Origin of the sequence: Roseateles sp., assembly GCF_019237615.1 — a bacterium.
In the GTDB taxonomy this organism is placed as follows: domain Bacteria; phylum Pseudomonadota; class Gammaproteobacteria; order Burkholderiales; family Burkholderiaceae_C; genus Pelomonas.
This window is the reverse complement of sequence record NZ_JAFAGT010000023.1, coordinates 1-57106: the sequence shown is the minus strand read 5'-3', so window position 1 is coordinate 57106 and position 57106 is coordinate 1. Positions and strand designations below refer to the sequence as shown.

Below are 57106 nucleotides of genomic sequence, written 5' to 3'. Positions count from 1 at the left end.
TTTCGTCGGTGAGTGGATGGTCATCCTCGGCACCGTGAAGTACAACTTCTGGCTGGGCGGCATTGCCGCGACAGCGCTGGTGTTCGGCGCGGCCTACACGCTGTGGATGATCAAGCGCGTCTACTTCGGCGACATCGCCAACGACGACGTGCGTGCGCTCAAGGACATCAACCAGCGCGAGTTCGTCATGCTCGCCCTCCTGGCCGTGGCCACCCTCTACATGGGCGTCTACCCCAAGCCCTTCACCGACGTGATGCACGTCTCGGTCGTCGAGCTGCTGCAGCACGTCGCGCAGAGCAAGCTCATCCCGGGTTGATGACGAGCTGAGGCAAAACAATGAACGACATGAACTGGCTCGCGATCTATCCCGAAATCCTGCTGTTGGCGATGGGCTGCGTCGTCGCGCTGGTGGACCTCTGGGTCACCGACGAGCAGCGCCGCCCGACCTACTGGCTGACCCAGCTGACGCTGGTCGTCGTCGCGGCCATGCATTTCCGCGACTTCGACATCGGCTTGACCATCTATGCCATGCAGGGCATGGTCGTCGCCGATCCGATGGGCCACCTGCTCGCCGGCTTCGCCTGTGTCGCCACGCTGATCGCCCTTGTCTATGCGCGCCCCTATGCCGGCGTGCGCGAGATGCTCAAGGGCGAGCTCTTCATCCTCAGCCTGTTCTCGCTGCTGGGCGTGAACGTGATGCTGTCGGCGAACAACTTCCTGGTCGTCTACCTTGGCCTCGAGCTGATGAGCCTGTCGCTGTACGCGCTGGTCGCGCTGCGCCGTGACCATGCGGTGTCGACCGAGGCCGCGATGAAGTACTTCGTCCTCGGCGCGCTGGCCAGCGGCTTCCTGCTGTACGGCCTGTCGATGATGTACGGCGCCACCGGATCGCTGAGCATCCCCGAGGTCTTCGACGTCATCTCCAAGGGCACGCCCAACCGTGCAGTGCTGGTGTTCGGCGTGGTCTTCGTCGTCGCCGGCCTGGCCTTCAAGCTCGGCGCCGCGCCGTTCCACATGTGGGTGCCGGACGTCTACCAGGGCGCACCGACGGCTATCACGCTGCTGATCGGTGGGGCCCCCAAGCTGGCCGCGTTCGCCATCACCGTGCGCCTGCTCGTCGAGGGCATGATCGGCCTGGCTGTGGACTGGCAGCAGATGCTGGTTGTGCTGTCCATCATGTCGCTGCTGGTCGGTAACCTGGCAGCCATTGCGCAGAGCAACCTCAAGCGCATGCTGGCCTACTCGACCATCGCCAACATGGGCTTCATGCTGCTGGGCATGGCATCTGGCGTCGTCAACAACAACACGCTGTCCGCCGCCAACGCCTACAGCTCGGCCATGTTCTACGCAGTCACCTATGTGCTGACGACGCTGGGCACCTTCGGCATGGTCATCCTGCTGTCGCGCCAGGGGCATGAGGCCGAGGAGATCAAGGACCTGGCCGGTCTGGCCAAGCGCAGCCCCTGGTTCGCGCTGGTCATGACCCTCTTCATGTTCTCGCTGGCCGGCGTGCCGCCCACGGTGGGCTTCTACGCCAAGCTGGCCGTGCTGCAGGCGCTGGTTGCCACGCATGACACGGCCTATATCTGGCTGGCCGTCTTCGCTGTCGTCGTGTCGCTGGTGGGTGCCTTCTACTATCTGCGCGTCGTCAAGGTCATGTTCTTCGACGAACCGACCGACACGGCGCCTCTCGCGGCACCCGGTGACGTGCGCTTCGTCATGTCGCTGAACGGCGCTGCGGTGCTGGTCTTCGGCCTGCTGCCGGGCGGCCTGATGGCCATGTGCGCCGAGGCTATCGTCAAGGCCTTGTCGACCTGACATGCGGTTCTCGCGCGGCCTTTGTTCGTCGTTCCCCGTGAGGGGGGCGGGCCGCTCCGAGCGGTCCGGCGCGGCCTGATGGACCAGACAGTTGCGGTCTGGCTGGTTCTGGCCGCGGCCGTCGTCGCGGCCAATCTGCCCTATTTCAGCGAGCGCCTGCTGCTCGTCGGCCCGCGCCGCAGCCACAAGGCCGCCTGGTGGCGGGTGCTGGAGCTGGTGTTGATGGCCGTGCTGACCTTTGCCGTCGGCTCGCTGCTGGAGGCGCGCATCGGCCAGCGCCACGAGCAGGGCTGGGAGTTCTACGCGGCGGCGGCCTGCCTCTTCGTCACGCTGGGCTTCCCCGGCTTCGTCTGGAGGTATCTGCGCCGTGGCCGACATTGACGAACACCTCGTCGAGCGGCCGCTCGATAGCCACCAGGTCTATCGCGGCCATTTCCTCGATGTCCGCCGCGACCGCGTCGCGCTGCCCGACGGCGGCACGGCCCATCGCGAGTACATCCGACATCCCGGCGCCGTCATGGTCGTGCCGCTGCTGGACGACGGTCGGCTGCTGATGGAGCGCCAGTACCGCTACCCCATGGGCCGCGTGATGCTGGAGTTCCCGGCTGGCAAGCTCGACGCCGGCGAGGATCCGCTGGCCTGCGGCCGGCGCGAGCTCGCCGAGGAGACCGGCTACGGCGCCGCCGAATGGGCCCATGCCGGCGTGTTGCACAACGCCATCGCCTATTCGGACGAAGGCATACACATCTACTTTGCTCGCGGCCTCACGAAGGGCGAGCAGAAGTTGGACAAGGGCGAGTTCCTCGAACTCGTCACGCACACCGTCGCCGAGCTGGACCGGCTTGCCGCCTGTGGCGAATTGACCGATGCCAAGACGCTGATCGGCCTGCTGTGGCTGCAGCGTTGGCAGCAGGGCGCCTGGCCGTTGCGCTGGCAGCGCGGCTGACGCCCACCCCACGCGGCCCGTCGCGCCGCATCCCTCGGTGCATGACCTCTGGCGAAGTGTTGCCGGATCGTTAAGCTCAACCGTTTGTGTCGTCCGATCCCTGTCCTCTGAAGAAAGCTTCTCCATGACGCGTGCAACGCCGATCCTCACTGCCCTGACGCTGGCCCTGACTCTCACCGCCTGCAGCAAGGGTGGCAAGCCCGACGAAGCCAAGGCCGCGGCGGCCAAGACGGCGGCGCCGCTGCTGCTGGCGCCGGAAGACCTTCGCCGGGTCGGCCAAAGCGGCCTGATCGGCGCGCCCGTCATCACCGGGGCCATCCAGCCGGCCCGCCGCGCCGACCTGCGCGCCGAGGTTGCGGCCGTCGTGCTGCAGGTCGCCAAGGACAACGGCGAGCGCGTGCGCGCCGGCGACCTCATCATCCGCCTCGACCCCACGGCCATCCGCGACAGCCTCACGTCTGCCGAGGAGGCGCTGCGCGCCGCCCAGCAGAGCTTCGAGCAGACCGAGCGCGTGCTGGCACGCCAGCGCACGCTGAATCAGCAGGGCATGATCTCCATGCAAGGTCTGGAGGATGCCGAGGTGCGCCGCAATGCCGCACAGAGCGAGCTGGCCGCGGCCAGGGCGCGCGCCGTCACGGCCCGCCAGCAGGTCTCGCGCACCGAGGTGCGTGCACCCTTCGACGGCGTCGTCAGCGAGCGCAAGACCTCGGTGGGCGACACCGTCCAGATCGGGCGCGAGCTCGTCAAGGTCATCGACCCGGCGTCCATGCGCTTCGAGGGCCAGGTCTCCGCCGACCGGCTGGGCGAGCTCAGGCTCGGCCAGCCGGTGGCCTTCCGCATCAACGGCTTTGGTGGCGCCGAGTTCCGCGGCAAGCTGGCGCGCATCGACGCGGCAGCTAACGCCACGACGCGCCAGGTCGAACTGATCGCCGAGTTCAACGAGCGTGACAAGGCGCCGCAGGTGGCCGGCCTCTACGCAGAAGGCCGGGTCGAGAGTGCGGACCGCCGCGTGCTGGTGCTGGCCGAGGGCTCGGTGCAGCGCCAGGGCGACAACGCCTTCGTCTGGAAGGTCGCCAGCAACCAGCTGAAGAAGGTGGCCGTGACCGTGGGCGGGCGCGACGAGCGCCGCGGCGAGGTCGTCATCGCCTCGGGCCTGGCCCTGGGCGACGAGGTGCTGCGCGCACCAGCCGGCAACCTGGTGGACGGCGCGCCCGTGCAGCGCGTGGCCGCAGGCTCGGGCGCGGCCTCGGCCGTCGCCGCGGCCGCCGCGCCGACGCCCACCGCCAGCAAGTAAGCAGGAGGCTCAACCATGTTCCTCTCCAACTTCAGCATCAACAAGCCCGTCGCGACCGTCGTCATGGTCGTCGGGCTGATGCTGGTCGGCCTGCTGGCGCTGTCCAAGCTCAAGGTCAACCAGTTCCCAGAGGTCGAGCCGCCAGTGCTCGTCATCAACATCCCCTACCCGGGCGCGTCCCCCGAGACGGTGGAGCGTGAAGTCGTCAACCGCATCGAGAAGGCGCTGCAGAGCATCTCCGGCGTGGACCGCTCCAACTCCACGTCGCGCGAGGGCAGCGCCACCATCGTGCTGGTCTTCGACTTCTCGAAGAACATGATCGAGGCCGCCGACGAAGTGCGCAACGCCATAGCGTCGGTACGCTACAAGCTGCCCACCGAGATCCGCGAGCCCATCATCACGCGGGCCGACCCGGGCGCCCAGCCCATCCTGCAGCTGTCGCTGTCCAGCACGACGCTGACCCACGCCCAGCTCAGCCGCCTCGCGGAAGACAAGCTCGCCGAGCGCTTCCGCGGCATCGCGGGCGTGTCGACCGTCGGCGTCAACGGCGCCCTCAAGCGCGAGCTGTCCATCCTGCTGCGCGCCGACAAGTTGCGCGAGTTCGGCGTCTCCGTCACCGAGGTGCTGAACGCCGTGCGCGCGCAGAACACGACGGCGCCGGTCGGCAAGGTGCGCGGCACGCTGGAAGACCAGAGCATCCGCTTGCTGGGCCGCCTCGAATCGCCGAGCGAATTCGAGCAGATGATCATCAAGCGCAACAGCGGCATGGTCGTGCGCCTGGGCCAGGTTGCCCAGGTGCAGGACGGCTTCGCCGAAATGACCGGCTACTCGCTGCGCAACGGCCGGCCCAACGTGGGTATATCCATCACGCGCTCGCGCGACGCATCCACCGTCAGCGTCGCCAACGACTCGCGCAAGCTGGTCGACGAGATCAGGAAGGAGCTGCCCAAGGGCACCACGCTGGAGGTCACGCAGGACGGCGGCAAGGACGCCGAGAACAGCCTGCACAACGTGACGCATGCGCTGGTCTTTGGCGCCGGTCTGACCATCTTCGTCGTCTACGCCTTCCTGAACAGCTGGCGCTCGACGCTGATCACGGCGCTGTCGCTACCCACCTCCGTGCTGGCGGCCTTCATCGCCGTCTGGCTGATGGGCTTCTCGCTGAACTTCATGAGCCTGCTGGGCCTGTCCCTGGCCATCGGCGTGCTCATCGATGACGCCATCGTCGTGCGGGAGAACATCGTCCGCCACATGGAGCGTGGCAGCGACCGCGTGACGGCGGCGCGCGAGGGCACGGCCGAGATCGGCCTGGCCGTCGCGGCGACCACCTTCGCCATCGTGGCCGTGTTCGTGCCGGTCGCATTCATGGGCAACGGCCCCGGCCAGTGGTTCAAGCCCTTCGCGCTGACTGTCGTCGCCTCCGTCATCGTGTCGCTGCTGATCAGCTTCACGCTGGACCCCATGCTGTCGGCCTACTGGGGTGACCCCCCGGGCTACCACGACCAGCCCAAGAAGGGCTTCGGCAAGCTGCTGGAACGCTTCAACCACTGGTTCGACGGCGTCGCCAACGGCTACGGCCATGTCATCGCCTGGGCGCTGCATCACCGCCGCTGGATGGCCGCGTTCGCCGTCGTCAGCTTCGTTGGCGCCATCGCGCTGCAGGCCACAGTGGGCGGCTCCAGCTTCCTGCCGCAGGCCGACGCCGGCTTCCTCGCCATCGAGGTGCGCAGCCCCGCGTCCAGCAGCCTGGACTATTCCAAGCTCAAGCTCGATGCCGCCGCAGCCCTGGCTTCGACGATCAAGGAGACCAAGGCGACGACGGCCTACCCTAACGCCAGCGGCGGCCGGATCTACGTCGACATCGGTAAGAGCACCGAGCGCCAGCGCTCGGCGGCAGAGGTCGCCAAGGAATTGCGCGAGAAGGTCGGCCGCCTTGTCGGCGCCGAGTACGTCGTGCTGGATGACCTGAACAACGGGGCGCAGAAGCCGGTGCAGATCCGCTTCTACGGCGCCGACTCGCGCAAGTTGCAGGAGATCACGCAGGAATTCCAGAAGACCATGCAGGGCATCAAGGGGGCCGTCGACATCGGCTACTCCGAGCAGGATCCGCAGAACGAGCTGCAGATCGCGCTGGACCGCGGCCTGGCCAACCAGATGGGCATCTCCGTCAACGACGCGGCCCAGGCGCTGCGCGTGGCCTTCGCCGGCGTCGAGGCCGGTGACTGGGTGGACCCGACCGGCGAGACCCGCGACGTGTCCATCCGCCTGCACCCGGCCGACCGCGTCGACGCGGCCAACATCGAGCGCCTGCCCATCGCCGTCTCCGGCACCAACCGCATGGTGCCGCTGGACCAGATCGCCACCGTCACGATGGGCAAGGGTCCGGGCCAGATCCAGCATGGCGACGGCAAGCGCACCATCACGGTCAGCGCCAACGCCCAGGGCCGCTCATCCGGGGAGATCACGGCCGAGGCCAAGAAGCTGGCCGAGAAGATCGACTTCCCGCCCGGCTTCGGCATCGAGTTGGCCGGTGCGGCGCGCGACCAGCAGGTCGTTTTCACTGCCATGATCACGGCGCTGCTGAGCGGCATCGCGCTGATGTACTTCGTGCTGGTCATCCAGTTCAACAGCTTCACGGCGCCGCTGGGCGTCATGCTGTCGCTGCCGCTGAGCCTGATCGGCGTGGTCGTCGCGCTGATCCTGACGCGCGGAACACTGAACTTGATGAGCCTGATCGGCGTCATCATGCTGATGGGCCTGGTGGCCAAGAACGCCATCCTCCTGCTGGACGCGACGCGCCAGGAAGAGGCGGCCGGCGTGGACCGGGAGGAGGCGCTGATGCACGCGGGCCGCAAGCGCTTTCGCCCCATCCTGATGACGACGCTGGCGCTGATCGCCGGCATGCTGCCGGTGGCCATTGGCGTGGGCGAGGGTGGCGAGTTCTACCGCCCCATGGCCGTGGCCATCATCGGCGGCACCATCACGTCGACGCTGTTGACGCTGCTGATCGTGCCGACCTTCTACGACAGCATCGAGATCGCCCGCGACCACGCGCTGGCCAAGTTCCAGCGCCGTGCGCCGCGCTTCACGGTGGTGGGCGCGTTCGTGCTGACGCTGATCGAGGCGGTGCTGGCCCTGGTGCTGGTGCGGTTCGTGTTCCGCCTCCTCGTCAAGGCGGGCCGGGTCGTTACCGGCCGCCGGGCTACAGAACCCGTCCCGGGTTGAGCAGGTCGAGCGGGTCGAGCGCCCGCTTGATCGCGCGCATCAGCGTGAGGCCCGTCGCGTCCTTGCGCCGGGCCAACTCCTCGCGCTTGAGCCGGCCTATGCCATGCTCGGCGGAGATCGAGCCGCCGTGCTGCTGCACGGCGTCGTAGACCTGCCCATTGATCGCCGCCTCGTGCGCGGCCAGGAAGGCCGCCGGCGCTACGCCGGCGGGCGCCTGCACGTTGTAGTGCAGGTTGCCGTCGCCCAAGTGGCCGAAGTCGATCACCTCGATGCCCGGCAGGTAGGCGGCCAGCGCCGCGTCCATCTGGGCGACGAAGCTGGGAATGGCGGACACCGGCAGTGAGATGTCGTGCTTGATGTTCAGACCCGCCTGCGCCTGGGCCAGCGGGATGGATTCGCGCAGATGCCAAAAGGCCTTGGCCTGCGCGAGGTTCTGCGCAATGGCCGCGTCCTGCACACAGCCGCGCTCGGCGGCGGCTTCAAGCAAACCCTCGAAGACGGAGCGCGCATGCTCGGCGGTTTCTGCATCAGACAGCTCCAGCAGTACCGTCCACGCGGCGGCACCGAGCGGCTGAACCAGTTGAGGCAACTCTCGCGCCACCAGCGCCAGCGAGGCGCGGTTCATGACCTCGAAGCCGGTCAGTGCATCGCCCGCGCGCTCGCGCGCCAGGCCCAGCAGCGCAACGGCGTCGTCCAACGACGCGCAGGCCGCCAGCGCGGTCAGGCGCTCCCTGGGCTGCGGGTAGAGCTTCATCGTCGCAGCCGTGATGACGCCCAGCGTGCCCTCGCTTCCGATGAAGAGATCGCGCAGGTCGTAGCCGGTGTTGTCCTTGCGCAGGCCGCTCAGACCATGCCAGACCTCGCCGGCTGCCGTCACCACTTCCAGCCCCAGGCACAGCTCGCGTGCATTGCCATAGCGCAGCACCTGCGTGCCGCCAGCGTTCGTCGCCAGGTTGCCGCCCAAGGTGCACGAACCCTCGGCCGCCAGGCTGAGCGGGAACAGCAGGCCTGCCTGCGCCGCCGCTGCCTGCACGTCGGCCAGCACACAGCCGGCCTCGGCCGTCAGGCTGGCGTTGGCGACGTCGATGCCGCGCACGCGCTGCAGGCGCGCCAGGCTCAGCACCAACTGGCGGCCGCTGTCGTCGGGCGTCGAGCCGCCGACCAAGCCGGTGTTGCCCCCCTGGGGCACGACGGCCACGCGGTGCGCGTGGCACAGACGCAGCACGGCCGCCACCTCGTCGGTCGACGCCGGCCGCGCTACGGCCAGGGCCTTGCCGGCGTAGCGCCTGCGCCAGTCGTTCTCGTAGGCCGACAGGTCGCCGCCTGTCAGCAGCCCGGCCTCGCCGAGGCGGGACTGCAGGGCAGCGATGAAATCGTTCATGCCGTCTTGGCGGCCGCGAGCCGCAGCCGGATCTGGGCCGTGCAGGCAGTGAACACGACGACGCTCAGCAGCACTTCACCTGCTGCCAGCCACTGGCCGAGTCCGCCCTCGCTGGTCGCGCGCACCAGGCCTTCCAGCACGTAGAGCCAGATGAAGAGGGCCACCCAGCGGTAGGTGTACATGCGATAGCGCCACAGCCCGACGGGAGCCGGCAGCAGCGGCAGTACCTTGAGCGCCAGCGTGCCCCGGCCGGTAGGCGCCAGCCACAGCTCCCAGGCGAGGCACAGCAGGATCAGCGCGACGACGCCGGCCAGCGCGAGGTTGCGAGACAGGCGCTCGTTGGCGCGGGGACGGGTTCTTTCAAGGGCAGGGGACATAGCTGCGGCATCATAGAAGCCATGTCCTCGACACCTCTCCCGCCCGCCGCACCCGAGTCGCTCGAGTTGCCGCTGGCCCGCAACCCCGTCGCCTTCGTGCGCGAGTTCGTGGCCGACCTGCTGGCCTGGCCCTGGCTGCAGACGCTGCAGACATTCCGTCAACGCTTCCGCGAGGAAAAGCTGGGCCTCACGGCCGGCAGCCTGACCTTCACGACGCTGATCTCGCTGGTCCCGCTGCTGACGGTGATGCTGGCCGTCTTCACGGCCTTCCCGATGTTCTCCAGCTTCCAGGCAGCGCTGGAGCAGTATTTCCTGAAGAGCCTGATTCCGGCCAACATCGCCAAGCCGGTGCTGGCCTCGTTGACGCAGTTCGCGGCCAAGGCCAACAAGCTGGGCGTGGTCGGCCTGGTGGCTCTTGGCGTCACGGCGTTGGCGCTGATGCTGACCATAGACCGCACCCTGAACGCCATCTGGCGCGTGCAGCGCCCGCGGCCAATGGCCCAGCGCGTCCTCGTCTATTGGGCTGCGCTGACGCTGGGGCCGCTGCTGCTGGGCGGCAGCCTGACGCTGACGAGCTACGCGGTCAGCGTCGGCCAGGGCCTGTTCACCAAGCTGCCCGGCGACCTGGCGGCGCTGTTGGGGGGCGCCGACATCATGCTGCTGGGGCTGGCTGTCGCCGGCCTGTTCCACTACGTGCCCAACACCCATGTGCGCTGGCGTCATGCGCTGCTGGGCGGGGCCTTCGTGTCCATCGGTTTCTCGCTCGCCAAGTCGCTGCTGGCCTGGTACGTGAAGCAGGTACCGACCTATTCGACACTGTACGGTGCCTTCGCGACCGTGCCTGTCTTCCTGATCTGGGTCTATCTTGGCTGGGTCATCGTGCTGCTGGGCGCCATCCTGGCGGCCAACACGCCCAGCCTGACGGATCGGCTGCACCTGCGCCCCGACACGCCGGGCCAGCCGCTGGCCATCGCGCTGGAGGTGCTGGAGACGCTGCTGAAGGCTCGCGGTGGGGCACGGCATGGCCTGTCGCAGCATGGGCTCGCGCGGGCGCTGCGCATCGACCCGCTGCAACTGGCGCCGGTCGTCGAGAAGCTCTGTGCGCTCGATGTCGTGGGCCGGCTGGATGAGGAGGGCGTGCAGCGCTTCGTGTTGCTGGGCGAACCCGAGCAGACATCGGCCGAGCCGCTGCTGAGTGCCTTCCTGGCGCAGCGCCAGGGCCTGCTGACCAATTTGTGGACGCAGGGCGAATGGAGCCGGCTGACGCTGGGGCGCCTGCTGGCCGCTGCCGAGAACTCCCTGCCCTGAACAGGCCTAGTCGCGCACCCAGCCCCGCGCGATCAGCCGGCTGAACAGCGCGCGGTGGATGTGGCTGGCCAGCCGGTAGACCGGTGGCAGATAGCCCTGAGCCGCACGCAAGCTCAGCCAGGCGCTGGACAGGCCCATCAGCGCGGCACCCAGCATGTCCAGCGGATAGTGCACGCCCAGGTAGATGCGTGCCCACGCGATGGGCAGCCCCAGCGGTACCAGCCAGGCCCCGAGGCCGCGCGGCGTGCGCTGGAGCAGCAGGCTGAAGGCCACGGCCCACCACAGCGTCAGGTGGTCGCTGGGAAACGAGGAGTCGGCAACATGCGGGATCAGCGTGTGGCCCAGCCCGATGACGAAGGGGCGCGGGTGATCCCAGGCCAGGCCGATGAGCTGGTTGACGAGCAGGCCCAGCAGTGCCGCCGCGGTGGCGACGAGCATGGCCTTGCGGGTGCGTTCGTCGCCGCGCAGCCAGCCGAGGCCGATCAGCGCCGGCACCGCCCAGATGAGGTACTCGGCCAGGAAGATGGCCAGTACCTCGGCCAGCGCGTTCGGCTGCTCGGGGGCATTGAGCCAGAGAAAGACGGTGTGGTTCAGGGCTTCCATGCGGTGGTGGTCTTGCAGGGGTCAGATCAGGGGTGCAGCACCACCATCAGCGCCGTCGCCGCCGACTTGCCGGCGTTTCGGATCGCATGCGGGCCGTCCACAGCGTAGCGGGCAGTCTCGCCGGCCTTGAGCCGGCTCGTCACGCCCTGCGCAGTGACCTCCAGGCTGCCGGTCAACACGCTCAGGTGCTCGCGCGATCCGGGCTCGTGGGCCTGGCTGTCCAGCAGGCCGCCGGGCTGCACATGCAGTTCATACCACTCGAACTGGCCGGCCAGCTCGATGGGGCCCAGGATGCGCAGCTTGCACAGTCCGTCCGGGCTGGTCAGGCCTGGCGTCGCGTGGGCGGGCACGGTCTCGATGGCCGGCGTGGCCGCGCGCTCGCCGCCCAGCAGCTCGCCCATCTCCACGCCAAGCGCGTTCGCGAGTCGCCACACCACGGCCACCGTGGGATTGGCCTGGTTGCGCTCGATCTGCGACAACATCGACTTGCTGACACCGGCGCGTTTGGACAGGTCATCCAGCGACAGGCCACGGCTGCCGCGCAGCGCCTGAAGGGCGGCACCGACGCGCGGCGGCTCGAGATCGGTGGCGGGCTTGTTCATGCTTGACCGGGATGGACGTTTTTTGGATACTGCACGAAAGTTCGATATATCGAACGAATTCAATTTACCGAATTGTGCATCAGGAGCGGCGCATGAGCCAGGCCTTCTACCAACACCTCCAGACCGAGCTGGACGGCATTCGCGCCGCCGGCCTCTACAAGTCCGAGCGCATCATCACGACGCCCCAGGGTGCCGTCGTGCAGACGACCGACGGCCGCGCTGTCATCAACCTGTGCGCCAACAACTACCTGGGCCTGTCGTCGCACCCCCAGGTCATCGCGGCGGCTCATGAAGCGCTGCGCACGCATGGCTTCGGCCTGTCGTCGGTGCGCTTCATCTGCGGCACGCAGGATCTGCACAAGGAACTGGAAGCCCGCATCGCCCGCTTCGTCGGCTGCGAGGACGCCATCCTCTACGCTGCGGCCTTCGACGCCAACGGTGGCCTGTTCGAGCCGCTGCTGGGCGAGCAGGATGCCATCATCAGCGACGCGCTGAACCACGCCTCCATCATCGACGGCATCCGCCTGTGCAAGGCCCAGCGCTACCGCTACGAGCACAACAACCTCGAGGACCTGGAGCGTTGCCTGAAGGAAGCCAAGGACAAGGGCGCACGCTTCACGCTGGTGTTTACCGACGGTGTGTTCTCCATGGACGGCACCATCGCCCAGCTCGACAAGATCCGCGAACTCTGTGACCGCTACGACGCGCTGCTGGGCATAGACGAATGCCACGCGTCCGGCTTCATGGGCAAGACCGGTCGCGGCACGGCTGAGTACCGCGGCGTGTTCGGCAAGATCGACATCATCACCGGCACCTTCGGCAAGGCGCTGGGCGGCGCCTCTGGCGGCTTCACCGCGGCGCGCAAGGAAGTCGTCGAGCTGCTGCGCCAGCGCTCGCGGCCCTATCTGTTCAGCAACACGCTGGCTCCCAGCATCGCCGGTGCTTCGCTGGCCGTGCTGGACCTGCTGGAAGGCTCGACCCAGCTGCGCGACAAGCTGGAAGCCAACACCGCCTACTTCCGCGAGGCCATCCAGGCCGCCGGCTTCGAGATCAAGCCCGGCACCCACCCGATCGTGCCCATCATGGTCTATGACGCGGTGAAGGCGCAGGAGCTGTCCAAGCGCATCCTGGAGCTGGGCATCTACGCCGTCGGCTTCTTCTTCCCGGTGGTCCCCAAGGGCCAGGCGCGCATCCGCGTGCAGATCTCGGCCGTGCACGAGCGCGAGCACCTGGAGAAGGCCGTCGCCGCCTTCGCCCAGGCCGGCCGCGAACTGGGCCTCGTCAAATGAGCACGACGCCTCGTATCCTCATCATCGGCGCCAATGGCCAGATCGGCACCGAGCTGGCCGCCGAGTTGGCCCGCCTGCACGGCAACGACGCTGTCATCACCAGCGACCTCAGCCCCCAGGGCCGGGTGCCTGCGCTCAAGCACGAGATGCTGGACGTCACCGACGCCGGGGCGCTGGCCACCATCGTCAAGCGCCACCAGGTCACGCAGATCTACCACCTGGCCGCGGCCCTGTCGGCCAATGGCGAAAAACACCCGATGTGGGCCTGGGACCTGAACATGAAGGGCCTGCTCAATGTGCTGGAGCTGGCCCGGCACGAGAAGCTGGACCGCATCTTCTGGCCCAGCTCCATCGCCGCCTTCGGCCCCAGCACGCCGGCTGTGGACACGCCACAGACAACCGTGATGGATCCGACGACCGTCTACGGCATCTCCAAGCTGGCGGGCGAGCGCTGGTGCGCCTGGTACCACGCCAAGCATGGCGTGGACGTCCGCAGTCTGCGCTACCCCGGCCTCATCAGCTGGAAGACGCCGCCCGGCGGTGGCACGACGGACTACGCCGTCGAGATCTTCCACGCCGCCATCAAGGAGGGCCGCTACACCTGCTTCCTGGAGGCGGGCCAGGCCCTGCCCATGATGTACATGCCGGACGCGCTGCGCGCCACCATCGAGCTGATGAACGCGCCGGCTGATCGGGTCAGGCAGCGCGGCAGCTACAACCTCGCCGGCGTCAGCTTCACGCCGGAGCAGATCGCCGCCAGCATCCGCCGCCGCCTGCCACAGTTCACAATGGACTGCGTGCCTGACTTCCGCCAGGCCATCGCCGCCAGTTGGCCCCAGCGCATCGCCGACAGCGACGCCCAGGCCGACTGGGGCTGGCAGCTGCGCTACGACCTGGACGCCATGGTTGACGACATGCTCGACGAGCTGTCGCGGGAACTCGGACGGGGCTGACGGTCGGCGGCCGCTGGCCGGTTGGCCTGTTAGGCTGGCGGCCATGAAGCATGCGCTGATCCTCCTTGTCGCCGGGACCGCGGTCCTGCGCGCGGGCGCCCAGCAGGCCGAGCAGGAGCCGGAAGACCAGCCAGCCCGCTACCTGCTGGGAGTCTCCGTCGCGAGCCGTCCGGAGTACGACGGCGCCAGCACGCGTCAGACCAAGCTCAAACCGCTGTGGGCCTTCCAATGGGGGCGCTGGCGCATCAGCACCTCGGGCGGCAGCGCGCTGCTGGGCTTCGGTCGCGACGGCGCCGGCGCGGGGGCCAGCACGCTGCTGGTCGACAGCAGCAGGCTGCGCCTGGGCGTGGCCTTGCGGGTGGACGGCGGACGCAACAGCGGCGACGCCACCACCACCGAGGGCCTGCCGGACGTGAAGCGCACGCTGCGCGCACGGCTCTACGCCAACTACAGCCCCGTGCCCGACTGGAGCCTGGGCGCCAACCTGTCCCAGGACCTGCTGGGCCGCAAGGGCGGGCTGACGGCCGGGGTGGACCTGGGCTGGCGCTTCTACCGCAGCACCACGCTGGAATGGACCAGCGGCATCGGCCTCGCTGCGGGTGACGCGCAGAACCTGCGCAGCTACTTCGGCGTGCCGGAATCCGCTGTGGCGAGCAGCGGCAAGCCGGCCTACAACCCGGGTGCAGGGCTGCGCGACGTGCATGCCGGCGTGAGCTTCACGCGCTCGCTGACCCAGCACTGGACCGCCTTCGGCGGCGTCGGCGCCAGCCGCCTGGTCGGGCCGGCCGCGAGCAGCCCGCTGACGCAGCAGCGCAACGGCAGCTATGCGAACCTCGGCATGGCCTGGCGGAACTAGAACTTGATGCGGCCCAGCCAGATGTCGCGGTACATCACCCAGTCGCCCATCAGGCTGTAGAGCGGGTACTTGAAGGTGGCCGGCCGGTTCTTCTCGAAGAAGAAGTGGCCTATCCAGGCAAAGCCGTAGCCGCACAGCAGGCCATACAGCAGCCAGACCAGCGCCCCGGTGGTGAACAGCTGCCACATGCAGATGAGGACCAGCGTCAGGCCGACGAAGTGCAGGCGCCGGCAGACCTGGTTCCGGTGCTCGCCCAGGTAGAAGGGATAGAAGTCGGCGAAGCGGGTGAAACGTTCCGTGCTCATGAGCCCATTCAAGCGCGCCGGGCCGCCCGCGGCAAGCGGGGATGCCCTGCCGCCTAGGCCTGCAGCGCCACCCGCAGCGCGGCCAGTACCGCGTCCGGTGCCTCCGCCATCAGCGCGTGGCCGGCCGGCACCATGTGGATGCGCGGCTTGAGCAGGCCTCCCAGGACGGCGTTCTGCCTGGGCGACGTCATCTGGTCCAGCGTGCCGAGGATGAAGTGCACCGGACAGGCCACCCGCGCCGCCGCGGCCTCGCCGCCGGCATAACGGTCGCAGACCTGGAAATCGTTCTCGAACAGATTCACCGCCGTCTGGCGCGACTGCAGCCGGCGCATCAGCGCCAGAGAGCCGCCGCGAAGCCAACTGCCCGGGCCGGGGTAGCCGGGCTTGGCGCTGGGGATCGAATGCGAGAACGCAGTGACCATGGCCATCGCCGCCTCGGGCTCGTCGCGCGCCGTCGTCAGCAAGGCCTCCGAGACCTTCATCGGATAAGCAGTGCCGACCATGACGAGGTTGGACGCCCGTCCGGCCGCTTCGAGCGCGATCAGCGAGCCCATGCTGTGGCCCACCAGGGTGGCCTGACGCACGCCGACTGCGTCCAGCAGCCGGTGCAGCCAGCCGGCGATGGCCTCGATGCTGGTCAGCGGCGTGCCACCGCTGCGGCCATGGCCCGGGAGGTCCACGGCCAGCACGCCAAAACCGTGGTGGGCGCACCAGCGCGCCAGCAGCGTCCAGACGCTGTGGTCGTTCAGCGCGCCGTGGATGAAGACGACGCAGGGCAGAGCGGGGTCGAAGGTCTTGCCACCGGTGTAGGCATAGGCTTCGCGGGAGTCGACGGTCAGCTTCATGCCTTGCTCGCTGCTTTGAGCGCCCGCTTCAGGTCGTCGATGAGGTCGGCCGGGTCTTCCAGGCCAATGGACAGGCGGATCGTGCCGGGGCCGATGCCGGCCTGCGCCAGCGCCGCGTCGTCCATGCGGAAATGGGTGGTGCTGGCCGGGTGGATGACCAGGGACTTGGCGTCGCCGACATTGGCGAGGTGCGAAAAAAGCTTGAGCGACTCAATGAAGGCGCGGCCCTGCTCGCGCGTGCCCTTGAGGTCGAACGAGAACACCGCGCCGGCGCCGCGCGGCAGCAACTGCTGCGCCAGCGCGTGATCGGGGTGGGAAGCCAGGCCGGGATAGCCGACCTTGGCCACCGGCGACTGGGTGGCCAGGAACTCGGCGACGGCCTGGGCGTTGGCGACATGCTTTTGCATGCGCAGCGGCAGCGTCTCCAGCCCCTGCAGCATCAGCCAGGCGGTGTGCGGGCTCATGCAGGCGCCGAAGTCGCGCAGGCCCTCGCGGCGGGCGCGCAGCAGGAAGGCGCCGACGGTGCTTTCCTCGGCGAAGACCATGCCGTGGAAGCCGTCATACGGCTCGCACAGCGTGGCGAACTTGCCGTGCCGGTCGTGGGCCGCCTGCCAGTCGAAGCTGCCGGCATCCACGAGCACACCGCCGACGACGGTGCCATGGCCGCAGAGGAACTTGGTGGCGGAGTGGTAGACCAGGTCCGCGCCCAGCTCGGCCGGGCGCTGCAGCCAGGGTGTCGCGAAGGTCGCGTCCACCAGCAGCGGCACGCCGGCTTCGTGGGCGATGGCGCTGACGGCCGGGATGTCCAGCACGTCGAGGCCGGGATTGCCCAGCGATTCACCGAACAGCAGCCGCGTCTCGGGCCGGATGGCCGCGCGCCAGGCGTCCAGGTCACGCGGGTTCACGAACGTCGTCTCGATACCGAAACGGCGCAAGGTGTAGTGCAACAGGTTGTGGCTGCCGCCGTACAGCGCCGTGCTGGCAACGACATGGCCGCCGGCGCCCATCAACGTGCAGATGGCCAGGTGCAGGGCAGCCTGGCCACTGGCCGTCGCGATCGCGCCTATGCCGCCGTCCAGCGCCGCCATGCGCTCCTCGAAGACGGCCGTCGTCGGGTTGGAGATCCGGCTGTAGACATGGCCGGCTCGCTCCATGTTGAACAGCGACGCAGCATGCTCGCTGGACTCGAAGACGAAGGAGGTGGAAAGGTGCAGTGGCGTCGCCCGCGCGCCGGTGCCCGGGTCGGGCGTGGCGCCGGCATGCAAAGCCAATGTATCGAAGCCTGGCATGGTGTTTGTTTTGGGTGGAGTCGCGGGCATTGTGTGCTATGTTGACCGGGCGTATTCGTCTCGGAGGCCCCCATGAAAGTCGTCGATATCCTGCGTGTCAAAGGCGGCACCCTGTTCACTGTTTCTCCGGATGAGCCCCTGAAGGAATCCCTCGACGTGATGGCCGAGCGTGACATCGGCTCGCTGGTGGTCATGGACCATGGCGAACTGGTCGGCATGCTGACTTTCCGCGAGGTCATCCAGGCCATCGTCAAGAACGGCGGTGGCGTCGGCTCCACCATCGTGCGCACCGTCATGGACGACCACCCGCTGACCTGCACGCCCGAGACCGAGATCGACGAGGTGCGCCGCATGATGCTGGGCCGCCACGCGCGCTACATGCCGGTCATGAACGGCCGGACGCTGATGGGCGTGATCTCGTTCTACGACGTCGCCAAGGCCGTCGTTGACAGCCAGGACTTCGAGAACCGCATGCTCAAGGCCTACATCCGCGACTGGCCCGTGGAGGAGCAGAGCGCGGGCGATTCCACCCAGGCCTGAGCGTCGCGCCGGGCAAAAAAGAAAGCGGCCCCAGGGGCCGCTTGTCGCTGGTGCGTGAGGTCAGGGCCACAGCGCCGCCGGCATGGCCTCGGCCGGGATGACGGCACCACGGTGCTGGATGACGGTTGCGGCCAGCGCGTTGCCGGCGGCCGCGGCCACCGCGGGAGGCTGGCCGTGCAGCCGTGCCGCCAGGTAGCCGGCCGCAAAGGAGTCGCCGGCCGCCGTGGTGTCCACGACGCGCTCGACGCGCCGCGTGGGCACGGCCTGGAACTCGCCCGGCAGCCGGGCCACCAGCGTGTCTGCCTGGCCGCGCTTGACGACCAGCTCCGTGCCATCGCCGCAGCGTGCGCGGCACTGCGCCAGTGCGGTGTCTTCGCCGCCGCTGCCGGGGAACAGCGCCATCTCGTCGTCCAGCGTCACCAGCGCGACGCTGGCAGTCGCGTAGGCGTCGGCATAGGCGCGCTGCGCGACGGCGGCGTCGGGCCACAGTCGCGGGCGGTAGTTGTTGTCGAACACGACGCAGGCGCCGCGCGCGTGCAGTCGCTGCATCAGTGCGAGCAGCCGTGCGCGGTCGGTCTCCGGCAGGATGGCCAGGCTGATGCCGCTGACGTAGAGGAGGTCGATGTCGGCCTCGCGGGCCAGCAGCGGGCTGGCGTCGCTGGACAGGTAGCGGCGCGCGGCGCTGTCGTTGCGCCAGTAGGCGAAGCGGCGCTCGCCATGGGCATCCACCTGGATGGTGTAGAGCCCCGGCAGTTCGCCGGCGCGGCGCTGGACCCAGGTCGTGTCCAGGCCTTCGGTGCGCCACGCTTCGAGCATCGCGGCGCTGTAGAAGTCGGCGTCGCCGAGGGCCGTGGCGTAGCCGACGCGGTAGGCGTCGCCGGCCAGGCGCGCCAGGTAGACGGCCGTGTTCAGCGTGTCGCCACCGAAGGCCTGGCGCAGCAGGCCGGCACCGGCGTCGCTGAGTTCGATCATGCATTCGCCGACGGCGACGGCCATCGGCGCCCGCGTGGCGCTGGGGGCGAGAGAGTTCATGGTGGAGGGGGCCTCGGTCTGCGCCGCGGCCGGCAGGTCAGCGGCCTGTGGCGGACAGCGACTGATTGACGAAGTAGTCGGGACGGAACGCCCGCGTGGCCTCGATGACGGGCAGCACATGGTCCAGGTGCTCGCGCATCGCGTCGCTGGCCGCGGCGGGGTCGCGCCGCGACAGCGCCTCGACGACGGCGGTGTGTTCCTCGACGACACCCGCCATGCGGCCCTCGATGGGCAGCGTCAGGCGGCGGAAGCGGTCGATCTGCGTCTTGGCCTGCAGGATGGTCAGCCACACGCCGGGGAAGCCGGCGATGTCGGCCAGCGTGGCGTGGAAGGCTTCGTCGGTGGCGTGAAACCCCGCCATGTCGGCCGCGGCGACACAGTCGCGCTGGCGTTCCAGGATGGCCTGCAGCGCCGCGAGGCCGGCGGCGTCGACGCGCCTGGCGGCGCGTTCGACAACGGCGATCTCCAAGGCAGTGCGCACCAGCATGGCCTCTTCGAGCTGGTCGATGGGGATGCGCGCAACGAAGGTGCCGGAGCGCTGCATGATCTCGATCAGGCCTTCCTCGGCCAGGCGCTGCACGGCCTCGTGCACGGGTGTGCGGCTGACGCCATGCTCGGCGGCGATATCGCGCTCGATGATGCGCATGCCGGGCGGCATTTCCATCTCCAGGATGCGGTGGCGCAGATCCTGGTAGACGCGGCGGGCTGCGGTGGTGGCGGTGCCGTTCACGGCGTTTGGAAGCATCGTCGACGGGGTTGAGGGGGCGCGACCCGCAGGCCGCGCGTCGGTACGTTATGGATTATGGAATCGCCCGGGCGGGGCCGGCCCTCGGGGTTTCGATAGCCAGCCCCGCATCGCGGCTTACCAGCCGGTGCCGTTGGGGCTGGTCAGCGACGGGAAGTCCACGTAGGCGCGGCTGCAGTCCACGATCTTGGACGGGTCGACCGCCTGCGTCGCCATGCCGTTGACGGTGATGCGGCGGGCGGCATCCGGCAGGATGGGCAGGTTCACGCCGCTGAGCGTCAGGTTGGCGTCGGACGAGATCAGGTCCATGCCGTTGGGCGTGTCCGTGACCACGTTGGTCATCGTCATGACGAGCGGGTACTGCGGGTTGGTGTAGCCGCCGGTGTTGGCCTGGAAGCCCATCAGCTTCACGTTGGTCTTGCCCTGGATGCTGACGTTGCTCAGGTAGATGTCGTGGAAGTTGGGGATCAGCGGACCGCCGGCAGGCAGCGCCTTGGTGCTGTAGTAGGGCGTGAAGAGCAGCGCGTTGATCGTCTTGCGGATGCAGATGTTGTTGTAATAGACGTTGCTGACCTCACCGCCGCGCGCGTAGTCGGACTTGATGCGCAGGCCTTCCTCGGAGCCGTCGAAGCTGTTGTCGTAGACGTAGACGTTCTTCACGCCGGCGTTGGTCTCGCTGCCGATCGAGATGCCGTGACCCCAGTAGATGTGGTTGTGGGCGATCATGATCCCGTACTTGCGGTCCTTGCGCACGTCGCGATTGCCGTCGATGCCGGGCAGGCCCGAGCCCGCGGGGCTGGGGTTGTTGCTGCCCTTGAGCACGATGTCGTCGTCACCGGTCGAGATGAAGTTGTACGCGAACACGACGTTCTTCAGGTAGCCGTCGAAGGAGATGTTGGCTGCCGAGGTGGTCGCGCTGCCGGTGCTCAGCTTGCCGGCGGTGGGCTTGCTGGCCGAACCGGGGTCGAAGGCGTCGGTGTTCTTGACGTTGTCCTCGTCGAAGGTCGCGCCGGTGTACAGCGGGTTGCCGTTGCCGGCCGGGTTGGCGAAGGCTGCCTGCGACGGCGTCTGCACCTTCACACCCCAGACGGTGAAGCCGTCCACGCCCGCGGGCACGACGTGGAAGTTGGCGCTGTTGTTCAGCGTGACGCGGTACAGCGTCAGGTTCTTCGCGTAGTTGAAGACCATCATGCGGAAGTTGGACTGCGATCCGTAGCCCGTCGTGCCGTTCTGCACCATGTTGCCCAGATAGGCCAGGTCCCACCAGGTCATGTTGCGGGCCGAGCTCTTGGAGTCCACGAAGGTGCCGCCGTTGTCGCAGGAGGTGCCGTCGGCGGCCTGCTGGTCCTTGGCGTAGGACACGTAGGTGTTGGAGCAGGTCATGTCCACCTTCATCAGCGGGTAAAGCTTGTTGGTGGTGACGATCTCGGCGTAGGCGCGGCTGTCGATGCTGCCGTCGCCGACCACGGCCGAGTTGACCAGGTTGTTGCCGTTGATCAGCGCCGAGCAGTTGCCCGAGCTGCCGGCCTTGCTGGCGCTGACCGCGGTGTTGCCGCAGTAGGGGCCGGCCTTGACGGGCGAGAAGCGCGTCACGTCGCGGGTGGCGAACAGCGTCACGCCCTTGTCGATCCACAGCGTCACGCCGGAGGGCAGCGTCAGCGGGCCGCTGATGAAGCCGTTGCCGGGGCCGCTCTTGTTGGTCACCAGGCGCACCGCGAACTTGCTGGCGCGGTACTCGGGCTTGGCCAGTTCCTCGCCGGTGGCGCCGGCGATGTTGACGTTGGCCAGGTTGGCGGCCTTCTGCGCGGCGGTGGCCGCGGCGTCGGCCGCGGCGATCTTGGCGCCGACCTCGGCGTCCACTGCGGCGCCGCAGGCGTCCAGCGCGGCCTGGATGCGGGCCTGGTCGGGGTTCACCTTGGCCGGGTCGGCGGCGACGCCAACGCCGGCGACCGACGGGTCGGCCTCGGGCGGCAGCGCGCCATCAGGGCGCTTGACCAGCGTGTTGCTGGCTTCCAGCGTCGCGCAGACCTGCGCGTCGCTGGGCAGCGACGGCTCGGGCGGCAGGTCGGGGTCGAAGCTGGTCGTGCCGACCTGGAAGGGCTTGGCCGATTCATAGCTGACCGCGCCGGGGTTGCTGGCGCCGCCGCCGCCGCCGCAGGCGGCGAGCGCCAGCAGGCTCAGGCCGGCGACGGTGCATAGCAGCGCGGAGGCGCTGCGGGATTGGCCCGATTTGGGCGTGGCAAGGGTCATGGAGGTCTTCATGGACATCCTCAAAATGGGGTGCAGTGGAGGGGGGCGCGGCGTCAGAAGCTCGCGATCAGGCCGATGCCGATGGCGCGCGGGCTGTCGCCGGGCGACAGGTAGGCGTCCGGGCTGCCGAGGTTGGCGCTGAACAGCGGCGCCTGGCCGAGGTTCACGCTCTGCTGGGCATGGTTGCGGATGCGCGTGCCGTAGACGTAGGTCGTCAGCAGGTCGTTGATCTTGTACTTGGCGCCCAGCGAGATCTGGGTGGCCTTGTAGTCGTCGGGGCTGCCGACGGCGGCATTGGACAGGCGACCGATGCGGCCTGCCGACAGCATCACCGTGGCGTGCTCGCCGATGGGCTGGGCGACGGAGCCCATCAGGCCGGTCTGCTTCATGCTGCCGTTGAGCAGCTGCGGGTAGATGCTGCCCGGCGCGGGCGGCACGAACTGCTGGAAGCCGTAGCGGGCCTGCTCGATGCCGGCGCCGATGTAGGTCTTGGTCGGCAGCTGGTAGCTCGCGACCAGCTTGGTGTAGCGCGCGGACGCGCCATCCTGGCCGGCCAGGCGGAAGCCCCAGCCCTGCTCGCCGCGCGCGACGTCCACGCCGGTGCTGCTTTGCTGGTCGAAGCCGACGCCGACCTGCAGCGCGCCGATGCGGTACTTGACGCCCAGCGATGCGCGGCCGCGGTTCAGGCCGCCGCTGCGCGCCTCGTCAAGGCCGTAGGACACGGCCGCCTGCAGGCCCTTCCACTCGGGCGAGAAGTAGTGGACCGAGTTCTTCAGCCGGGCTTCGCCGCGGCTGAACACGCTGTAGTTGTTGCCGGTCAGCTGGGCCGAGGTGTTGTTCCACAGGTCCAGGCCTTGCACGCTCAGGCCCAGGTTGCCGCCCAGCTCGCCGCCGGAGCCGACCAGGCTGCGGTAGGCCGAGTCATAGTTGCCGACCAGGAACTTGCCGAAGCGCACATGCTCCAGGCCGACATAGCTGTTGCGCGAGGTCAGCGTGGAGGTCGAGCCGGTGTCGCTGACGCCACCCTGGTCGAAGCTGTTCAGGCTGGCTTCGATCTGCAACACGGCCTTGAGCTCGGCGTCGACCGCAAAGCTCATCAGCACGCCCAGGCGCGAGTTGCCGTCGGTCACGCGGCCGCGCTGCTGGTAAGGCGTCGTGCCGCCCGAGGCCTGGACGGACTCGAGTTCGGCGTTGATGAAGCCATAGGGCTTGAACGTCACCGGCGGCAGGTCGGCCCGCGCTGCCAGTGGGGCGGCCAGCAGGGTCGCCGCGGCCGCTGCCAGCGTGCAGCGCTGGAAGCTGTTGCGTGTCGTCATCGTTGTCTCCTGGAAGGGATGGGAGGGGGTGAAGCCAGACTCCGGTGCAGCCGGGGCCTGGCGGAGGGAAAGGGGGGCTCAGGACGTTGCCGCTGCGGTGCCGGCAGGCGTGGGCTCGGGGGCGGCGCGCAGGTGCTCGCGCGCCATCAGGCACACGATGGCGGCGGCGACCAGGTCGAAGGCCGCCAGCACGACGAACAGCGGCGCATAGCCGATCTTGGTGACCAGCACGCCGAACACCAGCGTGAAGGCGGCGGCGCCCAGGTAGCCCATCATGCCGCCCATGCCGGTTGCAGTCGCGACCTCATGCTTGCCGAACATGTCCGACGTGACCGAGTACAGCGCGCCCGACAGCGTCTGGTGCGCAAAGCCGCCCACGCACAGCAGCGCGATGGCCGCATAGGGGCTGGCGACGATGCCGACGCAGGCGGGGCCGACCATGCAGATCGCGCCGAACACGACGACGATCTTGCGCGATGTCAGCAGCGACACCTTGAAGTGCTTGTGGCAGAACGGGCTCAGGTAGCCGCCCAGCACGCAGCCGATGTCGGCGGCCAGGAAGGGCAGCCATGCGAACATCGCCACTTCCTTCAGGTTCATGTGCCGCTCCGTCATCATGTAGAGCGGGATCCACGCGTTGAAGGTCTGCCAGGCCGGCTCCGACAGGATGCGTGGCAGGCCGATGGCCCAGAAGTTGCGGCTGGTGATGATCTCGGTCCAGCGGCGCTTGCGCACATTGGGGTCGCTGTACTGGGCCTCCTGGCCGCCGACGATATGCTCGCGCTCGGCCTCCGAGAGGCCGCCGTGGCGTCGCGGGTGCTGGTAGAACAGCATCCACAGGAAGGTCCAGACGATGCCGACGACGCCCACGATGATGAAGGCCGTCTCCCAGCCGCCGTTGAGCAGTGCCCAGACGACGAGCGGCGGCGCCAGCAGCGCACCGATGGACGAGCCGATGTTGAACCAGCCGATGGCGACGGAGCGTTCCTTGGCCGGGAACCATTCGGTCACAGCCTTCACGCCGGCGGGGATGCCGGCGGCCTCGCTGGCGCCCAGGGCGCCGCGGAAGAAGGCGAGGCTGGCCCAGCCGGTGGAGAAGGCCGCGCCAGCGCACACCAGCGACCAGGCCAGCGCGAAGATCGCGAAGCCCAGCTTGGTGCCGATCAGGTCGACGATGTAGCCGGCGATGGGCTGCATGAAGGCGTAGCACAGCTGCCAGGCGACGACGATGTGCGCGTACTGCTCGGTGCTGATGTTCAGCTCCGTCATCAGCGTGGGCGCGGCCACCGACAGCGTGTTGCGGGCCAGGTAGTTGACGATCAGCCCCGTGGTGACGAGGCTGACCATCCACCACCGCAGTCCTTTGATCTTTCGCATCAGGTTGTCTCCAACGACTCGTTTTCATTCATGGCCGCCCGTGGCCGGGCGGCCCTTGGTCACGCCGGCTCTGCGGCCGTTTGCGGGGTATCCAGCCGGTGCAGCGCGCCGCGCATGCCGGCTTCGTCGATCGACGCCAGCGCGGCGCCCAGCGCGGCGGTGAAGCCGGGGATCTCGTTCAGGTCGCGGCCCCACAGCGCCTCGCGGGCCAGCACGCGCCGTGCCAGCTCCTGGCGCGTCAGCCGGTCCGCATCCACGTCGGCCCAGGCGGCGGCGAACCATTCGAGATGGGCGGCGTCGTCGGACAGCGCGATGCGATCGCCGCGGTACAGGCGCACGGTCGCCGCCAGCGCCAGCACCAGGCGGGCCGGCAGCGCGCCCTGGCGGGCCTGGTAGGTCAGCAGCTGCGGCAGCACGCGTGCGGCGAACTTGGCCCAGCTGTTCAGCGCGATGGACTCGAGGCGGTGGTGGATGTAGGGATTGCGGAAGCGCCGCAGCACGGCGGCCGCGAAGGGTGCCAGCTCCTCGCGCGGCAGCGGCAGCGAGGGCATGATTTCCTGCTCCAGCGTGTCGACGAGGAAGGCGCTGATCTGCGCGTCGGTCATCGCGGCACCGACGCTGTCCACGCCGGCCAGCAGCGCCACGGGCACCATGACCGTGTGGCCGCCGTTGAGCACGCCCACCTTGCGTTGCTTGTAGGGACGGATGTCGTCGACCAGCTTGATGTTCAGGCCGGCGCCGGCGAGCTTGAGCTCGTCGGCCAGCCAGCCCGGTCCCTGGATGACGAAGAGGTAGAAATGTTCGGCCGTGACGAGGAACTGGTCGCTGTAGCCCAGTTCGTCCTGCAGCGCGGCGATCTCGTCGGCCGGGTAGCCGGTGACGATGCGGTCCACCAGCGTGGAGCAGAAGGTGCAGGCCTGGTCCAGCCAGACGGAGAAGCCGGGCTCCAGCGCCCACAGCCGACCGAAGTGCTGCACCGCGGCCTTCAGCGCCGGGCCGTTGTCGTCGATGAGCTCGCAGGGCAGCAGCACGACGCCGGACTCCGGCGTGCCGCCGAAATGGCGCCAGCGCTCGTGCAGCCAGCGCGTCAGCTTGGCGGGGAAGCTGGCGGCCGGGCGGTCCTCGTAGCGGTCGGTGTCGTTGACGGCGATGCCCGCCTCGGTGGTGTTGGACACGACGAAGCGCAGGCCTGGGCGGCGCGCCTCGGCGAGGTAGTCGTCGAAGTGCCGGTTCAGGTCCAGCTCGCGCTGCACGCATTCGACCTGGCGGAACTCGCGTACCGGCTGGCCGTCGTCGTCCAGGCCGCGGATCAGCGTCGTGAACAGTCCGCCCTGCGCGTCCAGCAGGGGCAGCGTGGAGCGGTCGGTGGGACGCACGACGACGACGCCAGCGTCCAGGCCGGTGCGCTCGTTGAGCAGGTCGATCTGCCAGTCGATGAAGGCACGCAGGAAGTTGCCTTCGCCGAACTGCAGGAACTTGATGGGCCGCGCAAAGGGCGCGGTGCGGTGCAGAGTGTCCATGGGAGAAGCAGGAGAGGGCGTTACAGCGAGATGTCGCGGCGCCAGAAGATGAAGTCGTACTGCTGCAGGCGGTCGGCCTTGGCGCGGTAGCGGCCCGCCGCGGTGTCGACGACGAGCTTGAACAGGTCGTTGGCCACCTCGGGCAGCGGCTTGCCGTCGATGACGGGGCCGCAGTCGAAGTCGATCAGCTCGGACAGGCGCGCGGCGACGCGGCTGTTGGACGCGATCTTCAGCACCGGAACGATGGGGTTGCCGGTGGGCGTGCCCAGGCCGGTGGAGAACAGCACCACGTTGGCACCCGACGCCACGATGCCGGTGACGGACTCGACGTCGTTGCCGGGCGTGCACAGCAGCGACAGGCCCTGGTCGGGCGTGGACTCTCCGTAGTCGCGCACCGCGACGATGGGTGAGCTGCCGCCCTTCTTGGACGCGCCCGCCGACTTCATCGCGTCGGTGATGAGGCCGTCGCGGATGTTGCCGGGGCTGGGGTTATCGGCGAAATGCGTGCCGACCGCGAGCGCCTTGGCCTCGAAGTCGCGCATCAGGCCGAGGAAGCGGCGCTTGTCGTCATCGTTGACGCAGCGCTCGATCAGGTTGGCCTCGACGCCGCACAGCTCCGGGAACTCGGCGAGGATGGACGAACCGCCCAGCGCCACGACCATGTCGGAGACCTGGCCCATGGTCGGATTGGCCGAGATGCCGGAGAAGCCGTCCGAGCCGCCGCACTTGACGCCGATCTTCAGCGCCGACAGTGGCACCGGGCGGCGCTCGGCCTTGTTGGCCTCGGCCAGCGCGGCCAGCGTGTCGCGCACGACGGCCTGCATCATGGCCTGCTCGCCACCGTCCCACTTCTGCTGCTCGTAGACCAGCAGCGGCTTGTCGAAGTTCGGGTTCTGGCGCGTCAGCGCCTCCTTGAACATCGAGATCTGCGCGTTCTGGCAGCCGAGGCTGAACACGGTCACGCCGGCCACGTTGGGGTGGTCGGCGTAGGCCGACAGGATCTTGCACAGCTCGCGCGCGTCGGCGCGGGTGCCGCCGCAGCCGCCGTTGTGCGTGATCATGCGGATGCCGTCCACGTTGGGGAACGGCCGCGCACGTGGCGCAGGGGCGGCCATGTCCTCGTTCAGCAGCGACAGCGTGAACGCGGCCAGGTCGTCGCCGGCATAGCCCAGCGGCCGCTCCAGCGCGTTGCGAAGGTGTTCGACATTTCGGTTTTCGCAGAACACCAGCGGGAAGATCAGCCAGTAGTTGGCCGTGCCGATGCGGCCGTCGGCGCGCACGACGCCGGGGAAGGTGGCGTCCTTCCACTCGGACACGTCCGGAGCGGTCCAGTGGTAGGGGGCGCTGGCGCCGATCTCGACCTCGGCGGCGTAGTGCTCCAGGTTCTCGGTCGTCACGGCCTCGCCGCGCTTGATGGACTGCGTCGCGCGGCCCACCGGCACGCCATACAGGCGCAGCAGGTCGCCCTTCTGGAAGGCGTGGCGCGCGAACTTGTGCTTGCGGGAGACCGGCGTGCCGATCAGGAAGCTCTCAGCCTCCCAGCGCACCACCTCGCCCTGGGCCAGGTCGTCCAGTGCGACCAGCATGTCGTCATCCGGATGGATGCAGAGGATCTTCTGCAGGGAATCGCCGTTTGTGCTCATGACTTAGAACCCGAAGTAGTTCTTGGCGTTGTCGTAGCAGACGCCGCGCACGATCTGCGAGAGCGCGTCCATGTCGGCCGGGTACTCGCCGGCGGCGACCCATTGGCCCAGCTGGCGGCACAGCAGGCGACGGAAGTAGTCGTGGCGGGGGTAGGAGGCGAAGCTGCGCGAGTCCGTCACCATGCCCACCGAGGTGCCCAGCACGCCGTGGTTGGCCAGCGTCTGCAGCTGGGCGAGGTTGCCGTCCTTGTGGTCGTTGAACCACCAGGCCGGGCCGAACTGAAGCTTGCCGGCGCTGCTGCCGTCCTGGAAGGCGCCGATCAGCGTCGACAGCACCTCGTTCATCGCCGGGTTCAGGTTGAACAGCAGCGTCTTGGGCAACTGGCCGTCGGCGTCCAGTGCGTCCAGCAGGTCGGCCAGGCCAGCGCTGGTCGTGAAGTCGGCGATGGAGTCGTAGCCGGTGTCGGGGCCCAGCGTCGCGAGGCGGCGGCGGTTGTTGTTGCGCTGCGCGCCGATGTGCAGGCACATGGCCCAGCCGTGGCGGGCGTAGCTGCGGCCCAGCGCCTCCAGGAGGCCGCGCTGGTAGGCGGCCTGTTCGGCGTCCGTCAGCTGCTCGCCGCGCACGCGCTTGGCGAACAAGGCCTCGCACTGCGCGGGCGACGTGGCACCCACCGGCAGCGCGCCGTCGATGGCGTGGTCGGAGATGCGCGCACCGCGGCTGTGGAAGAAGCTGACGCGGTTGTCCAGCGCGGCGACCAGGCTCTCGAACGAGGTGATCGCGATGCCGCTGGCCTGCGACAGCCGGCCCAGGTAGTCGACGAAGCCATCCTTGTTGATGCGCATCGCGTTGTCCGGGCGCAAGGCCGGCAGCACGCGGGTCTTCAGCGCCGACGCGGCGATCTCGGCATGCTGGGCCAAGTCGTCGGCCGGGTCGTCGGTCGTGCACGCGACCTCGACTTTGGCCTGCTCCAGGAAGCTCCAGCAGTCCATCTCGGCCAGACGCGCGTTGGCGCGCTTCCAGATCTCGGCGGCGTTGGCGGCGTTGATCGTCAGGTCGATGCCGAACAGGCGGCGCAGCTCCAGATGACTCCAGTGGTGGATGGGGTTGCCTGCGGCCAGCGGCAGCACGCGGCAGAAGGCATGGAACTTGGCTTCATCGGGCTGGTCACCGGTGATGAAGTCCTCCGTGACGCCGGCGCTGCGCATCAGTCGCCACTTGTAGTGGTCGCCGCCCAGCCACAGCTCGGCCAGGTTCCTGAAGCGCTTGCGCTCGGCGATCTCGCCCTGCTGCAGGTGCGAGTGGTAGTCGATCACCGGCAGCTCGGCCGCCACGTCGTGATAGAGCTGGCGGGCGGTGGGGGTGTCGAGCAGGAAATCCTGGTCCAGGAAGTCGGGATGCATGTCTGTGCGGTTGGGGCTGAGGGGGAGGCGGTGCGCCGCTGTCTTCGCGGCCGTTTCGGGCTTTTGAAATATCAATAGAATAATTCTGATATTTCAGATCGGCAAGCGGGACCAACCCTGCTTTACAACAGGCATCGCGACGTCGCGTTGCCGACCGCATCGATGGGGCCGCCGGCCTCGTCCGCTACAGGAACGCGACATGCAAGCGAAAACGGCCGCAAGGCCCTGGAAGATTTCGAGCCAGCTGCTGCTGGCCTTCGGCCTGGCCGCGGTGCTGATTGCCGCGATCGGCGGCTTCAGCCTGCTGCGGCTGCGCGAGCTGAGCGCGATGCAGGCGCGCATGTACGAGGCGGAGGTGGTGCCGCTGGCACTGCTGCGCAACGCGTCCTGGCAGGCGGCCACGCATTTTCGCCGCAGCTATCCCTACATCCTGAAGCACGACTCCGCGGCGCGCGCGGAGACCGTGGCGCTGAACCGGAAGAGCGCCGACGACATCGTCCGTGCCGTGGAGTTCGAGCGGGCGCACGCGGAGGGGCCCGAGCACGGCGAGCTGCTTGACGAGTTCGGCCGCACCTGGCCGCGCTACCTGGAGTCCGTGCAGCGCCTGCAGCAGGCTGCCGCGGCCGGCGACGACGAGGCCGCGTTCGCCGAGCTCAACAAGACCACCGACCCGCTCCACGTGGCGGTGCGCAAGCAGATGGTGAAGTTGGGCGAGATGCGCGAGGCTGCGGCGCGGCAGCGCGTGGAGGCCGGCGCGGTGCTGGTGGCGCGCCAGACGCAGTGGCTGGCCGCCATGGTGGTCGCAGCCGTGGCGCTGGCCGGCGTGGCGGCCTGGGTCGTCACGCGCCGCATCACGCGCGCGCTGGGGGCGGAGCCGGCCGATGCGCGTGACTTCGTCGAGCGCATCGCGGCAGGCGACCTGGGCAGTCGGCTGCGGTTGCGCGAGGGCGATCGGGACAGCCTCGTGGCCCATCTCGTCAAGATGCGCGACGCGCTGGCGGCCGTCATCGCCGACGTGCGCGGCGGCGCCGAGCAGGTGGCCGGCGCGGCGCAGGAGATCGCCCAGGGCAACATCGACCTGAGCCAGCGTACCGAGCGCCAGGCCAGCGCGCTGCAGCAGACGGCCGCGACGCTGGAGGAGTTCGGCGCCGCCGTGCACCAGAGCGCCGACCGCGCGCAGGCGGTGGGCCAGCTGGCCGGCCAGGCCGGCAGCCAGGCCGAGCGCGGCAGCGGCGTCGTGCGTGAAGCGGTCGACAAGATGGTGGAGATCCGCGACGGCTCGAACCGCATCGCCGAGATCACCGGCCTCATCGACGGGCTGGCGTTCCAGACCAATCTGCTGGCGCTGAATGCGGCCGTGGAGGCGGCGCGTGCCGGCGAGCAGGGGCGCGGCTTCGCGGTCGTCGCAGCCGAGGTGCGCAGCCTCGCGCAGCGCAGCGCGGCGGCGGCCAAGCAGATCCGCCAGTTGGTGGACGCCAGTCGTGGCCAGGTCGGCGAGGGCGTGGGTCTGGCGCAGGCGGCCGGCGGCGCGATGGAGGAGCTGCACGCCGCGGTGCGCCGCGTCGCGTCGGCGATGGACGAGATCGCCAGCACCGGCGAACAGCAGCGAGCCGGCATCGACCAGGTCGGCGCGGCCGTGCAGGACATGGACCGCACGACGCAGCAGAATGCAGCGCTGGTCGAGGAAACCGCCGCGGCGGCCGCCAGCCTGACCGCGCAGGCGCGTGGACTGGTGGACGCCGTCGCGGTGTTTCGCTTGACGGACGGCGAAGCCTTGCGCCAGTAAACTGGCCGCAATCAGGCCCAGCGAACCCATGTCAGGCAGCACCTTCGGCGAACTCTTCCGCGTCACCAACTTTGGCGAGAGCCATGGGCCGGCCATTGGCTGCGTCATCGACGGCTGCCCGCCTGGCATGCAGCTCAGCGAGGCCGACATCCAGCCCGAGCTGGACCGTCGCCGCCCCGGCACCAGCCGCCATGTGACGCAGCGCAACGAGCCGGACGCCGTGAAAATCCTGTCCGGCGTCTACGACGGCGTCACGACGGGCACGCCCATCTGCCTGCTCATCGAGAACACCGACCAGCGCAGCAAGGACTACGGCAACATCCTCGACACCTTCCGCCCCGGCCACGCCGACTACACCTACTGGCGCAAGTACGGCGTGCGCGACCCGCGCGGGGGCGGCCGCTCGTCGGCACGGCTGACGGCACCCATGGTGGGCGCAGGCGCAGTGGCCCGCAAATGGCTGAAGCAGGCCTATGGCACCGAGTTCCGCGGCTGCATGACGCAGCTGGGTTCCATAGTGATTCCCTTCGAGGGCTGGGAGCACGTCGGCAACAACCCCTTCTTTGCTGCCAACGCCAGCCAGATCGCCCAGCTCGAGGTCTACATGGACGAGTTGCGCCGGGCCGGCGATTCCGTCGGCGCGCGCATCCGTGTCGAGGCTACCGGCGTGCCGGTGGGCCTGGGCGAGCCGCTGTTCGACAAGCTGGATGCCGACATCGCCTACGCGCTGATGGGCATCAATGCCGTCAAGGGCGTGGAGATAGGCGCGGGCTTCGGTGTCGTCGCGCAAAAGGGCACCGAGCATGGCGACGAGCTGAGCCGGGAAGGCTTCGCCAGCAACAATGCGGGCGGCATGCTGGGCGGTATCTCCACCGGCCAGGACATCGTCGCCAGCATCGCGATCAAGCCGACCAGTTCCATCCGCTCGCCCAAGGCCAGCATCGACCGCGCCGGCAATCCGGCGACGGTGGAAACCTTCGGTCGCCATGACCCCTGCGTGGGCATTCGCGCCACGCCCATCGCCGAGGCCATGCTGGCCCTGGTGCTGATGGACCATGCCCTTCGTCATAGAGCGCAATGTGGCGACGTGGTGCTTCCGATAGCCCCGATTCCGGCCGCTCGTCCCACCTGACTTGCAGTTCGTCCGCGCCGGCGTCGGCCTGATCGCCGGCCGGTGCAGCTCAGCCCTCGCAAACCGCGTTTCGTCACAAGCCCGCTGCACCGCGGTGCTCTCATTTCTAGACTGCAAAGGTCTGTATCAGAGAGCGTTTGGGGGAGTCATGCGGAAGTCTTGGAAATTGGGTGGCATTGCCGCCATGGTGCTGGTGGTGGGTGGCGCCGGCGTGGCCGTCATGGCCAGCAAGGGCGACGGCCCGAAAAAGCCGGGCGAGGGCAAGCCGCAGACGGTGCTGGAGTTCGTGCCCAGCGAGGTCGTCAAGCCAACGCTGGCCGCCATGCCGGCACAGATCGAATTCAGCGGCCCGCTGGTGGCGCCGGGCACGGTGGTGGTGCGCGCCAAGTCCAACGGCACGCTGCTGAACCTGGCGGTGGCCGAAGGCAGCCGCGTGCGTGCGGGCCAGGCGCTGGGCCAGGTGGACCTGGAAGAGTTGCGCTACCGCATCGCCGAGCGCGGCGCCAGCGTGGAGGCCATGCGGGCGCTGATGGAGCAGGCCGAGCGCAGCTACAAGGCCAACGAGGGCCTGGCGGCCAAGAACTTCATCGCGCAGACGGCGCTGGACAACTCCCGCGCCGCCTATGAATCGGCCCGCGCCAACTGGAATGCCGCCAAGGCCCAGCTCGACACCAGCCAGGTGACGATGCGCCAGGCGGCCCTGGTGGCGCCCATCAACGGCGTCATCGCCAAGCGCCATGCGCTGCCGGGCGAGAAGCTGGCCGCAGAGCAGCAGATCCTGACCATCGTCGACCTGGCCAAGCTGGAACTGGCCGGCCTGGTCGGCACTCACGAGGTGAGCCGCCTGCAGCCGGGCATGACCGTCAAGATCAGGGTCGAGGGCGTCGATCAGCCGGTCGACGCCAAGATCGCGCGCATCGCGCCCAGTGCGGAGCCGGGCACGCGCTCCATCGGCGTGACGCTGGTGCTGGACAACCCGAAGGAGATCTACCGTGCCGGCCAGTACGCCGTCGCGACCGCCGTGCTGGAGGACGACAGGCAGCGCCTGACGCTGCCGACCACGGCCATCACGCGCAACTCCGGCCAGGAGCAGGTCTGGCTCATCGAGAACGGCGTGCTGGCGCGCCGCATCGTCACGACGGGCCGCACCGACGCCCGCGACGGTCGCATCGAGATCCTGAACGGCATCAAGCCCGACGCTCAGGTGCTGGGCGCGCGCTTCGAGAACCTGAAGGAAGGCGACAAGGCCGTCATCGTGTCGGCCAAGTCCAAGATCGCCGTGGCCGCAGGCCAGGCGACGGTGACGCAATAACAAGACAGGGAGGGCACCACCATGTGGATCACCCGAGTTTCCATCCAGAACCCGGTGTTCGCGACCATGGTCATGGTTGCGCTGTGCGTGCTGGGCATGTTTGCCTATGTCCGCCTGGGCGTCGAGCAGATGCCCGAGATTTCGCCGCCGGGCGCCTACATCGACGTGCGCTATCCGGGCGCCAGCCCGGAAGCCGTCGAGCGCGAGATCGCCAAGCCGCTTGAAGAGGCGTTGAACACCATCGCCGGCATCGAGCGCATCCAGTCGCGCAGCTTCGAGGGTCGGGTGCAGACCAACGTCGAGTTCAGCCTGAACGCCGACATGGGCCGCGCGATGCAGGACCTGCGCGACCGCGTCTCGCAGGCGCAGGCGGCGTTTCCCAAGGACGCCAAGCCGCCCATGGTCGTCCGCTACCAGGGCGAGAACGCCCAGCCCATCATCGTGATGGCGCTGCTGTCGCCCAACCGCGGCGCCCGCGAGCTGTCGATGATGGCCGACCTGATCGTCGCCAAGCGCCTGGGGCGCGTGGAGGGCGTGGCCAAGGTGGACGTGGGCGGCATGGTCACGCGCGAGGTGCGCATCGACCTCGACCCCATGCGGCTGCGCGCCTACGGGGTGACGCCGGCCGAGATATCCAAGGCGCTGGCCGAAGCGAACGCCGACCAGCCCGTGGGCCTGCTGTCCGACGCCTACACCGACGCAACGCTGCGCGTCGAGGGGCGCGTGAAGGATCCCAAGGCCTTCAGCCAGATCGTTGTCGCGCGCCGTGGCAACCTGGCGCTGACGCTGGGTGACCTGGGCACCTTGGTAGAGCGCGAGCGTGAGCGCGACAGCATCGCCCGCATCAACGGCCAGCCGTCGGTGACCTTCAACATCTTCAAGCAGCAGGACGCCAACATCGTCGCCACCGGCGATGCGGTCCAGGAGGCTGTGACGGAGCTGCGCAAGGTGCTGCCCAAGGATGTCGAGCTGCGCGTCATCTACTCGAACAGCGACTGGGTCAAGAATTCGCTGAAGGGTTTGAAGCACACGCTGATCGAAGGTGCGCTGCTGACCGTGGCCATCGTCTTCATGTTCCTGCACAGCTGGCGCTCCACCATCATCACCGGCCTGACGCTGCCCATCGCCGTCATCTCCAGCTTCATCGCCGTCTACGCGTTCGGCTTCACGCTGAACTTCATGACGATGATGGCGCTGTCGCTGTGCATAGGCCTGCTGATCGACGACGCCATCGTCGTGCGGGAGAACATCGTCCGCCATGTCGGCATGGGCAAGGATCACCACACCGCGGCCGCCGACGGCACCAACGAGATCGGGCTGGCCGTCATGGCCACCACGTTCGCGATCTGCGCGGTGTTCGTGCCCGTGGCCTTCATGAACGGCATCATCGGCCGCTTCTTCTATCCCTTCGGCATCACGGTCGCCGTGGCCGTGCTGATCAGCCTGTTCGTCAGCTTCACGCTGGACCCGATGCTGTCCTCGGTCTGGCGCGACCCGCCGAGCGCGCGCATCCGCCACTGGCCCGTCCTCGGCCACATGATCCGCGCCACCGACTGGGGCATGGAGCGCCTGCACGATGCCTACGAGCGCCTGATCGCCTGGGCCTTCTCCGGCCGCCGCTACCGCGTTTTCGTGCCGCCCGTGCCCGCCTATGGCCGCCCCTTCGATGCCGACGGCAAGCGCATCAGGACGGCCAAGCGCGTGCTGCGCTTCGCGACGCTGACGCCGCGCGGCCTGGTGATGTGGGGCGCCGCGGGCAGCTTCGTCGCGGCGCTGATGCTGGCGCCGATGGTGGGCAGCGAGTTCGTGCCCGAGACCGACAACGGCTTCACGCAGATCAACCTGCGCCTGCCCAACGCATCCAGCGTGGACCGCAGCAACGCCAAGGTGCTGCAGGTGGAGGAGCTGCTGCGCGCCTACCCCGAGATCAAGACGGTCTCCACCGTCGTCGGCGCCACCGGCGACAACATGGCCACCGGCCGCAACCAGGCGGCGCTGAACATCAACCTCGTGGACCGCAGCGAGCGCAGCAGAAGCATGAAGGAGGTGGAGAACGCCATCCGTGCCGACATCGCCCGGCTGCCGGGCGTCGAGGTCAGCGTGGGCAACAACAAGCCCGTCTGGGTGACGCTGCTGGGCGCCGACTCCGAGGTGTTGACGCAGACGGCCAACGACTTCGCCGCCAAGCTCAAGCAGATCCCCGGCATCGTGGACGTGGACACCACCGTCAAGCCCGGCCTGCCGGCCTTCGCCGTGCGGCTGAAGGGCTCGGCCATCCGCGAGCTCGGCCTCACCGCGCCCCAGGTCGCCGCGTCGCTGCGTGCCTACGTCAACGGCGAGGTGGCAACCTACTGGACGACGCCGGACGGCAACCAGGTCGAGGTGCTGCTGCGCCTGCCACGCGAGCAGCGCGAGCGCGTCGAGCAGATGGCCAAGCTGCCGGTGGCCTTCTCCAAGGACGGCGCGCCCATTGCGCTGGACCAGGTCGCCACCATCGAGCCGGTCTTCAACCCCGAGGTGATCCGCCGCGAGAACCTGCAGCGCCGCGAGGCGGTGTTCGCCGGTGTGCAGGGTCGCCCTAGTGGCGACGTGAACGCCGACGTGCAGAAGCTCATCAAGTCCACGCAGCTGCCCCCGGGCATCAGCTTCAAGGTGGACGGTGCCGGCAAGCAGCAGGCCGAGGCCTTCAACGGCCTGCTCGCGGCCATGGGCCTGGCTGTCATCTTCATCTACATCGTGCTGGCCAGCCAGTTCGGCAGCTTCATCCAGCCCATCGCCATCATGGCCTCGCTGCCCCTGGCGCTGATCGGTGTGATGCTGGCCCTGCTGCTGTGGCGCTCGACGCTGAACGTGTTCTCGATGATCGGCCTGGTCATGCTGATGGGCCTCGTGACGAAGAACGCGATTCTTCTCGTGGACTTCGCCAACCACGCCCGCAAGGCCGGCGCGACGGTCGCCGAGGCGCTGCGCGAGGCCGGCCTGACCCGGATGCGCCCCATCATCATGACGACGGCCGCCATGGTCTTCGGCATGCTGCCCATGGCAATCGCGCTGAATGACGGCGGGGAGATCCAGGCACCCATGGGCCGGGCCATCATTGGCGGCGTCATCACGTCGACACTGCTGACGCTTGTCGTCGTGCCGGTGCTCTACAGCTACCTGGTGCGCGACAAGAAGAAGGTTGCCCAGCCGGCGGCGCAGGATGTCGCCTCGGTCCTGCCGCAGCACGGCATGCCCGGCGCCATGCCGGCGGACAAGGAATGAGCCTGGCCTGAACCCCATCCCTCGAGCGCTCACGCGCCTGGGCCGGTCGCTTCGGTGACCGGCCCTTTTTTTTCAGATTCATCGCCGAACTCCCAAGAAGGCGACTTAAAGAACGCGACTTTCAGAATTGAAAGTTTGGTTTTCTTCCAGGACACCTGGCCCGCGCGAGCGGGGGTGGGTTGCTCAGAGGCCGCGCGCCAGGGTGTCGACGGGCTTTACAGCCCCGGACTCGCAGGCCTGGTGCTTCATGGGGCATGCGTTGATTGGCCCGGAGTTTGCTTGTGGTCGGCGAACAGCCTGGAGATCAAGATGAACCTGCGCACCGTCTTCGCCGCCGCCGCATTGGTCCTTTCGACCTTGGCCGCGAGCGCCGCCCCGGTCCTTGTCATGCAAGGCGTGGGGGGCGTGGACCTGAACCACCTGATCCTGGGCCAGACCTTCCAGGTCGAGGTCATCCTCACGGGCGATACGACCAGCGAGGTCGATGCCGGAGGCTCCGGCGGCGGGAGCCTGGCGGATGGTGCGCCATTCCTGAAACTGACAAACATCGCCATCGGCACGCTGGGCAAGGGCGTCGACTGGACACTGGACCCCTCGCTCTTCATCCTGGACTTCCAGGCCGTGGCAGAAGGCTCGGGCTTCATCAGCACGGCCGGGCAGTGCCTGAACTCCAACCTGCGGAACTATGGCTGCGAATTCTCCAGCGGCCCGCTGGACTTCACCGTGCGCGATCCCAACCGCCTGCCCGAGCCCACCAGCCTGGTCCTGGCCGGCCTTGCGCTGCTGGGCCTGGGCATCATCCGCCGCCGCTGACCTCGGGGCCTGGCCGAGGGCCATGCCTCTGCGATCGCGGCCAGGGCCCTCACCACTTGCAGCCCTTGCCACGCGCCGCGTCCACGGCCAGCGGCAGCGCGGCCAGGAGGCCGGTGTTGGCGTAGGCCTTGCGGCAGTCCTGGTTGGCGGCGTTCTCGATGGAATGCTCCAGCCTGGACTTGCGTTCGGGCGGTTGGGGCAGCAGGTCGACCAGGCCGGGGCCGCGGCGGGCCGCGATGTCGCCGCCGCGCGGCAGCGACAGGTTCAGCGGTGCCCGCGGCGCGCTGGCGGCAGAGCTGGGCGGCAGGGCCAGGTCGGGCCCGAGGCGTGGGCCGGCGTCAGGCGATCCGGCCGCGGCCTTTGGCGCGGCGAAGGGGTCGGCCGCGGGGTCACCCTTCGCGAGTCCGGCGGGGCCCGCCGGCATGGCCACCTGGCCCGGCAGCGCGTCGGACAGCTCCGGCGGGGCAGATGCGCCCGGCACCGCGCGCTGCTGGGGCGCCGGCTGTAGCGGCGCGACGCCGCCGTCCGTCGACTCCAGCCGCTGCACCGGGGCGGGCAGATCCTGGCCGCTCGGCAATGGGGGCGCGGCCGGTGCGCGCAGCCCGCTGGGCCGGCTGAGCGGCGCGACCACGCCCCCTTCGGCACCGGGCGCCTCCAGGCGTTGAACCGTGGCGGGCAGGGCCGTTCCGACGGAAAGGGCGGCGGCCGGCGGGGCGGCGCGCAATTCTGCCGCCCGGGGCAGCATGGCGGCCCGTGCGGGAGGGGGCGCGGCCTCCAGGCGACTGACCGGTGCAGGCAACTCGCCGGGCGGTGGGGGCAGGGCAGCCGGTCGTGGCAGGGTGCGCAGGCTGGCGGTCGGGGGCAGGGGCACGAGGTCTGTGCTCGGGCGGGCCTCCAGCCGGCCGATGGCGGCCGGCAGCTCGATGGCCGGTGCCGGCATGGCGACACGGTGGTGCGCGGGCGCGGCAAGGGGTTCGCGCGCTATGGGCTTGAAACCTTCGGGCAGGTCCAGTGTCGCCGTGCTGGGTGGTGCGGCCGAGGCTTCGTCGGTGCGAGCCGCCTCCGGCGCCACGTCGCGTGGATTCCAGCGACCCAGTTCGGCGGCACCGGGGTCGGCGGCCGCCGGCGCGGCGGGGCGAACCCGGCCGCCCTGGCGAGGCTGAGGGCCCTTGCCATGGGCGCCGTTGTCGCGCCATTCCCGTACCGGCTCGCCCGGCGGCATCGTGGTGGTGCCGCCGCTGCGGCTCAGCAGCTGGACGGTGAGGCTGCCCCACACCCCCCGGCCTGGCGCCGCCGTGCCGATGGCGTTGCCGAAGAACAGCACCAGCCATACATGCAGCAGCGCCGCCAGCAGCAGACTACGCTGCAGCAGGCGCGGGTCGGGCGGCGCGCGGCGGGGGAGGGCGATGGCGGCTGACACGGCGGCCGGATTGTGTCGCGGCTCCGCCGGGGGGCTTGTGACGACGCGGGCAGGGGTTTACGCCGGGCCACGGTCTTCGTCGGAGACAGCGGCGTGCTTCGGTTGCCGTCGACTTTTCCATCGACCCAGAGTGGGCTATGGGATGGCGCCCGCCGGGCGTAGGCTGCTTTGACCCAGCGGATGCATGCCGGACGGCTGGTACGTGTGCTGGGTTTGCATGGAGGACGCCATGAAGCGCTGCCACCTACCGAGCCTGACGCTGCTGTCTGGCCTGACCATCACCGCGCTGTTGCCCGCCTGCGGCGGCGGCGGAGCCGACGAAAGCGTGTCGACGCTGCAACCAGCGTCACATGCGGTGAACACCGGGCAGATCCTGATCGCGGATCAGTTCAACAACCGCGTCATCGTCGTCGACCCGACGACGCATGCGGTCACCTGGCAATTCGGCGACGGGTCGGACCATGCCGGGCCGACCAGCGTGGTCGGCGTCAATGACGCGGAGCGCTACGGTGAGCTGACGCTGATATCCGGCACGGGCATACCGCCCAGCTCGCCGCCGCTGCCGGGCTGCTCGGATCCCGTGAACGGCTGCCCGGACAACCGCGTCATGCTGGTGAATCGCGGTGGCCACATCGTCTGGCAGTACGGTCAGGCCGGCGTGGCCGGCGCGGGCGCGAACCAGCTCAACACGCCGGTGCAGGCCGCGGCGCTGAAGGGCTTCCAGGGCGAGGCGGGTCTGCACGTCATCATTACCGACCAGGCCAATCAGCGGATCATCGTCGTCGACCGCCGGATGCACCTGGTGTGGCAGTACGGCACCACCGGCGTGTCCGGTAGCGGCCCGAACCAGCTGAACAACCCGAACAGCGCCGAGTTGCTGGACAACGGCAACATCCTGATCGCCGACGAGAACAACAACCGGGCGATCGAAGTCACACCGCGGGGCGGCCTGGTCAAGCAGTTCACCGCGGGCGGCAGCCTGAGCGGCGTCGCCTTCGCGAGCCGGCTGCCCAGCGGCAACACGCTGATTACGGATTCCAACAACAACCGCATCGTCGAGCTGGACCCGCGCGACCACATCGTCTGGCAGTACGTGACGAACACGATGGCGGGCAGCAACTCCAACCCGCTGCCGACGCGCGCCGTGCGGCTCGCCAATGGCAACACGCTGATCAGCGACCAGTTCAACAACCGGGTGATCGAGATCGATGCGGGCAGCAACATCGTCTTCCAGCAGGGCATGCTGAATGTCGCCGGCAGGGGCTTCAACCAGCTCAACGGGCCCTATGACGCCAAGCTGATCGGCGACTTCACCGGGCTGGGCACGCCGCCCATTGATGCCGGGCTGGATCTCTGAGCCCGGCGCGGCTGGGGCTCAGGGCCAGGCGGCAAGCCTGTGTTCGACGGGCACGAGCCACCCGCCGGCGGCCGTGACGCTGCGCTCGACAACCAGCGTGCGGCCACCGGCCTCGCGCACCAGCACGGTCGAGCAGCGCGTGCCATAGCGCGCCAGGGCGGGCTGCCCGGGGTCGGGCATGCGCACGAAGCGCGGCGACAGCAGGCGCTCGCGGATCAAGCCGACGCCGGTGTCGGGGAGCGCGGCGTCGGGGGCGGGCGTGGCGTCGGCCAGGGCGTCCATGAGCTGAGCGACGAGCTGCTGCGCGTCGGCGGCGCCACCAATGGCCTGGGCCAGGGCCGCCTTGAGGCCTACTGTCTTGGGCCAGGGCGTGTCCAACGCGGCGTTGGACAGCCCGTGCAGGCCCGGCTCCAGCGCGACCGGCGCGGGCGCGCGGTTGCTGATCCAGTGCCAGGCGCCGCGGGCCAGATCGGCGGTGATGAGATTGAAGCCGTTGTAGCCCGGCCGCAGCCGTCTGGCGAAGGCCGGGGCCTCGTCCCGGCCGGCCAGCCACTCGACGACGAGTTCGCCGCGCGACGGCGCGCCGTCCAACCTTCTGTCCGGCTCGCGGACGTTGGTCAGCAGCGCGAGCCGGCCCGCGCGCGTGAGGCCCAGCCAGGTGCCGCCGGCCTCCAGGTCACGCCCAGCCAGCAGGTCGACGCCACCGGCCGTCCACCACGCCATGGGCGCCGTGGGGCGGCCGAAGACCTCGTCGCGGTTGGCGGCAATGACGAGGGGAAAGCGCGGGTGTGCCCCGAGCGCTAGGGCGGCGAGACACATGGCCGCATCAGCACTCGACGATGTTCACGGCCAGGCCGCCACGGGCGGTTTCCTTGTACTTGGTCATCATGTCGGCGCCGGTGTCGCGCATGGTCTTGATGACCTTGTCCAGGCTGACGAAGTGCGTGCCGTCGCCGCGCAGCGCCATGCGTGCCGCATTGATGGCCTTGACCGACGCGATCGCGTTGCGCTCGATGCAGGGGATCTGCACCAGGCCGCCCACGGGGTCGCAGGTCAGGCCCAGGTGGTGCTCCATGCCGATCTCTGCGGCGTTCTCGACCTGCTCCGGCGTGCCGCCCATGACGGCGCAGAGTGCGCCGGCGGCCATCGAGCAGGCCACGCCGACCTCGCCCTGGCAGCCCACTTCGGCGCCGGAGATGGACGCGTTCTCCTTGTAGAGGATGCCGATGGCGGCGGCGGTCAGCAGGAAGTCCGTCACGCCCTTGGGCGTGCTGCCGTGGACGAAGCGCGTGTAGTAGTGCAGCACCGCCGGGATGATGCCGGCCGCGCCGTTGGTGGGCGCCGTGACGACGCGGCCCCCGGCGGCGTTCTCCTCGTTGACGGCCAGCGCGTAAAGGTTGACCCAGTCCATCACCTGCAGCGGGTCGCGCAGCGCGGCTTCGGGGTTGGCCGTCAGGTCGCGGTGCAGCTGCGCCGCGCGGCGCTTGACCTTGAAGCCGCCGGGCAGCACGCCCTCGGTCCTGCAGCCACGCGCGACGCAGGCCTGCATGACGTCCCAGATCTTCATCAGGCCGGCGTCGATCTCGGCCTCGCTGCGCCAGTGGCATTCGTTGCGGCGCATCAACTCGGCGATGGACAGGCCGTGGCGGCTGGTCTGGGCCAGCAATTCGTCGCCGGTCTTGAACGGGTAGGGCAGCACGGTCACGTCGGGCGCGATGACCTTCTGCTTGCTGCCGTCGGCCGCCACCTCGTCGCTGACGATGAAGCCACCGCCCACGGAGTAGTAGACGCGATTGGCGATCTCGTTGCCTTCGGCGTCGAAGCCGATGCAGCGCATGCCGTTGGCATGGAACGGCAGCGTCTCACGGCGCTTGAAAACGAGGTCCTTGGACTCGTCGAAGGCGATCCGGTGCTGGCCAATGACGTTCAGGTCGCCGGCGCGGATGGCGTCCAGCAGCGCGGGAATGGCTTCGACATCCACCGTGTCCGGTTCGTGCCCGGCCAGGCCCAGCAGCACCGCCTTGTCGCTGCCGTGCCCCTTGCCGGTGGCCCCGAGCGAGCCGTACAGGATGACCTGCACCCGGGCCACCTGGTCCAGCAGGCCGTCGTGCTGCAGGCGCAGCCCGAACAGCCGCGCGGCGCGCATCGGCCCGACCGTGTGCGAGCTGCTCGGGCCGATGCCGATCTTGAAAAGGTCGAAAACCGAGACGGCCATGATTCAGGTCCTTACCGCGTCCGATACCAGACGCACTTGCATTCCAACGGTGTGCTGCCCCGGCTGGTTCGAGTCGATGGGTAGATGGGCTCCAGCTGGCCCAGCATCGCAACCTTTGCACATTCCGAATTGCATTGCTTCTGCTGTTCCTCTGCCGTGGCAGGTGCACCGACCAGCGCCCCGAACAGGACGCTCAGCACGACGAGTGATGCAAAACCAAGCGCTACGTGAAAGCCTGGGCTTCGACGTAGCGACTTGATCCAGCGCACGGCCTCAGGCTTCTTCGTACTCGCTCAGCGGCACGCAGCTGCAGAACAGGTTGCGGTCGCCGTAGACGTTGTCCACGCGGCCCACCGGAGACCAGTACTTCTGGCGACGCAGCGAGGGCAGCGGGAACACGGCGACCTCGCGGCTGTAGCCGTGCGTCCACTCGGAGGCGCTGGCGACCATCGAGGTATGAGGCGCGTTGACCAGCGGGTTGTCCTCGCGGCTGAGCTTGCCGGCCTCGACGTCGGCGATTTCCTGGCGGATCTGGATCATCGCGTCGATGAAGCGGTCCAGCTCGGCGCGGCTCTCGCTCTCGGTCGGCTCGACCATCAGCGTGCCGGCGACAGGGAAGCTCAGCGTCGGCGCGTGGAAGCCGTAGTCGATGAGGCGCTTGGCCACGTCTTCGGCGCTGACGCCGGAGCTGTCCTTCAGCGGGCGCAGGTCCAGGATGCATTCGTGGGCCACGCCGCCGCCCTTGACGCCGTCAATGCCGCCGCTGAAGTGGATGTCGTAGTGGTCCGACAGGCGGGCCGCGACGTAGTTGGCGTTCAGGATGGCCATCTCGGTGGCCTTCTTCAGGCCCTCGGCGCCCATCATGCGGATGTACATCCACGAGATCGGCAGCACGGCGGCATTGCCCAGAGGCGCAGCGGACACGGCGCCGATGTTGGTGTCCTTGCCCAGGCCCGCGGTGCGGTGCGCCGGCAGGAAGGGCACGAGATCGTCCACGACGCAGACCGGGCCGACGCCCGGGCCACCGCCGCCGTGCGGGATGCAGAAGGTCTTGTGCAGGTTCAGGTGGCTCACGTCACCGCCGAACTCGCCCGGGGCGGCGATGCCGACCAGCGCGTTCATGTTGGCGCCGTCCACGTAGACGCGGCCGCCGTGGCTCTTCACCATCGCGCAGATCTCCTTCACGTGCGTGTCGAACACGCCGTACGTGGAGGGGTAGGTGATCATGATCGCGGCGAGCTTGTCAGCGTGCTGTTCGCACTTGGCCTTCAGGTCGGCGAGGTCGATGTTGCCTTCCTTGTCGCACTTGGTGACGACGACCTGCATGCCGACCATCTGGGCCGATGCCGGGTTGGTGCCGTGGGCCGATTCAGGAATCAGGCACACGGTGCGCTGCTTGTCGCCGCGCGACTCATGCCAGGCCTTGATGGCCAGCAGGCCGGCGTACTCGCCCTGCGAGCCGGCATTGGGCTGCAGGCTGATGCCGGCATAGCCGGTGCACTCGGTCAGCCAGTTCTGCAGCAACTGGTCCAGCTCGGTGTAGCCGGCCAGTTGCTCCTGCGGCGCGAACGGGTGCACGCCCGCGAACTCCGGCCAGGTGATGGGGATCATCTCGGCCGTGGCGTTGAGCTTCATCGTGCAGGAGCCCAGCGGGATCATGCTGCGGTCCAGCGCCAGGTCCTTGTCCGACAGGCTGCGGATGTAGCGCAGCATCTCGGTTTCGCTGTGGTGCGTGTTGAAGACCGGGTGCGTCAGGAAGGCGGCGGTGCGGCGCAGGTGAGCGGGGATCAGGCTGTCGACGCCGTCGGCGAATTCGGCGACGGTCGGCACGGTGGCGCCGGCCGGAGCGAACCAGCTCCAGAGGGCCTCGATGTCGGCACGCGATGTCGTCTCGTCCAGCGCGATGCCGACATGCTTGTCACCGAGCTTGCGCAGGTTGGCCTGGGCCGCCACGGCCTTGGCCATGACGAGCCCGGGCTCGCATTCGACCAGCAGTGTGTCGAACACGTGCGGCGTGACGACCTTGACGCCCATGCGCGTCAGGCCGGCGTGCAGGATGGCCGTGTAACTGGCCACACGCTCGGCGATGCGCTTCAGGCCTTGCGGGCCGTGGTAGACCGCGTACATGCTGGCCACGACGGCCGGCAGCACCTGGGCCGTGCAGATGTTGGAGGTGGCCTTCTCCCGGCGGATGTGCTGCTCGCGGGTCTGCAGCGCCAGGCGCAGCGCGGGGTGGCCCTGCGCATCCTTAGACACGCCGACCAGGCGACCCGGCATGGAGCGCTTGAATTCGTCCTTGCAGGCCAGGAAGGCGGCGTGCGGGCCGCCGGCGCCCATGGGCATGCCGAAGCGCTGGCTGTTGCCGGCCACGATGTCGGCGCCGAACTCGCCGGGCGAGACCAGCAGCGTCAGTGCGAGCAGGTCGGTGCAGACGATGAAGGCGGCCTGCTTGGCGTGGGCCTGGTCGGCGAAGGCCTTCAGGTCGTGGATGAGGCCGGTCGTGCTGGGGTACTGGCAGACGACGGCGAAGTAGTCGTTCTCGGCCATCAGCGCGGGCGCCATCCCGACCAGCACCTCGATGCCCAGCGGCGCGCAACGCGTCCGGATCACTTCGATGGTCTGCGGATGCACGTCGCCGGCGACGATCAGCGTGTTGCTCTTGCTCTTCACGCCACGCTTGGCCAGCGTGACGGCCTCGGCGGCGGAGGTCGCCTCGTCCAGCATGGAGCCGTTGGCGATGTCCATGCCGGTGAGGTCGGTCACCATGGTCTGGAAGTTCAGGATCGCTTCCATGCGGCCCTGCGAGATCTCGGCCTGGTAGGGCGTGTAGGCCGTGTACCAGGCGGGGTTCTCCAGGATGTTGCGCAGGATGACGCCGGGCGTATTCACGCCGTAGTAACCCTGGCCGATGAAGCTCTTGTAGACCTTGTTCTTGCCGGCGATGGCCTTCAGCTCGGCCAGCGCGCCCGCCTCGGTGATGGGCGCGGGCAGCTTCATGCCTTGCGAGCGGCGGATGGCCTTGGGCACGACCGCGTCAATCAGCGCGGACCGGCTGGCCACGCCGACGGCGGCGCACATCAGGGATTCATCGACGGCATCCGGCCCGATGTGGCGGGCGTGGAATTCGGAGGCGTCTTCGAGTTGAGAGAGCGGCGTCGGCATGGCGGGTCTACTTCGAGGAATTACAGGGCGAGGATCAGAGCGTCTTCAGCAGCGCGTCGTAGGCGGTGGCGTCCATCAGCGCGTCCAGCTGGGCGGGGTTGCTCAGCTTGACCTTGAAGAACCAGCCGGCCTTCAGCGGGTCGGTGTTGGCCAGCGCCGGGTCGTCGCGCAGGGCTTCGTTGACCTCGGTGATCTCGCCGTCGACCGGCATGTAGACGTCGGCCGCGGCCTTCACGGACTCGACGACGCCGGCGACTTCCTTCTCGGCATAGGTCTTGCCCACTTCGGGCAGGTCCACGAAGACCACGTCGCCCAGCGCGTCCTGCGCGTGGACGGTGATGCCGACGGTGGCGGTGCCGTCGCCGTGCACGTCAAGCCATTCGTGGTCGGGGGTGTACTTGATGCTCATGGATTGCTCCTTGGGTGGGATTCGGGGTCAGGGAAGGGTGGATTGAATCAGGTCGCCCATGGCCCGGGCGCGCGGGTCACCCAGGCTTTGCAGGCCGCTCACGGCGCCGTGGCGGTCCGGCAGTGCTTCGTCCTGGGCGAGCTTCCAGCGGCCATCGAGGCCGGCGATCTCGATCTCGAAGCCGACGATGGCCTTGAGCATGGGCGCCAGGTAGCCGGCGGGCGCGTCGGCGGCCTTCCAGTGGTCGCCGCCGTGCAGCGGGCCCTCGTTGGCGGCGATGAGACGTTCCAGCATGGGCAGCAGCCGCTCGGCGTCGCGCACGAGGCGGGCGGTGCCGCGGGCATGCACGGCGAGATAGTTCCAGGTGGGCACCACCCGTCCGGTGGCCTGCTTGGTCGGGTACCAGGCCGGCGACAGGTAATGGGCCGGGCCCTGGAACACGACGGTCACCGGCGCGCCGGCTTCGAGGTGTTGCCAGACGGGGTTGGCGCTCGCCACATGGGCCTCCAACGTACCCAGCGGGCCGCGCCGGCGATCCAGCACGAAGGGCAGGTGGTCGATCACGGCCGAGCCATCCACGACGGTGACCATCGTCGCCAGCGCGGTGGCGGCGACGAGGTCGAGCATGGCCTCGGGGCCAGGCGGCGCGTGATAGCTGGGCTGGTACATCGCGACTCAGCCGCGGTAGTAGCGGTTGGGCGTGAAAGGCGTCGCGGACACGACCATGGGCGTGCGCTTGTCGCGCACGACGGCGAAGACTTCGGTGCCGACGGCCGTGTGTTCCTTGGCCAGGTAGGCGAGGGCGACCGGCTGGTTGACCGTGGGGCCCAGCGTGCCACTGGTGACGACGCCGATCTCGGTGCCGTCGGCGGCAACGATCTTGGCGCCTTCGCGCACGGGCATGCGCTCCTTGCCGACCAGGCCCACACGCTTGCGGGCGGCGCCGTTGGCGAGCTGGGCCTCGATGACCGCGGCGCCCGGGTAGCCGCCGGCGCGGGCGCCGCCGGCACGGCGGACCTTCTGGATGGCCCAGGTGATGGAGGCGGCGACCGGCGTGGTCGTCTGGTTGATGTCGTGGCCGTACAGGCACAGGCCGGCTTCCAGGCGCAGCGAGTCGCGCGCACCCAGGCCGATGGGCTTGACCTCGGCATGGCTCATCAGCTTGCGCGCCAGCGCGACGGCATCGTCCTGGTGCACGGAGATCTCGAAACCGTCCTCGCCGGTGTAGCCCGAGCGGGTCAGGAAGGTGTCGATGCCGTCCAGCTGGAAGAAGCCGCCGGTCATGAAGGTCAGCTGCGCGACCCCGGGGTTCAGGCGGCTCAGCACGGTCACGGCCTCGGGGCCTTGCAGCGCCAGCAGCGCACGCTCGGGCACCGGGATGACCTCGCAGCGCGCGCCGATGTGCTTTTGCATGTGAGCAATGTCCTGCTCCTTGCAGCCGGCGTTCACCACCACGAACAGGTCGTCCGGGCGCCTGCAGACCATCAAGTCGTCCAGCAGGCCGCCCTGGTCGTTCGTGAACAGGGCATAGCGCTGCTTGAAGACGCCCAGGTCGACGATGTCCACCGGCACCAGGGTTTCCAGCGCGGCGGCGGCATCGGCACCGACGAGGCGCACCTGGCCCATGTGGGACACGTCGAACAGCCCCGCGGCGGCGCGCGTGTGCTTGTGCTCGGCCATCACGCCGCTGGGGTATTGCACCGGCATGTCGTAGCCGGCGAAGGGCACCATCTTGGCGCCGAGTTCGACATGAAGGGCGTGGAGAGGCGTTTGCAGCAGGGAGGACATCAGGGGCTCCGAGGGGATTTCGGGTTTGGATGTCCTCGCTGTCCCTGGTACCTGAGAGATTGACAAGGCGGTTGGCAGTCCCGCGCTCGCTTGCCCCTTCGGTGGGCCGGCTCGGGGGCCGGCCTCTCTCCAGTGAGGAACGCCGCCAGTGTCAGCCACCGACGGCGTTTTGTCAGTCCTTTTGCCTGAGCGTTCGAGTGATGCCACCCTGCGCCTTCGGCGGCTCCCAAAAAGCTCGGAGCGCTCTCCTGACAGCCGGCATTCTAGCCAGCTTGGGTGGTCGACTCAGTCGCCCAGATGGCTGGATTCCAGCGCCTCGCTGTCGATGGGCATGGTCTGGCCGTCGGCGCCTTCGAAGAACAGCGGCTTGCGCGTCTTGGCGACCGGCGCGAGCTGGTTCATCGTCATCGCGTCGAACAGTCGGCCGTTCTGCATCACCTGGGCGACGCGGTCGCTCTGGCGGATGTCGGCCAGCGGGTTGCCGGCGATGACGACGAGGTCGGCCAGCTTGCCGGGCTCGATGGAGCCGAGGTCCTTGTCGAAGCCGAAGTTGCGCGCCGGGTTGATGGTCGCGGTGCGCAGCGCCTCGTGCGGCGTCATGCCGCCCAGCACGAACATCCACATCTCCCAATGCGCGCCCAGGCCCTCGCGCTGGCCATGGGCACCGATGGAGGTGTTGACACCGGCGCGCGACAGCGCGGTGGCCGTGCGGGCCACCTTCAGGATGTTGAAGTCCTCCTCGGGCGCCGTCTCGCGGCGTACGGAGCGCGGCTCCAGGACGGTGCGCGGCACGTAGCGGCTCAGCAGCGGGTGCTTCCAGACCTCGGTGCGGGCGTACCAGTAATGCTCGCCGTCCAGGCCGCCGTAGCCCACGTTCAGTGTCGGCGTGTAGCCCACCGCCGTCTGGCCCCACAACTGCTTGACGTCGTCCCACACGTCCGCCAGCGGCAGCGAATGCTCCACCGTCGTGTGGCCGTCGACCACCATGCTCATGTTGTTCTGGAACAGCGAGCCGCCCTCGGGCACCACCATCATCTGCGTCTGGCGCGCCGCCTCCAGCACCTGCTGGCGCTGGTCGCGGCGCGGCTGCTGGTAGCTCTTCACGCTGATGGCGCCCTCGGCCTTCTGGCGGTTCAGGTGGGTCAGCGCGTCGTCCAGGCTGTTGACGTTGGAGTAGAACGGCGTGCGCGCGCCGTAGAGGATGGTGCCGGTCGAGTAGATGCGCGGGCCCACCACGACGCCAGCGCGCTGCATCTCGCTCTGCGTGAAGATGGCGGCGTTGTTGTTGGACGGGTCGTGCAGCGTCGTCACGCCGAAGGCCAGCGAGGCGAGATTGATCCAGCTCTGCTGCGGGATCAGGCCGGCGTCGTTCATCGCGCCATGCCAGTGGGCGTCGATGAAGCCTGGCACGATGGTCTTGCCGCTGGCGTCGATGCGCTTGGCGTCGGCGGGCACGGCGATGTCCTTGCCGACGGCGACGATGCGGTTGCCGTCGACGACGATCGTGCCGCCCTCGATGACCTCATCGCCCTTCATCGTGACGATGCGTGCGCCCGTCAGCGCGACCTTGCCGCTGGGCTTGTCGCTGGCCTGCTCGAAGCCGATCTTGCGCGACGTCGCCTTGTCCTTGCCTTCGGCGCTGGCCGTGAACAGTTCGTCGCCGAGCGTGAAATGCAACTGCTTGCCGTCGCCGCTCCAGTGCAGCGCCGAGCCGGCGTTGACGTCAAGCTGGCGCACCGGCAGTGCATCCATCTTGGCACCCACGGTGAGGGTCTTGCCGGCCTGGCCCTGCACGCTGGGCAGCGGCGTCACATAGGCGTGGAAGCGCTCGACGAAGCCCAGCCACTGGCCGTCGGGCGAGACGCTGTATTCGGCGGCCGCGTCGCTGCGCGCGACCTCGGTCTCGCTGCGGTCGCGCAGGTTCAGGCGCATCAGCGCGAAACGCTGCTCGACCTCGCTGATGCTGCTGGTCCGGGTGTAGAAGACCTCGTCGCTTGAGGCGCCGAACTGCGGCGCGCTGCCATCCTTGCTGATGCGCTCGGCCTTGCCGGAGCCATCGGCCGCGGCGAGGTAGAGGCCGGTGTCCAGGCTGTGCCAGGGGCTGGTCAGGCCGCCGCCCTTGACCTTGCGGTAGACCAGCTGCCTGCCGTCCGGCGACAGCCGCGGTTCCAGGTACTTGCCCGGCTCCTTGACGAGGACGGTCTCCTTGCCGGAGGCGATGTCCAGTCGGCGGATGCTGCCCTGGGTGTCATCGCGCCAGGTGGCGTAGACCAGGCTCTTGCCGTCGCGCGACCAGCTGGGCGCGAACTCGAAGGCCTCGTTCTGCTTGGTCAGGCGGGTCGGCGTGCCGTTGGGCAGGGCCTTGATGTACAGCGAGCCCAACGCCGAGTAGACGACGCGCTGGCCGTCCGGCGACACCTGGGCGCCGCGCAGTTGGTGCACGGCAAACTTGTCCGGCGCGACGACCTGGGCCTGGCGGATGGGCTCGCGCAGCTCGCGTGTGTCCTTCACATGGAAGGGGATCTCGACGGCCGCGCCCTTGAAGGGATCAACGCGCCAGATCTTGCCTTCCGCCCAGACGACGATCTCCTTGGAGCCGGGCATCCACGCGAAGCTGGGGTAGACGCCCCACATGGCCCAGATCTCCTGCAGGTCGCGAGACAGGCCGCTCCAGGCCGGACGCTCGACGCCGGTGCTCAGGTCCTTCAGGAACAGCGTGCTCTGGTTGCGCACGCGGCGCACGAAGGCGAGGTACTTGCCGTCGGGCGAGGGCGTGGGCCGCACTGCGCCGCCGGGGCCTTGCACGAAGGGCTCGACGGAGCCGTCCGTCAGATCCTGGCGGAAGATCTTGTAGATCTCGCCGTTGCCGTCCTTGTTGTACTCGAACACGCGGCCGGGCGTCGTGTCCTGGCTGTAGTACAGGTACTTGCCGTCGGGCGACACCGCGGGCTCGCCCAGGTCCTTCTGCCAGTTGGGCTTCTCGTTGAGCTGCACGCCCTTGTTCTTGGCCGCGTCGGCATCCACCGCGTACAGCCAGATCTCGCCCGAGCCCGCGCTGCGGGTGCCGGTGTAGTGCTTGCGCGCCAGCAGGTAGCGCCCGTTCGGGTGCCAGACCGGGTTGTTCAGCAGCCGGAAGTCTTCCTTGGTGACGGCGCGGGCGTTGCTGCCGTCCACATTCATGACCCACAGGTTGTCGCCGCCGCCGGCATCGCTGAGGAAGGCGATCTGCTTGCCATCCGGCGAGAAGCGGGCCTGCTGCTCCCAGGCGATGGAATGGGTCAGTGCCTTGGCCTCGCCGCCCCCGATGGGCAGCGTGTAGAGGTCGCCCAGCAGGTCGAAGACCAGGGTCTTGCCGTCCGGGCTGACGTCCACGCTCATCCAGGTGCCTGTCCTGACGTCGATGTTGGCCGTCTTGGGGACGCCCGGCGGGGCGTTGACGTTCCAGGCCGGCGCCTTGCTGGGGGCCTCCTGGGCTTGAGCCGACAGCGTGGCGGCCAGGAGGAGGGCGGGGAGGGCTTTCAGTCGGTGCATGGAGAGGGGGGTGTCGAGGTCAAGCGGCCCAGGTTAGCGCCCGTGGCGGGGCGTCCCGTTCGTCATTCAGGGTTGCCACGGGGGCGTGGCATGGATTGGAGGCGAGGGCGCTCAGCCCAGCAGCCACCAGAGCAGCAGGCCGCCGAAGATCAGCCACTGCAGGCCGTAGTAGGCGAAGCGACTCCTGGCCTTGATGCGCTTGCCGAACAGGCGCACCTGCTGCACGTAGGCAAAGGCCTTGTTGATGCCGCCCGTCTTGTCGGTGTCGGAGTTGGGCGCGGCGGCCGCGCGGATCAGCGTGTGGCTGATGAAATGGTTGAACCAGCGGGCCACCGGGTTGTTCAGCGGCCGCTCGACGTCGCAGAACAGGATGATGCGCATCTGGTCCGACTGGTTCTCGGCGTAGTGCAGATAGGTCTCGTCGAAGATGACGCCCTGGCCGTCGCGCCAGGAGTAGCGCTCGCCGTCGACCGAGATGTAGCAGCGGTCGTCGTTGGGCGTGACCAGGCCCAGGTGGTAGCGCACCGAGCCCGCGAAGGGATCGCGGTGCGTGACGAGGCGGCCACCCGGCGGCAGGGCCGCGAACATGGCCGCCTTCACCGTCGGGATGCGCTGCAGCAGCGCCGTCGTCACGGGGCAGAGCTCGCGCGCCGATGGGTGGGCGTCGCCGTACCACTTCAGGTGAAAGCGCGTCCAGCCGGTCTTGAAGAAGCTGTTGAAGCCGGCGTCGTTGTACTTGTCGCTCTTCTTGATCTCGCCCGCCTCGGCCAGTTGAAAGGCCTCGGCGCGGATGTCCTGCCAGTGCTCCTGCAGCAGCTTCAGCTCGGGAAAACCAGCCACCGGCAGATAGGGCTTGGCCGGCAGCTTGGAGAACAGGTACATCAGGCAGTTGATGGGCGCCATGAAGGTGGAGTGGTCCATCAACTGGCGGAAGAAGCGCAGCCGCACGCGGCCGCGGAAGTGCACGTAGACCGTGCTTGCCACGAAGACCGCCACGATGGCGAGCTTGATGTAGGGGATGTCGTGGTTCATGGATTCAGGGCCGGGCGTAGAAGTCAGCCTCGCCCGGCGGGCGCGACTTGAAGCGCTTGTGCAACCAGAAGTACTGGTGCAATTGTCGACGCGCCTGGGCTTCGATGACGGCGTTCATGCGGGTGGCGTCGGCCACGATGTCGTCGGTGGGGAAATTGTCCAGCGCCGGCTCGATGACCAGCGTGTAGCCGTCCGCCTCGCGCCGCGGGTAGCAGGGCAGCACCGCGGCCTGGGTGACGGCCGCCATGCGCGACAGCCCGCCAATCGTCGCCGTGCTGACGCCGAAGAAGGGCACGAAGACCGAGTCGCGGTGGCCGAAGTCCTGGTCGGGCAGATAGTAGAGGCGGTAGCCGTCCTTCAGCGCCCGCAGCGTGGGTCGCGTGCCCTGCTGGCGCGAGAAGATGATGCCGGTGCCGAAGCGCAGCCGCCGGGCGCGGAAGAAGGCGTCCAGCCAGGGGTCTTTCTGCACCGAGTAGATGCTGACCAGCGGCGTTTCCAGCGACACGCGCAGGCCGGCCAGGTCCAGCCCGGTAAAGTGCGGCATCATCAGGATGACGTTGCGCCCCTCCAGCGCGCGCAGGTGCTCCAGTCCCTGGATACGTACCAGGCGCTTGAGCCGCTCGCGCGAGGCAAACCAGCCGTAGCCGTATTCCAGCAGCATCTGCACCATGGCGACGAAATGCCGGCGCAGCAGGCGGCGGCGCTCGCCGTCGCTGAGTTCCGGCAGGCACAGGCGCAGGTTGACCTCGCCGATGTGGCGGCGCGAGGTCGGCAGGACCGCGATCACGCTGCCGACCGCCCAGCCCAGCGCCGAGATGGCGCGGAACGGCAGCCAGCTCAGCAGCCAGACCAGGCCCACGAGCAGCTTCACGCCCACGCGCGCACCTCAGCGAAATCCATCCGCAGCATCCCTGCCCCTCAATTCTGTCCAGGGGCGGCATCGTAGTGGCTGGGGCGTGCGTCCGGCGGCGCTTGCTGCTTGAAAGCGCCCGCTGGGCGTCAGTCCAGTGCCAGCACCAGCTCCTTGCCGGCGCGCAGCACAACAAAGCGCGTGTCCGCCACCGCGCGCCAGGCCAGCAGCGCATTGACTAGGTCGGCGCTGCCGCCGATGGCGCGGTCGTTCATCGCGGTGACGATGTCGCCGGCGCGCAGCTGCAGCCGCTCCGCCAAGCTGCCGCGTGTTACTGACAGGATGACGGCGCCGGTGGTCTCGCGGCGCCCGGCAGCCCAGGCCGTCAGCGGCGGCACGTTGTCGAACTGGGCGCCCAGGCGCGGGCGGGCGGGGGCGCGGCCGTCCTGGCGCAGTTCGCCGACGATCTGCAGGACGATGTCGATGGGAATGGCCAGGCTGGCACCGGGCGTGCCCGCGGGGCCGACGATGGTGCGGGCATTCATGCCCGCGATGGCACCGCCGGCATCCAGCAGCGGGCCGCCGGAGTTGCCCGGGTTCAGGGCCACGTCGCTCTGGATGAACATCAGCTCGCCGTCGTCGCCGAAATGGCGGTCCTTGCCGCTGACGATGCCGGCCGACACCGAATGCTCGAGGCCGAAGGGTTCGCCGATGGCCATCACCCAGTCGCCCACGCGCAGGCTGCCGGGGCGCGTGAAGACGGGGCGCATGGGTGGTGGGGTGTCGACGCGCAGCAACGCGATGTCCGTCGACGCGTCCACGCCCTCCACCCGGGCGGCGATCAGCCGCTTGTCGGGCAGGGCCACAAGGATCTGCGGCGTATCGCCAAGCAGATGGGCTGCGGTCGCGATGCCGCCCCTGTCGTCGACGAAGAAGCCCGCGCCGACGCGTGGGTCCTCCTCGCCGGCTACGAACATGTAGACCCCCACGCTCCAGGCCGCGCCGCGCTGGTAGGCCTCGGCGAAGCTGGCGGGCTGGGTCTTGGCTGGCGCACGAGCCGCCGGGGCGGCTTCCACCCAAGGTGCCAGGGCGAGCAGCGCGCAGGCGAGGAGCAGGGCGGGGGCAGGGGGGCGAGACATGGCCGTCACCCTAGCGTCTTGTCGAGTGTGGCCTCTTGATGGTTATCAACGGATTGAGCGGCAGGGGCTTCTCCGGGGCGACTCCGATATCGCCGGCATCATTTGCAACGGGCGTACACATCGCCGGCCTTGTATTCCGTAAAGCCGCGTATGTAGTCACATATGGGGGGAAGCCCAACGGATGCACGTCGCGTGTCCAGATTTTCCTCGTCCTCGACCTTGTACAAGATGGCTTTCTCGATATTGCCGTCCACGGTTGTGAAGAGTTGACTCCCATATCGCTGAGGCTGCCCTTGGCGCATCCGAATGCGATCGACGAGCAGGGCAAATTGCTGGGGCGGCAACTTGCCCGCACTGACGGCCTTATCTGCGATGGGCGCAATCTTCAGTTGAATATCGAGCGACGCGTGCTGCACGATCAACCAAGCTGCATCGACGGCTTTGGACGAAAGCTCATTTCGGTCGGGCCAGCCGCATTGCTCCAGCAGCGGTACGACCAGTTGTTGCCCGCTTGTCGCCGCTGCTGCAATTCTCCTGCTTGCGTCGACCCACTGCTTTCGCTCATCCTCTGTCGCAGCGGGGCGCCCTGGTTCGGTGGCGATGCCGTCGCTACGCCGGCGAGTCATGAATTCTGTAAACAGCCGACCCAGCTCCTTCCTTGAATCCTGGTCGGCGTCGCTCGCCGCAATGAGCCTGGACTCGTAAGTCGACCACGCGCAAGTCGAATCCGCATGAGCAATGGGCGCTGCTGCTGCGAGAACAATGAAGCTCCATTTGGTAAGCATGTGTAGGGCCTCCCTCGAATCCCGTGGCACATCCTCACCGCCGCGTGCCCGTTGTTCTTTCCGCGGCCGGACTTGTACGCCCTATCGGCCCAGTCCAGCAAATCGTTCAACTTCATTGTCGTGGGCGAATCTTGGACCAGCGGCTTCACCCCATCAGGATGAAGCCTTACACGCCCTGATTGCAACGCACACCTCAAGAGTGCGCATTGGGGGCGTTGTGCACAACGCATGCGTGCCCACTACCCGGAAATGCGCACCGAGTCCGGCGCTTCCGAGCGCCCGCTGCACCGCAATCACCATGCTCGGCATGAGAGCCAGACATCTTCGACATCGAGATGCGACTTAAGGAGGTATTGTCGCCCGAGTTGCGCAGGATGCAGAGGAAGGGCGGGTTCTTGTCGCTCACGCCCAGGGGCTGGGCACGCAAGCAGTACTCGTACATCTTCACCGAGGTCTTGTCGACGTATTTGACGTAGGTGAGCTCAGTGATGACGGGCCGGCCCGAGGTGCGCGCGGAGGTGCTTACATCGGTGGTGACCTGCTGCTTCATGCCGTTGTGCACCGAGACGAGCTCGATGCACGGGCCCAGCTTGATGGAGTCGCCCATCCACTTCTTGCCGTCGATCAGGCTGCCGCCTTGGGAGAAGCTGTTCGGTCCTGCAAAGACGCCCGAGTCGCCCGGCTGAAAGAGGATCAGGTCCATGGGGTTCCTTCAAGACAGAGTCCGAGTGATAGTGGGGCGGGCGGGCATCACGTGGGCAGCTTGACCGCCAGGCGGATCGAGGCGGTCAGCTCCTCGAGTTGGAAGCCGTTCGACGACTCAGCGGGAGTTGTTGGGTTGTCACTTGACAACTCATTCCTGGGCTCGTAAGCTGGAAATATGAATGGCTCGCGCAACCCACCCGAAGAAGGAAGTAGAGGAAGCGCTTCAGCGCGCCGAAGACAACGACTGGCGTGTGGAGGTCGGCGGTTCGCATGCTTGGGGCCGGATTTATTGCCCCTACAACGACCAGGAGTGCCGCTGCGGTGAGTTCTGCATCACGAGCGTTTGGAGCACCCCGAAGAACCTCGGGAACCATGCTCGCCAGCTCAAGCGCGTAGTCGACAACTGCACCACGCATCAGAAACAGCAAGCCGACTCCGATGAGGCGGCAAAGGACTGACCGGTGGAATACACCTTCACGCTCAAATATCAACTCGCAGAGCAAGACGCCAACCACGAGCAACTCGTGGAGCGGCTAGGTGCGGCTGGCTGCGATGACGCGCTGGTGGGCATTGGTCAACCTGGCCGAATCGCGCTTGAGTTCGTCCGGGAAGCAGAGAGCGCCGAAGCGGCACTTCTGAGTGCAATGGCGGACGTCAAGAAAGCCATTCCGACCGCCAAGCTCATTGAAGCTGCGCCGGACTTCGTGGGACTGACCGACGTCGCCGAAGTGGTTGGTGTCACCCGTCAGAACATGCGCAAGCTCATGGTGAGCCATGCGATGTCCTTCCCGGCCCCCGTGCATGAGGGAAGCGTCACGGTCTGGCATTTGGCCGAAGTCATGTCATGGCTACAGGCGCGCGGCACCTACAAAGTGGAAGCGACCATGCTCGAGGTTGCGCGGACAGCCATGCAGGTGAACATTGCAAAGGAAGTTCAAATGCGTCGCCTCGTTCCAAAGGTTCGAAGGGAACTGAAGACGCTTGTCGCGTACGCAGTGTCGAAACGGGTGACCTAGGGAGCGCCTGCAGAAGTTGTGGGACGCGCTTGGCATTCCCGCGGTACTGCGCCTGCCGTATGCAGCCAAGACGAAGGGCGAGGCGTTGGGATGGATTGAACTGGTCCCCATGAACTGGTCAAGGACACTGAACGCCGCGTATGCGGACGCACTGTTCGGCGGTTCATAGCTTGGTCGCTCCCAGGCCACGAGCAAGCGTCTCGCAGGCTGGCTCAATGGCGCTGCTAGTTCCAGCCTCTGAATAGGGAGGAGCGCGCGGTAAGTCGTTGCCTTCTCCATAGGTGCGGCGCAGGGGCTGAGGACGCTAGGCGTTTACGAACTCTCGGACGTAAGCGGTAAGTCGTGGGCGTCCTTGCCGGCCTGCTCAGCGTTTGATACGTGACGCCGTGTAGGCAATGCATTCCACGATGCCGAGCGAGCTCAACCACACCTGATGCTCGGCATCGCTGTTGAGGGACGAGATGCCTTGCTCGCG

Annotated in this window: 47 protein-coding genes and 2 riboswitches (1 of these 49 cut by a window edge); of the genes, 19 read left to right on the top strand and 28 right to left on the bottom strand. The window is 68.4% G+C overall.

Going from position 1 to position 57106, the window contains the following annotated elements; all coding sequences use genetic code 11:
• From JOY88_RS04490 to JOY88_RS04465, 6 genes are all read left to right on the top strand, one after another.
• On the top strand, positions 1–316 hold the end of the coding sequence (locus JOY88_RS04490; protein ID WP_293500711.1) for an NADH-quinone oxidoreductase subunit M. 1163 nt of this gene lie to the left of the window's left edge; only the last 316 of its 1479 coding nucleotides appear in the window; its start codon lies off the left edge, out of view; it ends in the stop codon at positions 314–316.
• 20 nt (positions 317–336) lie between these two features.
• On the top strand, positions 337–1818 hold the full coding sequence (gene nuoN / locus JOY88_RS04485) for an NADH-quinone oxidoreductase subunit NuoN (protein ID WP_293500709.1): 1482 nt from the start codon (positions 337–339) through the stop codon (positions 1816–1818).
• A gap of 78 nt (positions 1819–1896) precedes the next feature.
• Entirely contained in the window at positions 1897–2199 is a 303-nt protein-coding gene (locus JOY88_RS04480; RefSeq protein ID WP_293500707.1) for a DUF2818 family protein, read from the top strand.
• On the top strand, positions 2186–2764 hold the full coding sequence (locus JOY88_RS04475; protein ID WP_293500706.1) for an NUDIX domain-containing protein: 579 nt from the start codon (positions 2186–2188) through the stop codon (positions 2762–2764). The genes JOY88_RS04480 and JOY88_RS04475 overlap by 14 nt, the downstream gene beginning before the upstream one ends.
• Before the next feature lie 124 nt (positions 2765–2888).
• Positions 2889–4058 (top strand): efflux RND transporter periplasmic adaptor subunit, encoded by a 1170-nt coding sequence (locus JOY88_RS04470; RefSeq protein ID WP_293500705.1) that lies wholly within the window; start codon positions 2889–2891, stop codon positions 4056–4058.
• 15 nt (positions 4059–4073) lie between these two features.
• Positions 4074–7283 (top strand): efflux RND transporter permease subunit, encoded by a 3210-nt coding sequence (locus tag JOY88_RS04465; protein WP_293500704.1) that lies wholly within the window; start codon positions 4074–4076, stop codon positions 7281–7283.
• Here the strand turns inward: JOY88_RS04465 and JOY88_RS04460 are convergent.
• Positions 7261–8664, bottom strand: coding sequence for an FAD-binding oxidoreductase (locus JOY88_RS04460; protein ID WP_293500703.1), 1404 nt, complete (start codon positions 8662–8664; stop codon positions 7261–7263). The two genes, JOY88_RS04465 and JOY88_RS04460, sit on opposite strands and share 23 nt — an antisense overlap.
• Positions 8661–9041 (bottom strand): DUF2069 domain-containing protein, encoded by a 381-nt coding sequence (locus JOY88_RS04455; protein WP_293500702.1) that lies wholly within the window; start codon positions 9039–9041, stop codon positions 8661–8663. Before JOY88_RS04455 ends, JOY88_RS04460 begins: the two co-directional genes overlap by 4 nt.
• Positions 9042–9062: 21 nt before the next feature.
• On the opposite strand from JOY88_RS04455, the gene JOY88_RS04450 reads away from it, so the two are divergent.
• Positions 9063–10349 (top strand): YihY family inner membrane protein, encoded by a 1287-nt coding sequence (locus tag JOY88_RS04450; protein ID WP_293500700.1) that lies wholly within the window; start codon positions 9063–9065, stop codon positions 10347–10349.
• 6 nt (positions 10350–10355) lie between these two features.
• Here the strand turns inward: JOY88_RS04450 and JOY88_RS04445 are convergent, their stop codons facing one another.
• Entirely contained in the window at positions 10356–10952 is a 597-nt protein-coding gene (locus JOY88_RS04445) for an undecaprenyl-diphosphatase (RefSeq protein ID WP_293500698.1), read from the bottom strand.
• Between the two features lie 26 nt (positions 10953–10978).
• Entirely contained in the window at positions 10979–11554 is a 576-nt protein-coding gene (gene relB / locus JOY88_RS04440; protein ID WP_293500696.1) for a type II toxin-antitoxin system RelB family anti-toxin, read from the bottom strand.
• Positions 11555–11646: 92 nt separating this feature from the next.
• On the opposite strand from relB, the gene kbl reads away from it, so the two are divergent.
• The 3 genes from kbl to JOY88_RS04425 are packed head-to-tail and all read left to right on the top strand — an operon-like array spanning position 11647 to position 14652.
• Complete coding sequence (gene kbl / locus JOY88_RS04435) at positions 11647–12843, top strand: glycine C-acetyltransferase (RefSeq protein ID WP_293500694.1); 1197 nt, start codon at positions 11647–11649, stop codon at positions 12841–12843.
• Positions 12840–13796, top strand: coding sequence for an L-threonine 3-dehydrogenase, SDR-type (locus JOY88_RS04430; protein ID WP_293500692.1), 957 nt, complete (start codon positions 12840–12842; stop codon positions 13794–13796). The genes kbl and JOY88_RS04430 overlap by 4 nt, the downstream gene beginning before the upstream one ends.
• A gap of 43 nt (positions 13797–13839) precedes the next feature.
• The gene (locus JOY88_RS04425) at positions 13840–14652 is read left to right on the top strand and encodes a MipA/OmpV family protein (protein WP_293500690.1); all 813 of its coding nucleotides are present in this window, start codon (positions 13840–13842) and stop codon (positions 14650–14652) included.
• Here the strand turns inward: JOY88_RS04425 and JOY88_RS04420 are convergent.
• The 3 genes from JOY88_RS04420 to JOY88_RS04410 are packed head-to-tail and all read right to left on the bottom strand — an operon-like array spanning position 14649 to position 17091.
• Positions 14649–14957: an Mpo1-like protein gene (locus JOY88_RS04420; RefSeq protein ID WP_293500688.1), complete on the bottom strand. Its 309-nt coding sequence runs from the start codon at positions 14955–14957 to the stop codon at positions 14649–14651. The genes JOY88_RS04425 and JOY88_RS04420 overlap by 4 nt on opposite strands.
• A 53-nt stretch (positions 14958–15010) precedes the next feature.
• On the bottom strand, positions 15011–15802 hold the full coding sequence (locus tag JOY88_RS04415) for an alpha/beta fold hydrolase (protein WP_293500686.1): 792 nt from the start codon (positions 15800–15802) through the stop codon (positions 15011–15013).
• A complete protein-coding gene (locus JOY88_RS04410; RefSeq protein ID WP_293500684.1) occupies positions 15799–17091 on the bottom strand; it encodes an O-acetylhomoserine aminocarboxypropyltransferase in 1293 nt (430 codons plus the stop codon). The genes JOY88_RS04415 and JOY88_RS04410 overlap by 4 nt, the downstream gene beginning before the upstream one ends.
• A 72-nt stretch (positions 17092–17163) precedes the next feature.
• On the opposite strand from JOY88_RS04410, the gene JOY88_RS04405 reads away from it, so the two are divergent.
• Positions 17164–17631 (top strand): CBS domain-containing protein, encoded by a 468-nt coding sequence (locus tag JOY88_RS04405; protein WP_293500682.1) that lies wholly within the window; start codon positions 17164–17166, stop codon positions 17629–17631.
• 60 nt (positions 17632–17691) lie between these two features.
• Here the strand turns inward: JOY88_RS04405 and JOY88_RS04400 are convergent, their stop codons facing one another.
• From JOY88_RS04400 to uxaC, 8 genes are all read right to left on the bottom strand, one after another.
• Positions 17692–18663 carry a sugar kinase gene (locus JOY88_RS04400; RefSeq protein ID WP_293500680.1) on the bottom strand — a complete coding sequence of 324 codons (972 nt, stop codon included), beginning with the start codon at positions 18661–18663 and terminating at the stop codon, positions 17692–17694.
• A 37-nt stretch (positions 18664–18700) separates the two neighbouring features.
• A complete protein-coding gene (locus JOY88_RS04395) occupies positions 18701–19393 on the bottom strand; it encodes a GntR family transcriptional regulator (RefSeq protein ID WP_293500678.1) in 693 nt (230 codons plus the stop codon).
• A 132-nt stretch (positions 19394–19525) separates the two neighbouring features.
• Positions 19526–21676: a glycoside hydrolase family 28 protein gene (locus JOY88_RS04390; protein WP_293500676.1), complete on the bottom strand. Its 2151-nt coding sequence runs from the start codon at positions 21674–21676 to the stop codon at positions 19526–19528.
• 35 nt (positions 21677–21711) lie between these two features.
• The gene (locus JOY88_RS04385) at positions 21712–22974 is read right to left on the bottom strand and encodes a porin (RefSeq protein ID WP_293500674.1); all 1263 of its coding nucleotides are present in this window, start codon (positions 22972–22974) and stop codon (positions 21712–21714) included.
• Positions 22975–23052: 78 nt separating this feature from the next.
• Positions 23053–24351, bottom strand: a complete 1299-nt coding sequence (locus tag JOY88_RS04380; protein ID WP_293500672.1) for an MFS transporter — start codon at positions 24349–24351, stop codon at positions 23053–23055.
• Between the two features lie 59 nt (positions 24352–24410).
• Positions 24411–25871 (bottom strand): tagaturonate reductase, encoded by a 1461-nt coding sequence (locus JOY88_RS04375; RefSeq protein ID WP_293500670.1) that lies wholly within the window; start codon positions 25869–25871, stop codon positions 24411–24413.
• A 20-nt stretch (positions 25872–25891) separates the two neighbouring features.
• Positions 25892–27514: a UxaA family hydrolase gene (locus tag JOY88_RS04370; protein WP_293500668.1), complete on the bottom strand. Its 1623-nt coding sequence runs from the start codon at positions 27512–27514 to the stop codon at positions 25892–25894.
• A gap of 3 nt (positions 27515–27517) precedes the next feature.
• Positions 27518–28915, bottom strand: a complete 1398-nt coding sequence (gene uxaC / locus JOY88_RS04365) for a glucuronate isomerase (protein WP_293500666.1) — start codon at positions 28913–28915, stop codon at positions 27518–27520.
• A 199-nt stretch (positions 28916–29114) separates the two neighbouring features.
• Between uxaC and JOY88_RS04360 the strand changes: the two genes are divergently transcribed.
• The 5 genes from JOY88_RS04360 (at position 29115) to JOY88_RS04340 (ending at position 37222) form a co-directional block, all read left to right on the top strand.
• Positions 29115–30701 carry a methyl-accepting chemotaxis protein gene (locus JOY88_RS04360; protein ID WP_293500664.1) on the top strand — a complete coding sequence of 529 codons (1587 nt, stop codon included), beginning with the start codon at positions 29115–29117 and terminating at the stop codon, positions 30699–30701.
• A 28-nt stretch (positions 30702–30729) separates the two neighbouring features.
• Complete coding sequence (gene aroC / locus JOY88_RS04355; protein WP_293500662.1) at positions 30730–31833, top strand: chorismate synthase; 1104 nt, start codon at positions 30730–30732, stop codon at positions 31831–31833.
• Positions 31834–31981: 148 nt separating this feature from the next.
• Positions 31982–33145: an efflux RND transporter periplasmic adaptor subunit gene (locus JOY88_RS04350; protein WP_293500660.1), complete on the top strand. Its 1164-nt coding sequence runs from the start codon at positions 31982–31984 to the stop codon at positions 33143–33145.
• Positions 33146–33166: 21 nt separating this feature from the next.
• Positions 33167–36409, top strand: coding sequence for an efflux RND transporter permease subunit (locus tag JOY88_RS04345; RefSeq protein ID WP_293500658.1), 3243 nt, complete (start codon positions 33167–33169; stop codon positions 36407–36409).
• A 309-nt stretch (positions 36410–36718) separates the two neighbouring features.
• The gene (locus JOY88_RS04340; protein WP_293500657.1) at positions 36719–37222 is read left to right on the top strand and encodes a PEP-CTERM sorting domain-containing protein; all 504 of its coding nucleotides are present in this window, start codon (positions 36719–36721) and stop codon (positions 37220–37222) included.
• A 49-nt stretch (positions 37223–37271) separates the two neighbouring features.
• On the opposite strand, the gene JOY88_RS04335 is transcribed toward JOY88_RS04340, so the two are convergent.
• Positions 37272–38642 carry a hypothetical protein gene (locus JOY88_RS04335; protein ID WP_293500656.1) on the bottom strand — a complete coding sequence of 457 codons (1371 nt, stop codon included), beginning with the start codon at positions 38640–38642 and terminating at the stop codon, positions 37272–37274.
• Between the two features lie 229 nt (positions 38643–38871).
• On the opposite strand from JOY88_RS04335, the gene JOY88_RS04330 reads away from it, so the two are divergent.
• Entirely contained in the window at positions 38872–39999 is a 1128-nt protein-coding gene (locus JOY88_RS04330; RefSeq protein ID WP_293500654.1) for an NHL repeat-containing protein, read from the top strand.
• Positions 40000–40017: 18 nt separating this feature from the next.
• On the opposite strand, the gene JOY88_RS04325 is transcribed toward JOY88_RS04330, so the two are convergent.
• The 12 genes from JOY88_RS04325 to JOY88_RS04270 form a co-directional block, all read right to left on the bottom strand.
• Positions 40018–40818 (bottom strand): NRDE family protein, encoded by an 801-nt coding sequence (locus JOY88_RS04325; protein ID WP_293500653.1) that lies wholly within the window; start codon positions 40816–40818, stop codon positions 40018–40020.
• 7 nt (positions 40819–40825) lie between these two features.
• Positions 40826–42214 (bottom strand): L-serine ammonia-lyase, encoded by a 1389-nt coding sequence (locus JOY88_RS04320; RefSeq protein WP_293500652.1) that lies wholly within the window; start codon positions 42212–42214, stop codon positions 40826–40828.
• 273 nt (positions 42215–42487) lie between these two features.
• Positions 42488–45376: an aminomethyl-transferring glycine dehydrogenase gene (gene gcvP / locus JOY88_RS04315; protein ID WP_293500651.1), complete on the bottom strand. Its 2889-nt coding sequence runs from the start codon at positions 45374–45376 to the stop codon at positions 42488–42490.
• Between the two features lie 34 nt (positions 45377–45410).
• On the bottom strand, positions 45411–45785 hold the full coding sequence (gcvH, locus tag JOY88_RS04310) for a glycine cleavage system protein GcvH (RefSeq protein WP_293500650.1): 375 nt from the start codon (positions 45783–45785) through the stop codon (positions 45411–45413).
• 27 nt (positions 45786–45812) lie between these two features.
• Entirely contained in the window at positions 45813–46454 is a 642-nt protein-coding gene (locus tag JOY88_RS04305; RefSeq protein ID WP_293500648.1) for an FMN-binding negative transcriptional regulator, read from the bottom strand.
• Between the two features lie 6 nt (positions 46455–46460).
• Positions 46461–47573: a glycine cleavage system aminomethyltransferase GcvT gene (gcvT, locus tag JOY88_RS04300; protein WP_293500646.1), complete on the bottom strand. Its 1113-nt coding sequence runs from the start codon at positions 47571–47573 to the stop codon at positions 46461–46463.
• A gap of 28 nt (positions 47574–47601) precedes the next feature.
• Positions 47602–47716, bottom strand: a riboswitch (glycine riboswitch).
• Positions 47717–47736: 20 nt separating this feature from the next.
• A riboswitch (glycine riboswitch) is annotated at positions 47737–47834 on the bottom strand.
• A gap of 24 nt (positions 47835–47858) precedes the next feature.
• Positions 47859–51104 carry an amidohydrolase family protein gene (locus JOY88_RS04295; RefSeq protein ID WP_293500644.1) on the bottom strand — a complete coding sequence of 1082 codons (3246 nt, stop codon included), beginning with the start codon at positions 51102–51104 and terminating at the stop codon, positions 47859–47861.
• Positions 51105–51215: 111 nt separating this feature from the next.
• Positions 51216–52136, bottom strand: a complete 921-nt coding sequence (locus JOY88_RS04290; RefSeq protein ID WP_293500643.1) for an aspartyl/asparaginyl beta-hydroxylase domain-containing protein — start codon at positions 52134–52136, stop codon at positions 51216–51218.
• A 4-nt stretch (positions 52137–52140) separates the two neighbouring features.
• Complete coding sequence (locus tag JOY88_RS04285; protein ID WP_293500642.1) at positions 52141–53007, bottom strand: lysophospholipid acyltransferase family protein; 867 nt, start codon at positions 53005–53007, stop codon at positions 52141–52143.
• Between the two features lie 128 nt (positions 53008–53135).
• Entirely contained in the window at positions 53136–54125 is a 990-nt protein-coding gene (locus JOY88_RS04280; RefSeq protein ID WP_293500640.1) for a S1C family serine protease, read from the bottom strand.
• A 98-nt stretch (positions 54126–54223) separates the two neighbouring features.
• Positions 54224–54910 carry a DUF6624 domain-containing protein gene (locus JOY88_RS04275; RefSeq protein WP_293500638.1) on the bottom strand — a complete coding sequence of 229 codons (687 nt, stop codon included), beginning with the start codon at positions 54908–54910 and terminating at the stop codon, positions 54224–54226.
• Between the two features lie 193 nt (positions 54911–55103).
• Entirely contained in the window at positions 55104–55613 is a 510-nt protein-coding gene (locus JOY88_RS04270) for a type VI secretion system tube protein Hcp (protein ID WP_293500636.1), read from the bottom strand.
• A gap of 181 nt (positions 55614–55794) precedes the next feature.
• On the opposite strand from JOY88_RS04270, the gene JOY88_RS04265 reads away from it, so the two are divergent.
• Positions 55795–56073: a hypothetical protein gene (locus JOY88_RS04265; RefSeq protein ID WP_293500634.1), complete on the top strand. Its 279-nt coding sequence runs from the start codon at positions 55795–55797 to the stop codon at positions 56071–56073.
• A gap of 3 nt (positions 56074–56076) precedes the next feature.
• A complete protein-coding gene (locus tag JOY88_RS04260; RefSeq protein ID WP_293500633.1) occupies positions 56077–56631 on the top strand; it encodes a helix-turn-helix transcriptional regulator in 555 nt (184 codons plus the stop codon).
• Positions 56632–57106 lie beyond the last annotated feature (475 nt).

What these genes read in the sequence shown, in the direction of transcription:
- JOY88_RS04325 (WP_293500653.1), bottom strand. Translation starts at nt 40,818, where the DNA reads ATGTGTCTCGCCGCCCTAGCGCTCGGGGCACACCCGCGCTTTCCCCTC.
- JOY88_RS04415 (WP_293500686.1), bottom strand. Translation starts at nt 15,802, where the DNA reads ATGAAGCTGACCGTCGACTCCCGCGAAGCCTATGCCTACACCGGTGGC.
- JOY88_RS04350 (WP_293500660.1), top strand. Translation starts at nt 31,982, where the DNA reads ATGCGGAAGTCTTGGAAATTGGGTGGCATTGCCGCCATGGTGCTGGTG.
- JOY88_RS04390 (WP_293500676.1), bottom strand. Translation starts at nt 21,676, where the DNA reads ATGTCCATGAAGACCTCCATGACCCTTGCCACGCCCAAATCGGGCCAA.
- JOY88_RS04460 (WP_293500703.1), bottom strand. Translation starts at nt 8,664, where the DNA reads ATGAACGATTTCATCGCTGCCCTGCAGTCCCGCCTCGGCGAGGCCGGG.
- aroC (WP_293500662.1), top strand. Translation starts at nt 30,730, where the DNA reads ATGTCAGGCAGCACCTTCGGCGAACTCTTCCGCGTCACCAACTTTGGC.
- JOY88_RS04290 (WP_293500643.1), bottom strand. Translation starts at nt 52,136, where the DNA reads ATGAACCACGACATCCCCTACATCAAGCTCGCCATCGTGGCGGTCTTC.
- JOY88_RS04380 (WP_293500672.1), bottom strand. Translation starts at nt 24,351, where the DNA reads ATGCGAAAGATCAAAGGACTGCGGTGGTGGATGGTCAGCCTCGTCACC.
- JOY88_RS04295 (WP_293500644.1), bottom strand. Translation starts at nt 51,104, where the DNA reads ATGCACCGACTGAAAGCCCTCCCCGCCCTCCTCCTGGCCGCCACGCTG.
- JOY88_RS04345 (WP_293500658.1), top strand. Translation starts at nt 33,167, where the DNA reads ATGTGGATCACCCGAGTTTCCATCCAGAACCCGGTGTTCGCGACCATG.
- JOY88_RS04340 (WP_293500657.1), top strand. Translation starts at nt 36,719, where the DNA reads ATGAACCTGCGCACCGTCTTCGCCGCCGCCGCATTGGTCCTTTCGACC.
- JOY88_RS04400 (WP_293500680.1), bottom strand. Translation starts at nt 18,663, where the DNA reads ATGAACTCTCTCGCCCCCAGCGCCACGCGGGCGCCGATGGCCGTCGCC.
- JOY88_RS04420 (WP_293500688.1), bottom strand. Translation starts at nt 14,957, where the DNA reads ATGAGCACGGAACGTTTCACCCGCTTCGCCGACTTCTATCCCTTCTAC.
- nuoN (WP_293500709.1), top strand. Translation starts at nt 337, where the DNA reads ATGAACGACATGAACTGGCTCGCGATCTATCCCGAAATCCTGCTGTTG.
- JOY88_RS04450 (WP_293500700.1), top strand. Translation starts at nt 9,063, where the DNA reads ATGTCCTCGACACCTCTCCCGCCCGCCGCACCCGAGTCGCTCGAGTTG.
- JOY88_RS04455 (WP_293500702.1), bottom strand. Translation starts at nt 9,041, where the DNA reads ATGTCCCCTGCCCTTGAAAGAACCCGTCCCCGCGCCAACGAGCGCCTG.
- JOY88_RS04280 (WP_293500640.1), bottom strand. Translation starts at nt 54,125, where the DNA reads ATGTCTCGCCCCCCTGCCCCCGCCCTGCTCCTCGCCTGCGCGCTGCTC.
- JOY88_RS04370 (WP_293500668.1), bottom strand. Translation starts at nt 27,514, where the DNA reads ATGAGCACAAACGGCGATTCCCTGCAGAAGATCCTCTGCATCCATCCG.
- gcvP (WP_293500651.1), bottom strand. Translation starts at nt 45,376, where the DNA reads ATGCCGACGCCGCTCTCTCAACTCGAAGACGCCTCCGAATTCCACGCC.
- relB (WP_293500696.1), bottom strand. Translation starts at nt 11,554, where the DNA reads ATGAACAAGCCCGCCACCGATCTCGAGCCGCCGCGCGTCGGTGCCGCC.
- JOY88_RS04410 (WP_293500684.1), bottom strand. Translation starts at nt 17,091, where the DNA reads ATGCCAGGCTTCGATACATTGGCTTTGCATGCCGGCGCCACGCCCGAC.
- JOY88_RS04275 (WP_293500638.1), bottom strand. Translation starts at nt 54,910, where the DNA reads ATGCTTACCAAATGGAGCTTCATTGTTCTCGCAGCAGCAGCGCCCATT.
- JOY88_RS04360 (WP_293500664.1), top strand. Translation starts at nt 29,115, where the DNA reads ATGCAAGCGAAAACGGCCGCAAGGCCCTGGAAGATTTCGAGCCAGCTG.
- uxaC (WP_293500666.1), bottom strand. Translation starts at nt 28,915, where the DNA reads ATGCATCCCGACTTCCTGGACCAGGATTTCCTGCTCGACACCCCCACC.
- JOY88_RS04270 (WP_293500636.1), bottom strand. Translation starts at nt 55,613, where the DNA reads ATGGACCTGATCCTCTTTCAGCCGGGCGACTCGGGCGTCTTTGCAGGA.
- gcvT (WP_293500646.1), bottom strand. Translation starts at nt 47,573, where the DNA reads ATGTCCTCCCTGCTGCAAACGCCTCTCCACGCCCTTCATGTCGAACTC.
- JOY88_RS04375 (WP_293500670.1), bottom strand. Translation starts at nt 25,871, where the DNA reads ATGGACACTCTGCACCGCACCGCGCCCTTTGCGCGGCCCATCAAGTTC.
- JOY88_RS04470 (WP_293500705.1), top strand. Translation starts at nt 2,889, where the DNA reads ATGACGCGTGCAACGCCGATCCTCACTGCCCTGACGCTGGCCCTGACT.
- JOY88_RS04445 (WP_293500698.1), bottom strand. Translation starts at nt 10,952, where the DNA reads ATGGAAGCCCTGAACCACACCGTCTTTCTCTGGCTCAATGCCCCCGAG.
- JOY88_RS04265 (WP_293500634.1), top strand. Translation starts at nt 55,795, where the DNA reads ATGGCTCGCGCAACCCACCCGAAGAAGGAAGTAGAGGAAGCGCTTCAG.
- JOY88_RS04320 (WP_293500652.1), bottom strand. Translation starts at nt 42,214, where the DNA reads ATGGCCGTCTCGGTTTTCGACCTTTTCAAGATCGGCATCGGCCCGAGC.
- kbl (WP_293500694.1), top strand. Translation starts at nt 11,647, where the DNA reads ATGAGCCAGGCCTTCTACCAACACCTCCAGACCGAGCTGGACGGCATT.
- JOY88_RS04425 (WP_293500690.1), top strand. Translation starts at nt 13,840, where the DNA reads ATGAAGCATGCGCTGATCCTCCTTGTCGCCGGGACCGCGGTCCTGCGC.
- JOY88_RS04465 (WP_293500704.1), top strand. Translation starts at nt 4,074, where the DNA reads ATGTTCCTCTCCAACTTCAGCATCAACAAGCCCGTCGCGACCGTCGTC.
- JOY88_RS04305 (WP_293500648.1), bottom strand. Translation starts at nt 46,454, where the DNA reads ATGTACCAGCCCAGCTATCACGCGCCGCCTGGCCCCGAGGCCATGCTC.
- JOY88_RS04330 (WP_293500654.1), top strand. Translation starts at nt 38,872, where the DNA reads ATGAAGCGCTGCCACCTACCGAGCCTGACGCTGCTGTCTGGCCTGACC.
- JOY88_RS04430 (WP_293500692.1), top strand. Translation starts at nt 12,840, where the DNA reads ATGAGCACGACGCCTCGTATCCTCATCATCGGCGCCAATGGCCAGATC.
- JOY88_RS04480 (WP_293500707.1), top strand. Translation starts at nt 1,897, where the DNA reads ATGGACCAGACAGTTGCGGTCTGGCTGGTTCTGGCCGCGGCCGTCGTC.
- JOY88_RS04405 (WP_293500682.1), top strand. Translation starts at nt 17,164, where the DNA reads ATGAAAGTCGTCGATATCCTGCGTGTCAAAGGCGGCACCCTGTTCACT.
- gcvH (WP_293500650.1), bottom strand. Translation starts at nt 45,785, where the DNA reads ATGAGCATCAAGTACACCCCCGACCACGAATGGCTTGACGTGCACGGC.
- JOY88_RS04385 (WP_293500674.1), bottom strand. Translation starts at nt 22,974, where the DNA reads ATGACGACACGCAACAGCTTCCAGCGCTGCACGCTGGCAGCGGCCGCG.